The following is a 46,749-nucleotide window of genomic DNA, read 5'->3' on the forward strand; positions in this document are numbered from 1 at the left end:
CCGCTGAAACAGCTCCCACAACTCATCCGGCACCAGCCGCTCAACAATCCCCACCACAGCCAGCAGCCTACTCAGCCAAATGAGATGACGTCTTAAGAACTGCCGACACAACGAGGTGTATCGCTCCGGCTGGCCGTGCCTGACAGGTCAGTTGGCCGTTGTCCGGGCCATGGGTAATTCGCCGTGGATCGTGTCGGATGACCAGCCCTGACGGTCGGTGATCGGCGGACGTCCGGGTGTCGGAACCGCCGCCGTTTCCTCGGTCGCAGTGGCTCGATCCGGTCCTAGACTTTCCCCCGCACACCCAGCCGGGGGGGTGATGCGCCTTACGATTCCAGGGGAGCGTCTCATGGCAGCAGCGCACACTACGTCCGACCAGCCGCAAGTCCGGGGCGTCTTCGACTGCGACGAGGCCCATCGCAGCCCACTCCGCTCCGACTACAAGCGGATCTTCGATTCCGGTCTGGTCGTGCTTGACACCAATGTGCTGCTCAACCTCTACCGCTCGAACGAGAGCACCCGCCGGGACACCCTTGCCGCCCTCGCCAGGCTTCGCGAGCGCCTGTGGATTCCACACCAGGTGCTCACGGAGTTCTGGCGTAACCGCGAGTCGCCGACCGTACGCCATCACCACGCGACCAAGGCCAATGAGGCGAGCGCCGCGCTCGATAAGGCGGTCAACGCGGCCCGGACAGTAGTGACCACTTGGCTGACCGCCGTCCAACTCAAGGACAACGAAGAGGCTGTAGAGCGGACTGACCGAGACCTGACCGAGCTCGCCAAAGCAGCCGGCAGCCTCAAGAAGTTCATCCGGGCGCAGGCTGAGTGCGACGCACTCAAGGAGACTGCCACTACTCACACTGACCCGGTGCTCAACGCCCTCGAACCGCTTCTGCACGGCCGGGTCGGCGAGCCGCTGCCGTCGGACGAATACGACAAGGCCGTGAAAGAGGCACAGGAACGCGCCGACGAGGGGATACCGCCGGGGCACGAGGACTTCCGCACCAAGGAACCCGAGCTAGCTGCCGGTGACTACCTCGTGTGGGTACAGCTCATGGCGGAGGCCCGGCACCGCGGGTGCGACGTTCTACTGGTCACGGGGGACGTGAAGAAGGACTGGTGGACCAACCGCGGATACGACATCCCGCCTCGTCCACGTGCCGAACTCCTCCAGGAACTGCGGGAGCAGGCCGGCGTGGGACTCTACATGCTCACTCCAAGCGAACTGCTCCGCTGGGCCAAAGAACTCCTCGAACTGAACGTGGACGAGGGCTCGGTCCGCGACCTGGAGCAACTGGGCGAGGCATCGGCCGACAAAGACTCCGAAGATGAAGCCTGGACGGCGGAGTCGCTGGCGGCGTTCATGGACGAGCTGATGAGGCGCTACCCATCCCGAGTCAAAGCAATCGTTGCAGCTGCGGCAAACGGCGGGTTCGTGGACCGGGAGACGGTGTACGAGCTTGCCGGCTACGACGAGACACGCAGACTCCGCGGCTTCACCCAACCGATCGGCACCCTGTCGAGGGATCTGCAAGCGATAGGTGTGCTGACAGGAGGAGAGCCTTTCCTGCTCACCACCGTCTACGGCCACGCTACCGACCCTTCCTGGGCGAAGGGGTTCCGCATTCCCAGCGGGGTGATTCCCCTGCTCCGGAGCAAGTACGAGGGAGGCGAGCTGTGGCAAACGCGAGACAGCGGAGAAGCTGTGAGCGAACCGTCCGACAGGTGATGAGGGAGCAGGCCAGTTTCGTGGATGTCGAGTCGGCGTTCCCAGCGGACGCGGAGTCGTCGGAAGCCGTGGAGCCAGGCAAAGGTCCGCTCCACCACCCACCGGTATACGCCAAGCCCGCTGCCATGGCGGGTGCTTCGGCGAGCGATGGCAGGGATGATGCCGCGGGCGCGGACCTGGTCGCGGTAGATGTCGTGGTCGTAGCCCGCGGTCGGCGAACAGCGAGTCCGGCCTGCGCCGTGGGTGGCCGACCCGGCCACGGACGGGCGGGATGGCGTCCAGCAGCGGGATGAGCTGGGTGATGTCGTTGCGGTTGCCGCCGGTGAGAATGACGGCGAGCGGGGTGCCGTGGCCGTCGGTCCAAAGCTGGGCCGTCTGTGGGCCGTGCGAGGGTGCCCGAGGCCGACCAATGGCCACTGAAAGTGACAGGCGGGTTATCCTCGAAGGCCAAGAAACCCCAGGTCAGAGCGCCCGGGATATACGGGTTCTCCGCCTGGAGGCGGCCGGTACGGCAAGATGGGGCGTTTCTTCCCAGCGGAGCGCAGCGCCCCAACTGGAGCCGTATCCGTGCCACTTTCTCAGCAGAGGGCGCCACACGGGCTCAAGCGGCATCCTACGATCGCGGCATGCAACTGACACCCCACGAGGTACTTGGCCGTTGGCTTCTCACAACGCTTGGTGAAATGGGCGGTGCGGGTTCCAAGCAGGCCGTACTTCGGAGGATCGAAGAGCGATACTGTTCTCAGCTGACCGAGACCGACCACTTGCCGCAACCATCCAACGGAGAAGTTAAGTGGGAGAACCGAACCGCTTGGCAGCGGAACCGGATGGTTAAGGCAGGTCTTCTGAAGCCTTACGAGAGGCGTGGGGATCCTTGGACGCTCACCCAGGCAGGCTGGGCTGCTTACCGTGCCCTTGGACCCGGTCAGGGGGGAACCACTTAGAGGTCCAAGCGGAAGGGGTTGCCATTGCAAGGGTGAGTGTCTAACTGCGTGCCAGCGCCGACGAGCAACCGCGGACGACTGCGGACCATCTACGCAGGTGAGCAGCACACCAGCCCAACGCAGAGCTCCTACCCAAGTTGCTTCGGGACGAAGAGGTCGCGGGGGCAAGACCCCGCCGCCCGCGGTTTTCAGCTTGAACAGGCGGCGACCTGTCCGACGATGGAGAATCGCTGTTCACACTCCGGGCAGGTTGCCTCACCGAAGGCATAAGTCAAGGCGCGCGCGACCTCCTCATGGCCGTCGGCCCAGGCGAGGTCGTAGAGGCGCCGGCCGAGACCTTTCAGGGCGCGGGGATCGGTCGGATGGAGAGGAAGGGCTTCGCTGTCATCGGAAAGGGCGTAGTCCTCCGCCGCACTGAAGAAGTCCCGTTCTCCGATGATCACCCACAGCGACGCGCACCCATGGGGATCGGGGCACTCGAGTTCGTATTCCTCGTTGACGATGCCCCAGATCAAGTGTTCCGCCCAGCGGATGTCGCCCTCCAGGTTCAGGACCGCCTCAACCAGACTGCAGTAGTCGTTCCGGTCGGCGGTGACCTGCCGCCACCGGTTTGCGGCATCCAGTAGGCGTGTGACTTCCGGCGCGTACTGGTGCCGCAGATTCCGGGTCTCGTACCGCTGGTCGGCCTGGACGAGAAGGGCGCCGGCCAGGTGGAGGGCCGAAGCTGCCATGTCGGCGTTGTCGGCGTCCGCCACGTCTGCCAGCGCGGGTAGCACCAGCGGATGGGCCACATCCAGAGAGCCGTTGTGGTAGAGCTCCGTCCAGAGGTCGCTCCAGGCCTGACTGTCTTGCCCTTTGGCGGCACGTTCCAGCAGGGCCCTCAGGCGGTCGGAATCGGCGTCGTCTGCACGGGGAACAGAAGAACTCGTCGTCATCTCCGGCATCCAAGCAGACTGCCGCAACCGCACTCTCGCCGGCCGGTCGATCGCTGTGGAAGTGTGCCCGTCGGCATGTCCGGTGTGGACGGGACGCCAGCCAGGCAAGCCGTTGCACGTCTGCCCGGTGCCAGCTGTTCTGCCGGCCCAGCATTGACATCAACGACCACGGACAGCAGTGGGCGCGCGGCGATCATGTGCGGCACCCATGCTCGCAGGGGCCGCCATCACCTGGGGTCGGGATCGAACTCCTCAAGCGGTGGTCAACGCGAGGGCTGCACAGCAACTCCGCTACCGGGTACCAGGTGAGCTCCAAGGCGAGGTTCCCCGCCACAGCCGGACCCGGCTATGGCGGGGGAGCGTGCGTCAGGAGGACTCGGAGGGCGAGGCCAGTGACTTGGTGTGCTTGCGTCAGCCAGTGCTCACGGGAAACCGGCAGCCCCGGATAGATGTCCAGCGCTCGGTGCCCGCCAGGGAAGGAACCGAGCGGATCCCGCCCGGACAGCCGAAGTCAGGGGGCCACGACGACGGTCAGCAGCGCGGCCGCGTCTTCGAGGGCCTCGAGGCTGTGACGGGCGGGCGGTATGGGAAGCAGGTCCCCGGCCGTCCCCTCCCATGCCTCGTCGCCGCTCCGCAGCCGCACCCGACCGCGCAGCACGAGGACGGTGGCCTCGCCGGGATTGTCGTGTTCGGCCAGGGTGGTGCCGGCGCGCAGGGCGATGAGGGTCTGGCGCAGGGCGTGTTCGTGGCCGCCGTAAACGGTCTCCGCGCTGCGGCCGGTGGTGGACGTGGCGGCCCGCTCCAGGTTTTCGCGAGCGCGGGCGTCGAGGGAGATTTTCTGCATGGTCACCACCATGCTCCGCCGAGGGACAAACCGAACCGGTCCGACACTCCGTCGGCCCGAGCGCGCGGATCACGGGAAGTTCGCGGATCAGCGGATCGGAGATCACCGGCGGCGCTCATGTCCCAGCCCGCGCTGGCGCCGAGGTCTCACCGCGATCCGGTCCGGGACTTCCAGGCGATCGCGTCGATCACTGCCAACCGCCACGGCCGGCCGCGCTGCAACGTCCCCTCAGAGTCTCTTCCCCGTCCCGGTGCCGGTGAGGGGCTGCCCTGCCCGAGCTGTTTTGACGTCCTTCCATTATCGTTCATCCTTCTACCAACAGGGGGGCGCAATGAGGGGGTTCGGTGGAACGCGGTAAGTGTCCGGTGTGTGGGCGCAGAGCACCGGTGAACGAGGGGGGCATCGGCTACCACGGTCAGGGTGCCGGAGGCTGCGGTGGGGTCGGCCGGGCGGCCGTGGGCCGGCAGCCGGCGAAGGAATCCGGGGCAGCGGTGGCTGATGACGGCGACACGCAGGGCCGGCCGGCACCGCGTTCGCCGGGCGACAGCCGTGTCGAGATGATCACGGCGCTGCTCGCCGTCGTCATGGTGATCGCACTGCTCGTCCTGCTGGTGGGCGCCTTTGTGTCCACCGTCGTGTGGGCGAGCGCGACAGCCGTCTTCCTTCTCGCCGCATTGATCTTGTGGCTGCTCAACAAGACACCCGCTGGTCGGCGTAATACGGCCCGCCATGAACGTGACGCAGCCCGCTACACCCGGCAGAGGGCCCAAGCCGCTGCGCGGGCCGAGCAGGAGCGGCAGGCCGCTGCCGCCGCCCTCGAGAATCGCCGGGCACGCGAAGCGGCGCGGACGATGCGACGAGCGGTGCGGGAACTGCTCGACGATCTCCCGGCGCGGGGAACGCCGCAGGACGAGGCGATCGCCCACTGCTTGGAGAAGACGCTCGGCGAGCGCAATCCACGTCTTCAGGCGGAGGCGGAGCGTCTGGCCCGCCGGCACGTCGCCGTGGACGAACGCATCCTGTGTGTCGAGCAGTCGGTGACCGAGGGGAGAGCACGCCCCGCTCTGCTGATCCTTACCGACCGGGGAGCGGCCGTATCGGACAAGGGCGTCTCCTACCGGTTCGATCCCCGGCCCGAGGACGTGTGGGAGGCGTCCGAGACGGCTTTCGGACACCTGAGCGTCGGGGACTTGGCTTTTCGGTTCGCCCGGTACTCACGCCTGCGGGTCGCGTTGGCGGCCCGCGAAGAAGCCGCAGCGGCCGCGCTGCCCGCTGCCGCTGTCCATCGCCCCGCGGAACGGCTGATACGCGACGCCCGGGACGCGGAACTCGCGGCCGTCGACTGGATGCGCTACCTGGGCTTCACCGATGCCGCGGCCACTCCTGTCGGTGCGGACGGGGGCATAGACGTCCTCGCCGAGCGTGCTGTGGCGCAGGTGAAGAAGGAAGGCAGCCGCACCACCCGTCCTACCGTTCAGCAACTTCACGGGGTGGCGATCGCCGAGCAGCGTGCCGCACTGTTCTTCTCGATGGCCGGCTACACCCCGCCGGCCATCGCATGGGCAACCCAGCAGGAGGTCGCACTGTTCCAGTACGACCTGCAGGGAACACCCCAACCCGTCAACCCGCCCGCCCTACGCCTGCTGGACGCGGCCGACGAGCAGGCGAGCCGGGCTGCGGACGCTCCCGCAGCCGCCCCGGCGGACATCAACGACGGCACTGCGGCACCCTAGGCACTGCGGCCCCCTAGAGGGGGTGAACTCGCTTCACGCAGCCTGCCAGGCGCGCGGAGAGCAGCGGTACCGGCGCCACCGCGACGGGGGCGGCGCCCGCCGTCGCGGTGGCGCCGGTTGATCCTTGCGCTCGCACTCGATGACCTCTTCATCCGCCCGCTCCAGGGCTTTGGTTCGGCCGTGCGCGCTCGGTTGTGCTGCCGTACCGGCGCGGCCGGTACGGCAGCGCCGGTCAGAGTGAGCGTTGCAGGCGGTCTGCCGTCAGCTTCACGAAGCGTGCCGGGTCCTTGGGCTGGCCGCCTTCGGCGAGCACGGCCAGGCCGTAGAGGATTTCGGCGGTCTCCGTGAGCGTCGTGTCCTCCGAGCGCTCCGCATGGGCCTGGTTGAGGTCCTTGACCAACTGGTGTTGAGGGTTGAGCTCCAGAATGCGCTTGGTGCGGGGCACTTCTTGGCCCATCGCGCGGTACATGTTTTCCAGGGCCGGGGTCAGGTCGTCGGCATCGGAGACCACGCAGGCGGGGGAGACGGTCAGCCGGGACGACAGGCGCACCTCCTTGACCTCGTCACCCAGTTGCTTCGTCATCCAGTCGAGGAGCCCGGTGTATTCCTCGCTCTGCTTCTTCTGCTCGCTCTCGGATGCGGCGTCGTCGGTGTCGAGGTCGATGCGGCCCTTGGCGACGGACCGCAGTTTCTTTCCTTCGTACGTACCGACGGCGTCGGCCCAGACTTCGTCGACGGGATCGGTGAGCAGCAGCACCTCGATGCCGCGATCCCGGAACGCTTCCATGTGCGGGGAGTTCTCGATGCTTTGCCGGGACTCGCCGGTCAGGTAGTAGATGTCGTCCTGCCCGTCCTTCATTCGCTCCAGGTACTGCTTGAGCGTGGTCTGCTCGGTGTCATCGTGGGTGCTCGCGAACGAGGCCACGGCGAGGAGCGCGTCGCGGTTGTCCGGGTCGGTCACCAGCCCCTCCTTGAGGACGGTGCCGAACTCCCCCCAGAACGTGGCGTATCGCTCCGGTTCCTTGGTCATCATGTCCTTGACGGTGGAGATGACCTTCTTCGTCAGACGGCGGCGCATCATGTCGATGTGGCGGTCCTGCTGGAGGATCTCCCGGGAGACGTTGAGCGAGAGGTCTGCCGCGTCGACGACGCCCTTGACGAAGCGGAGGTAGGGCGGCAGCAGCGCCTCGCAGTCCTCCATGATGAGCACGCGCCTGACGTAGAGCTGCAGGCCCCGCTTGTAGTCCCGGTTGAACAGGTCGTAGGGGGCGTGGGCGGGCAGGAACAGCAGGGCCTGGTACTCGAACGTTCCCTCCGCCTGGAGCCGGATCGTCTCCAACGGGTCGCGCCAGTCGTGTCCGACGTGCTTGTACAGCTCGTGGTACTCCTCTTCGGACACCTCGTCGCGGGAGCGCGCCCAGAGCGCCTTCGTGGAGTTGAGCGTCTCGGGGGCGGGCGTCTCGTCGCTCCGGTCCTCCGGGCTCCCGCCGTCCGGGCCCGTACCCTCGGACGCCATGCGGATGGGCCAGGTGATGAAGTCCGAGTAGCGCTTGATGATCTCCCGGATCTTGAACGGAGAGGTGTAGTCGTGGAGTTGGTTTTCCGGGTCGGCCGGCTTGAGGTGGAGGGTGACCGAGGTGCCCTGCGGTGCGTCGGCCACCGCCTCCAGCGTGTAGGTGCCCTCGCCGCGTGACGTCCAGCGGGTGCCCTCGCTCTCCCCGGCGCGCCGCGTCACCAGGGTCACCGCGTCCGCCACCATGAAGCCGGAGTAGAAGCCGACGCCGAACTGGCCGATGAGGCCTTCCTCGGTCCCTTCCTTGGCCTCCCGCAGTTCCTGCAGGAACTGGGCGGTGCCCGAGTGAGCGATCGTGCCGATGAGCCGTCCCACCTCGTCGTAGGACATGCCGATGCCGTTGTCGCGCACGGTCAGCGTGCGGGCGTCCTTGTCGACCTCGAGCTCGATGTGCAGGTCGGACACGTCGGCGTCGAGGGTGCTGTGCCGCAGCTTCTCGAGGCGCAGCTTGTCCAGCGCGTCGGAGGCGTTGGAGACGAGCTCGCGGAGGAAGACGTCCTTGTTCGAGTAGACGGAGTGGATCATCAGCTGCAGCAGCTGACGGGCCTCCACCTGGAATTCAAACGTTTCGGTTGACATGTTTGCGTATACCTCACAGGTCTTGTCATCGGACAACTGACTCAGTCACTGAAAAAGCGTCAGACGTAAAGCTATGGGTCGCCGCCGTTCGGTCGTGTGGGGTTCGTGGTGGCGGGCCGACGGCAGCAGCCCCACCCTGCCGCTCACCTCTCGGTGAACTCGTCGGGCGCCCGCCCGGACACCACCGCTGGGCCTCGTCGCCGTTTCGGCGGGCGCCGTGGCTGCCGTCGGCTAGCCGGGGTCGGTGGCGGCCGTGGCGAGGGTGTCGAGCCGGGCGGCGAGGTCGGGGTGGGCCGTCAGGTGGGGGCGGGCGGCGTTCAACGGACGGATGAGGGCTGCGGGATCGTCCTGGGCGAGGGCGGCGTCGAGTTCGCTCAGCGGGTGCCGGGCGGCGGTGGGCAGATCGGTGAGGGCGGTGATCTGGGCGGCGATGCGGCGCAGGTCGGCGGCGTTGCTCCGGGCCCAGGCGTCGGTGCTTCGCTGCGCGGCGCGGTGCTCACGGGTGGCCTGGACGCGCTGCTCGCCGGTGGTTCCGGCGGGGCCGGGCCGGTTGCGCAGATAGCGGCGCTCGGCGGCCTGGCGGCTGGCGACGCCGAGGGGCCGGGCGAGGTCGGCCCAGCTGGCACCCGCGCCGCGGGCGGTCTCGATCAGACCGGTCTCCCACCCGGCGAGCTGCTCACGGACGTGGCGCAGCAACAGCAAGGAGGCCAGAGCCCGCTCCGGACCCTCACCGGGCGCGGCGGAAGCGGCTGGGGCCTGCTGCTGGGCAGCACGCAGGGCGTCGTCTATGGCTTCCAGGGCTGCCGCGGCAGCGAGGAACGACGCCGGACCCCGGGCGTCGGTCGGGGCCGGGCCCCGTCGGTCGGGTCGATCCGCTGTCGTCATGGCACCTCCTCCAGGGCGTCGTCGTCTGGACGACTCCGAGATTGTCATCCATTGGACGACATGCTACAACGGTTCCGTGAGGCGCATTGGCAGCTTCTGCCTGTACCCGCTGGAGGTGTTTTTCCATGTTGATGCGCACTGACCCCTTCCGTGAACTCGACCGGCTGGCCCAGCAGATGATGGGCCCAGGCACCTGGTCACGGCCGTCCGCGATGGCGATGGACGCCTACCGCGACGGCGACGAGTACGTCGTGGCCTTCGACCTGCCCGGCGTCAGCCCCGAGGCGATCGACATCGACGTCGAGCGGAACATGCTCACCGTCAAGGCCGAACGCCGGCCCGCGGCGAAGTCCGACGACGTGCAGATGGAACTGTCCGAGCGGCCACTGGGCGTCTTCTCCCGCCAGATCGTCCTGGCCGACACCCTGGACACCGAACGCATCAAGGCCGACTACGACGCCGGCGTGCTCACCCTGCGCATCCCGATCGCGGAACGCGCCAAGCCCCGCAAGGTCGTCATCGGGGCAGGGCCCGACCGCAAGGAGATCTCCGGCTGAGCCGGAGACCGCAGGCCGGTCATCGGCCGAGGACGGGAGCCGTCCCCCTCTCCCGTCCTCGGCCCACCTGGACGCCGTTCGGCGAGGTACGCGCCTCGTCGCGGCCTCCAACGGAACACTTCACCCCGATCCTCCCCACCCGCCGCACAGCACCGAACCGCTCCGCCCGGTCCGCTGCCGCGCGGCCACGGTCGGGCTGTCCGGCGCTCAGGGGACCGGCCCGACCGGCCCCGAAGGTCAGCTCTCCTGCGGCACAGCCATCTCAAACCCGGCCGGGGCGCGCGCGGGCGCATCCCCCGCCACGCGGACCGGGGCGGCGTCACAGGGCCGGCCGAGCTCCTCGCACGGGCCTCGCGGCCAGGGCCGGCGGTCAGTCGATGATCCCCAGTTCCGTGTCGGGGCGGCAGAAGGAACACGCGGTGACGCCGCCGACCAGTGCGTGCCTGGCGGTGTCCGCGTCGACCGGCTTCGATCGCTTGCCCGCCATGCGGCAGTCCCCGGTGTGTACGGCGTTGGGCCGGGCGTCCCGGTTCAGCCCGTACTCGAGCAGCCAGTCCGGTGCCCGGTCGGCGGCCGTGGCGGTCGCCCGAGCCTGCTGCTGTTCGCGTTCTCGCAGCCGGGCGATCTTGGCGTCGACTCGTGCCAGCCACATGGCGTGCCAGATGCGCAGCACGCGCAGGCTGGGCAGGTCGGGAGGCAGATCATCGAACACATTTACGATTCTAGAACGGTGATCGACTGATTGTCGTCCACCACACGCGAATGCGCGTTCGATAAGGTGGCGGGTGGAGGTGAGCGCCGGCCGGCTGGGCCAGTCCGGGGCCGGGCGGCTACTCCGCCGCCACGATGCGCTCCACGGCGGCCGTCACCAGTTCTTCACGCTCCGCCTCCGTGAAAACGTCCGGCAGGGTGAGCTGTTCCACGATCAGCCAGTTCAGCGTCAGTATGAGCAGCTTGACCGCCGTGGTGTCGCCGGGGAGGCCGGAGGCCTCGTGATAGGCGACGTTGGCGTCGACGTCGGCCCGGACTCGCTCCGTGAGGACCTTGCGCAGTTCGGGACGACGGGTGGCTTCGAGGCGGAGTTCCAGCAGGGCGAGGTAACCGGTGCGGAACGAGGTGATGCGGCCGACGAGTTCACGCATCAGCTCCGCATAGGTTTCCCGGTCGCGGCCGGCCGCCCGCTGGCGGGCGATCGTGGCCTCGTCGGGCTGGAGTCGCTCGTACACCCGGGCCCCGGCCTGGGTGAGCAGGTCGTCGCGGCTGGGGAAGTAGTTGGACGCCGTGCCTGCGGGAACTGCTGCCTCGGCATCCACGGCCCGGAACGTCAGACCGCGTGCGCCTTCCCGGGCCAGTACCTCGATCGCCGCGTCGACGAGGGCCGCGCGCCGCTGGTCGTTCCGTCTCGCCATCGAAGCCACTCCGCATGTAGTACTACGCTGAAACCACTTCAAGCAGAGTACTACGCGTGGGGGAGATATTTTGCGGAAGGTCGTGTACTACGTCGGCGTCGCTCGACGGCCGCATCGCTGGTCTCAACGGTGAGTTCTACTTCTTTCCGCAGGGTGGCGCCGCGTCAAGGGCACGATCATCAGCCTGGCCGTGGCTGAAGCCGATCCGCTCCTATGACCGCGGTGTGCTGTCCGAGCGCCACGTGGTGAGACGAGGGTGCCCCGGCAGTTCGGCGCGGCCGGTGGCCCACAACAGGGTGAGCCAGGGATCCGCACCGCCCGGAGCCTTCGGAAACAGGCGGGCGAGCACCCGCGAGCAGAGAGCGGAGGGCGGGGTCCAGGCAAGCCCGAAGCCTTCCGCCACATCGTGCATGTGCACCAGCGTTTCCCGCACCCCCAACGCCGCGAACCCTTCAGGGTCCGACACCCCGGCGGCGTGGTGGGCGCGGACCCGGGACGGCGTCGTACGCACCATGGCGACCAGCAGCGCGCCGCACGCCTCCAGCACCTGCACCAGGCCGGCCGGACCCGCATCACGGTCCGCGTAGGCGAAGACCATGGGTCCGTCCGGCCTCTTCCGGCTCAACGCGAACGGCACATGGGTGTCCAGCGGCGGGCTCTGCGGTCCCAGCTGCACGGCGTAGTAGAACAGGTCGTTGGCGATGTGCTCGACAGTCTCCCAGCAGTCCCACTCCAGCGAACCGGCCTTATCGCCCCACCCCTCCGGGGGTGCCTCCCGAAGGATGCCCACGGCGAGCCGCACGGCAAGGTCGACGTCGTCCGCGGTGACGGGAGACAAGACTGATCCGGTTTCGACTGATCGAGACATGACAGCACCGTATCGCGGGAGATGAGGGCAACCCCTTCCAGCTGGTGCGTTGTCCGCGAGGGTGCGCCAATCGGGGCGATCAGGCTGCTTGGGTGCCACTGTCGCTGCTTGTCACCGCTGGCCAGCGCCACGACAGCCCGCAGTTCCAGCCGGTCCTGGAGAGCATCCGGGTGCCCCGCACGGGTCCGGGCCGACCGCGCACCAAGCCGGACAGGGTCCGTGCGGATAAGGCGTACGGCTCCCGCGCGAACCGGGCCTACCTGTGCAGACGCCGAATCGGCTGCACGATCCCGGAGAAGGCGGACCAGGTCCGCAACCGCAAGAAGCTTCGGCTCCCGTGGCGGACGCCCACCCAAGTTCGACAAGGACGACCGCAAGGTGCGCCACGCGGTGGAGTGCGGGATCAATCGCCGCAAACGACACCGAGCCGTGGCAACGAGATACGACGGGCTCGCCGTCCGCCATGAAGCGACCGTGCTGGTCGCGGCCATCAACTGGTGGCTGCGACCAGCACGGTCGTAACACTCCCAGTGATAAGGAGCTCAGGAAGCGGTTCGTATGTCCGCTAGCTCCGGGCGCTCACCCGGTCGATCTCGGCGAGCACGCGGTCCACATGCGGACGTACCTGGGCCCGCAATGTCTCGCTCCAGCTTTCTTCGCAGTAGCGGCAGTTGAGATAGAGCTGCCTGGCGTGTCCCAGGACAGGACGGTGTTCGGGCGGGAGCCGGGCGAGTGCCCAGTCGGCGGCAGCGTCCTTCGACCTGATCCGGCCGGTGGCCAGCGTGGTCCAGATGCGTGCGAAGGTCAGCAGGACGTTGCGCGTGTCACCGTCAAGGTTGTCGAGCAGGTCGGGGATGCCTGCCACGCTCGCCCGGACCAGGTCAGAGTGCGGGACGGGACCGAGGACTTGTGCCGGCCGCGGGCCGGTGAGTGGGTGGTCGCCGGTCAGCACCATGGTGATCAGCAGGGCCAGATCGGGCATCGGCTCCGGCCGGGGGACCTCCCCTGCCTCGTACTCGGCTCGCAGCCACTCGCCGTACAGGAAGTCGCAGGTCGGAGGGTATTGCCATGGCTGGACCTCGGACTGGACGACCACGGTGAGCTCGACCGGGCGGACCTTGTTGCGGGAGCCGGAGATCCCGAGCAGCCCACCGAGGAGCGCCCGTCGCTGCCGCTCGTCCATCGACCGTCGGGAGACGACGAGCACGTCCACGTCGCTGGCCGGCCTGAGGTCACCAAGCACGGCAGACCCGTGAAGGTAGGCGCCGATGACATCCCCGCCCAGCACACCGCTGGCCAATGCCACAATCTCCTGAAGCTGATTCACGGCGCCAGTGTCTCCCGTCGTCCGTTCCGACGGCACGGCATTATGGGTCGGCTCGCGGTCCGCCGTCACGCGACCGTGCTGGTCGCAACCGTCAACGAAACGCTGTGACCAGCACTTTCACAACAGGCCCTAGCTGCATCTCGCCATTTGCCGGATGGTCTTGAGGACCTGACCCGCTCCATCCTCGGTCATCATGTGTCGCGCGCCTCTCACGGCCGCTCGTGTGTATGCCTGCTGCTTCACGACCCGGTCGAGTGAGTCGGCGAGCCGTTCGGCAGTCAGGGATCGGAAGGGGATCGGGTCGGTGGCGGCACCGAGGACTGCGAGTCGTCCTCCCCAGAACGGCTGGTCGGCAGCCACCGGCACGGTGACCGCGGGCACTCCGGCGCGCAGCGCGGCGGCCGATGTGCCGGCCCCCGCATGGTGGACCACAGCAGCCAGCCGTGGGAACAGCAGGGCGTGCGGTACGTCCCCGATGGTGAGCACATCATCGCCGTCGGCCGCGAGCCCGGCACTGCCGGCTTGGAGGATGCCGCGCAGCCCGGCGCGGCGCAGTGCTCGCACGGCGAGCTCGCTCAGCCGTTCCCCGTCGCCGGCCGCCATGCTCCCGAAGCCGATGAGCACGGGCCGGGGCCCGGCACTGAGGAAGTCCTCCAGAGCAGTGGGCAGCCGGTCGGACGGATCGTGAAAGGGCCACCAGTTGCCCACGACCTCCAGACCGGGGCGCCAGTCGGAGGGGCGAGGCGCCAGTACCGTGCTGAAACCGTGCAGGATGGGCCAGTTCGTCTGTTCCTGCCGTCTGCGCATCGCGGAAGCGGAGGCCGGAGGCAGTTGAAGACGGTGGCGCAACTTCGCCACCGCCTGTTCGAAGACCCGGTCCGCCATGCGAAGAGCGAAACGCCCGGCCATCCGGTTGGCGGGACGGCCCAGCCAGCGTGAGCCGGTGACGACGGGCGGGAAGTCGCCGGTCGGTGCGGTGGGCTGGAGGTACACACCGATGCTCGGTGTGCCTGTGGCCTCGGCGATATGCCAGCCCAGGGGAGCTGTGGTGGTCGACAGCAGAAGCAGATCCGGGCCGTCGGCCATCACATCGGCGAACCCCTGGCCCAGTTCGGTGATGAACGAGGCAGCGGTACGCATCAGTTCCCGCTTGCCCGACACGCCGCCGTGCCCCCGCGGGTCGGCGGGGAGGCTGCGGAAGTCCAGCCCGGCGCCGCGGACGAGGGGCGCGAAGGTTTCCGCGGTGGCCACGGCCACGTCGTGTCCGGCCCGGCGTAGTTCCGCGCCCAGGCCCGTGTAGGGCACGACGTCGCCGCGCGATCCGGCAGCGGCGATCAGAATCCCCATCGGTCCTCCTCGGAATCGGTTCGGCCGACCGCGCGGCGGGCCGCGTTGGCGTGCACTGCCTTGCACATGTAGGCGGCCAGGCCCGGGCGCTGCTGCGACGGCGGTACGACCAGGGCGAAAGCGCGCGGTTCGGCGACGAAGTCGTCCGCGATGCGTCGGTGCATGTCCGGTGGGCAGGAGGTGAACCACCGTGAGATGTGCAGGCGATGCTCTTCGGCCAAGTCCATGGCCCGCTCGCCGTCGTACGGTTCTCCCTCGTCGAAGGCCGCGAGCAGCTCAGCGCGCCACGCGGATGCCTCGCACATGAGCTGCCGCCAGTCGTCCTTGGTATGGGCGGCCGCGCGAGTCATTGCCTCGCGCTGTCCAGGCGACTGCGCCCATCTCAGCTCCGCCTCGGTGGCATAGCTCAGATCGAAAGTGATCTCGCCGAAGACATCGAAGCGTTCCTGGGGAGTCAGGGGCACCCCGGTCTGCTGGACCTCTATCGCCCGTTCCGCCACCTCGGCGAGCCGTTGCAGCCTGGCGATCTCCTCACTCAACTGCCTTTGCCGGGCGCGCAGATGTTCCACGGCGTTCGACAGCGGGTCCTTGAGGATCGCAGCGATCTCGTCCAGGGGGAATCCGAGCTCGCGGTAGAAGAGGATCTGCTGGAGACGGACCAGGTCGGCGTCACTGTAGAGCCGGTAGCCGGCGTGGCTGCGGTCGCTTGGCGAGAGCAGCCCTGCCTTGTCGTAGTGATGCAGCGTACGTACCGTCACACCGGCGAAGGCCGAGACCTGTCCCACGGAGTAGCTCATCCACCCGCCCTTTCGTCGGCACACAGCCTCAAGCCTGACGTAAGGAGAGGGTCAAGTCGCCTGCGCAGTTCGTTGGACGCAGCGTCTGCGGGGACATCGTGGCCACATAGCCCGACGAGGAAGGCGTGCGTTGGGCCGGCAAGTTGATTCGGCGTCCCCAGAACTGCGACATCCGCCTCATCGTGTCCCGCGACGACGGCTCAGGAGCCGAGGAGCGCTGCCCCGGCTCCGTGATCATTGCGCGATGGCCCCTGCCCAGTGCTGTCGAGCGTCCGGGCGAGCCCATGCGAGGATCTCGACATGGCCGCTCCACCCGGCGTCCCTGCCGGAAACGGATCCTGAACGCGCAGAAGGCTCGCCTCATGCCCCCACAGCACGACCGCACGCTGTCACCGCCCGGCGAGAGCCCGCACCACGGCGTCACCGCCACCGTGTTCGCCGTCCTGCGGCGGCACCGGCGTCCTCTGGTGGGCGCGACGGTACGCGTCGTCGGCCTGTCCGGATTGGCCGGGCTGTTGATGACGGCCGTGATATTCACGCTCGCATGGCCCGTCTTCACCCAGATGCGGAACCAACGCAACTGGTACCACCACGAAGAGGACCCCTACCTGCACGACCACACCGGCCTGGCCTGGGTCGCCCTCGGGACGCTCCCGCTCTTCCTCCTTCTCCTCGGCATCGGGAGCGCGGCCCTGCAGAACGTGTGCTCCCGGGCGGTTGCAGCGGTGGCTCAGCCCTCGCAAGGGGACCGGTCGCCTACCGTAGTTCCCGCGCGGCTGCGACCGGTGCTCGCCGTGTACGCGCTGCGCGGCCTGATCGTATGGCCCCTTCCGCTGCTCGTCGCAGCCGTGGCGCACAGCCTCACCGGCTACCAACTCGACACCCCCGAGCCCCTGAAACGCGGATCGTGGCCCTACACACTTGTCGCGGCATCTCCCGCGGCAGCCGTGTTCGCCGCCGTGCTGCTGCGCCTCGCGCTCACCCTCGCCCCGGCCGCCGCGGCCGACGGCCTCGGCCCCCGCGCGGCCCTGCGCCGTTCCTGGTCCATGACTCGGACACGCGCCGGAGCAGCCCGCGTCCTCGCCCTCGCGCTACCGCTGGCCGCGCTCACCGCTGGGGTGATCCGGCTGGTGACCCAGATCGCCCTGCCGCTGCGCCCCCTCGTACGAACCCTCCTCGAACAGGCCACGGGCAACTTCTTCGCCGCGTACTACGCCGGCATCCTCGCACCCGTCATCGTCGGCATTCTGGTCACCGCGGCCGTGACCTTCCCACTCACGTGTACGGCCTTCGCAGCTCTCCACGACCACCTCCGGTCGTGGAGTACCTCTGCCCGAGACGCGGGGGAGACGGCGCACTCCACCGCCTGAGGTCTTCGCCCCATGGCCCGATTCCGGCTCGATGCTTGCATTTCCGTTCGGGGCCGACGAGCAGCCGAGGGGCGTCCACCAGGTGCGGCGGGTCGCCTCCGCACGTCAGCGCTAGGGTGCGGAACGGCCCCCGGGAAAGCTGACCTTCAGCGCGTGCTCCAGCACGTCACAGGCCTCGGCGTGGCTGCCCACCTCCCGCAGCAGTGCGGCCAGGCGCTGGCACACGGCCACCACCTCCGGGCCCACCTGGTCGTGCACGGCGGCGAAGGCGGTCTCCAGCACCTCGATCGCCTCCCGACTGTGGTCCAGTTCGGTGAGGATGTCGGCGAGTTCCAGTCGCACGGCGATGTCGTCGCCGCCCTCGGTCACGCCGGGCTGCCCGAGGACGAGCCGGAGTACGGGCAGTGCGTCACGGGTGCGGCCGACGGCACGCAGCCGCCGTGCGAGCCGCAGCCCGGTCGTGGTGATCGCCGAGGTGATCTGCTGGTCGAGCACCGGGCCGCCGACCCCCTGGGGCGGCGCACAGGCTCTGTTGCGCGCGATCGGCAGGAGCCCCGAGTGATTCTCGCAAGCACGTCGGGGCTCCGGCTTGCTCTTGGCGCGCAACCGGTCCTTGAGGGTGCTGTACACGGTTTCCAGGTCGAGCAGTTCGGGCCCGTCGGGGATGCCGCCGCGCAGCAGGTCCAGCAGCTCACCGGTGAAGGTCGTGTAGATCTCGCCCTCGGGAGCGAGCGCTGGGCGGTCCCCGGGCGAGGCCGCCAGGATGTAGGCGCCATCGACCATGGCCTGCATCGCCAGGTTCTCCCCGCCGCCCATCGCGCGGGCGGCGCGTCCGCTGAAGCAACAGTCCAAGATCACGATCCGCCGCGGCGCCGGTGATGCTCGTATCAGCGACCGCAGATGGTGATACGCCACCGCTGACCAACCACGTCCGTCCTGGGAGTCATGGAGCGCCATGTACAAGTCGGGGTCATCGGGGTCGCGCAGCCCGTGCCCGCTGAAGTAGACCAGCAACGTGTCCCGCGCCCCGGCCGCGGCGGCCGCGACCGGCTCCAGGAAGTCGGCGGGGAACCGCGGATTCGCGACGACGGTGCAGTTCGACTCGGGGATCCCGCAGATCGTGGGGTCCTGAAGAGCCGTGCTCAGGCTCTTCAGATTCTGCGCGACCGGCGGGAGGGGAATCAGATGCCGGTACTCGCTGCCGCCGATCAGCACGGCCCGGGAGGCCGCAGGGTCGGGCAGGTCGTCGTTCACGGTCGGTGCCCGTTCACGGACCGCACGGCCTCGTCCTCGGCGGTGCCGGCCGGTGTCTCGCCCCCGTCGTCTCCGGCCGCTTCCTCGTCCCCGTCGGTGCCGCTGCGCTCGTCGTGTCCGCCGTTCAGCAGCGTGTGGATGACCTCGAGGGTGGCCTCGGGCGTGTCCGCCGGTACCTCCACGACCACCCGGCCGCGCGTGATGCAGAGTCGGGCCGCGCCGCGGCGGGCGTCCAGCCAGGACGCGATCGACACGGCGAGAGCGCCCGCGGCCAGGCCGGAGTTGACCACCAGCTCCAGGACGTCGAAGCCCAGGCCCATGTGGCCGGGACGCGGCGGACCGGAAGCGCGGGCGGTGCCCGTGCAGACGCCGGTGAGTGTCTCGTCCGCGCCGATCCACTGGTGCAGCGCGCGCAGTTCGTACTCCGCGTCCGCGCTCACTGCGCTGATCTCAAGAAGAAGGGCCATGCAAGACTCCAGGGTGGCCCGGCGAGCAGGCATCGTTGATCATCGACAGACGGTTCAGCGCTTCGGGCGCGACACCGAGACGTGCCAGGCAGACCGCGGCCCAGAAATGGTTGACCAGGGTCACGGGGTGCATCTCCCCGAGGTCGGCGGTGCGCTGCTGAATCAGATAGCCGTGCAGATCGAGTGCGTCGCTGTACTTGCCGCGGGACACCATGCGTACGGCCTCGCGGTGCTTGGCCTCGACCGCTTCGGGGGTCAGGCCCTCACGCATCAGCGTGTGGGTTCGGTTGATGAGCGAGGGCCCGGAGGACTGGTAGTCGTACTCGCCGAGTATCGGCCGGAGGGAAGGCAGCTCACGTTCCACGGGTGATGTCGGCGAGGGCGGTGGCGGCGGACCGAACGCGCCCCCAGGCCGCGGTGGCGCCAACAGATGGAGCGTCGTCGAAGTGGCCGGCTCGGGAGTCGTACGGGCCCACTCCGCCGCCGACTCACGCAGATGGCCGGCGACCAGCTCGGCGACGACCCCCTCGACCCGTTCCGGAGTACCGAGGCCCAGGGCCACCTCGTTGGCACCGGACGGCCGTAACTGCGGATCGCGCTCCAGTAACCGGTCGACCATGCTCGCCAGTTCGGAGTCCACATCCCGGCGGTCGCGCAGAGTCGGCGGCGGCTGGGCGACCTTGGCGAAGAGAATCCCGTAGGCGGAGCCGTCGCCCCCGGCGAAAGGCTCCTCGCCGGACAGCATCCGGTACATCACACAGCCGAGGCCGTACAGGTCGGCCTGCGGGCCGACCGTCAGCCCGCGCACCGCCTCCGGCGCCATGTAGAGGGGTGTTCCGACGAGCATGTCCGCCTGGGTGAGCATCCCGGCCTCGACGAGACGCGCGATGCCGAAATCCACCAGTACGACGCGCCCGTCGCGGCAGAGAAACACATTCCCGGGCTTCACATCCCGGTGGACGATGCCGACATCGTGTGCGGCCCTCAGACCGGCGCACATGCCCCAGACCACGGCCCGCACCACTTCCTCCGACAGCGGCCCTCCGGACGCCGTCAGGACGCGGTTCAGCGCGACGCCGTCGAGCCGCTCCATCACGAGATACGGCTGGCCGCCCTCGATTCCGACGTCGTACACCACCACTGCGTTTCGACTGCTGATCCGAGCGGCTGCCTGAGCCTCCCGCCGGAAACGTTCGGCCGCGGACGGGTTCTCCGCCGCATACCCCGACAGCAGCTTCACCGCGACCGACCGGTCGAGCGCGATGTCCCGGGCCTCGTACACCCGGCCCATACCGCCCTGTCCCAGAAACCGCTCCAGCCGGTATCGCCCCGCCAGAATCCGGACCTCGCCCATGATGCCCCCGCGCCTTCAGGCCCTTTCGGCTCAAGCCTGATCATTCCGTCGGACGTGGGCGGGCGCAACCGGTTCGCACGGCGGCCGGACATCACGCACGGGCGCGGCACAACAGGTGCTGTCCGCCGGAGCCCGGCATACCCGCCCCGCTCCGCGGCCTTGCCGACCGACACTCAGGGCCGCTTCATCGCCTGGTCTTCACTTGTCAGTGTCGTGTCGGGCTTCCTCCTCGGGCGCCGATGCCGAGTCCACCGACGCGGAAGCCGTGTAGAAGACGGAGCTGCCCTGCTTGTTCCGCCGCACCAGGCTCTTGGCGACGAGGCTTTCGAGCGTGGTGCGCACGACGTTGGGCGAGATGGTGCGGTCGGCGTGGGCGTCGCTGAGCGCCTTGGCCACTTCTGCCGCGGAACGGGGCTCGTTCTGCTCGGTGAGGTGGCGGTGGATGAGATCGATCAGCGTGGTGCCGGATCCCTTCCGCGCCACCGACCCACCGGCGACGGGCTTCGCGCCGGCCGGCTTCTTGCCCTTGGGCGACTTCACCGCGGTCGCCTTCGCCGTTCGTCGCGAACCCGAGGCGCCGGTGCTCTTCTTCCTGGGAGAAGGCACGGCGGCGGTGCCGGTGTCGGAAGGTGCGGCGACGGGAGTTGTGACGCCGAGCGCCTGCTGCATGCTCACCAGTACGCCATGGTCGTGCTGGAGCGTGATCAACTGCTCCTGCAACGCACTGAGTTCCGCAGTGACGCGTTCCTGCTCCTTGACGTTGCGTTCGAGGTCACTGGCCACTTGGCTGATGTACTGCGAGGCCAACGCGGTCGCTGACGCCGTTCCTTCAGACATGGTCGTCTCCTTGATCGGCGGCCGGGACGTGGCTCTGGCGGCCCGTTGAGGCGGGTCAGGGACGGCGTTGCGGCCGCAATGTGCCCTGGTGCAGCGATAGTACGGGTGAAGCCCCCCGTTTCCGCGCGTGCGTCGCCCGTTCGTTCCCAATTTCCTGATGCAGGTTCTGCGATTGCGGGCATGGGGGCCGGTCCCGGTCACCTGCCCCGGACGTAGGCGCAGAGGTCACGACTTCGCTGTGGTGATCACGGCCGCCAGACTGAGCAGCCCCAACGCGGCCAGCATGAAGTCGAACCGCGAGGCGGATCCGAGCGTATTTGGTGCGGACCGAGGCGGCGAGTGTCCTGACCAGGACCAGTTGCTGGCCCGCAGCGAGCTCTCGACGCAGTTCCTCGTCCGTGAGATTCGGCCACCGGGGCCACCCTGGACCGCCCAATTGCGGGCGCACCGCCAGAAGTAGAGCCACTGTGGCGAACAGCAGTGCGCCCGCACCGACTGCGCCCACCACCATCATGGGAGCCGAGAGGCGTCCGATGGCGCCCAGGGAGACGAGCGCGGCCAGCGCCGCGCCGTTCAACGCCAACAACAGGGATGCCTTGCTGTCACTGCGGGCCAGCTCTCCGCGCAGAAGAACAAGTGCGGCATCGATGTGCGGGCCGGTCTGGCCGGCCTGTAACGGGTCGGGGATCGGAGCGGTGATCGACACGTTGCTTGCTCCTCTGCGTCGGCCCGCACCTGGTACGGCACGGGCACCGAATTCCTTCGCCTGCGTGCAGCCTGCCCCTCCGGAACCCGGCCCACCCCGCCGATCAGGCCCGCGCCGGGCCTCGGTCGGCAAGGCCAGTGCCCAGGAGGAATCGCCGCTCGGCCGGTACTCGTCCCTCCGGTGAGCCACCTGCCGGCCTCTGCTTGGCTTCTATCGCGATCAGGGGCCCGAAGCGGGAGGAGTGGGTACGGGTGAGGGGAATGGCTTCCAAGCCCGTCATCACGCCACGGGCGCCGCGCCAGCCGTGGCTGGTCCGGGCAGGCCCGCAAGCGGTGACGAAAGGGCCCCCGCGCCGCTGGGGCTCGTCCGACGGATCATGGGCCGAGCCAGGGCCGGACCGAGGCGAGGGCCGGACAGTGCCCTAATCGTGTTGACCGCCCCCGGCAGGCAGTGCTGGAGTCGGCTCGTGGACAGCATCCCCGCCAACCGGCGGCTCTGGAACCGGATCAGCAGCGCCTACCAGCACGAGCACGACCCGCAGATCGGCGCCACACCCCGGCTGTGGGGCATGTACTCCATCCCCGACGCGCACCTGCACGCCCTGGGCGACGTCACCGGCAAGCGCGTCCTCGAACTCGGCTGCGGCGCCGGCCAGTGGTCCAGGGCGCTCGCCGCCGAGGGCGCCACCGTGGTCGGGCTCGACCTGTCCGAGGCCCAACTCGCGGCAGCGGCCCGGGCGATGGGAGCGGCCCGCTACCCGCTGGTGCAAGGCGCCGCCGAACAACTCCCCTTCGCCGCCGACAGCTTCGACCTGGTGTTCTGCGACTTCGGTGGGCTCAGTTGGGCGCCCCCGCACCTGGCCGTCCCGCAGGCCGCACGCGTCCTGTGCCGAGGCGGGCGCCTGGTGTTCAACGTCGCCAGCCCGTGGTTCGAAGCTTGCTACGACGAAGCCGCCGGCCGCGTGACCACGACGCTGCAGCAGGACTACTTCGGGCTGAACACCATCGCCGAAGGCGACGGCGCGACCAGCTCACCTACGGCGACTGGGTCAAGGTTCTGCGCGGCGCGGGTCTCATCATCGACGACCTCATCGAGCCGCGGCCCGAACGCGGAACACCCAACGGCTACAACGAAACCGACCCACCGGACTGGGCACACCGCTGGCCGGCGGAACTGCTCTGGATAACCCACAAACCGTAAGTTCCGCCGCGCCGAGACGTGAAGGCATCCCCTCGCCGGGCAGGCCTTGGGCCTGTCCGGCTGGTCATGGGCGGAGCCAGAGCCGGATCGAGGCGAGGGTGACGGTCCAGTGGAAACGTAGGCGCGTTCGTCGAAGCGTGTGGGCACGGCCCGGAAGTTCTTCAACGCGTTGATCGTCCGCTCCACTTCGTTCCTCAGTCGGGCCCACCCCTCGTTCGTGAGATCTCCCCCAGGTCGCGGACGCCCACGGCGTCAGCCGCATCCAGGCCGCGCTCGCCTGGCTGCGCCGCCATGGCCCTCGCATGAACCGCGTCGTCCGCTCCGGCGCCGCTGCCGCCCAAGTGCGGTGAAGGGGCGTGCCCGGCGCCGCAGGGGGCAGGTGCGGGGTGCGGACGAGGTAACCGTCGACGCGGCTGAGTCGGTCCGAGGCAGGGTCGGCGGGAGTGCGTGGCCGAGGGTTGTCGGCGCGGACCTCGCTGATCCGCTGGTCGTGCTGGTACTCATGGTTGATGAGCGAGATCAGCAAGTGAGTCAAAACAAGAACCTGCCCGAGCCGCAGAGGGCGCCCAAGCACGCAGACGAGTAGCGACGTCGGTCAGGCGGATCGCGGTCGCCGCAGCCCTGACCGGCGCTACCGGGTCTATTCGCAGTGCACCGGGCTTCCGCCCGGTGGTGAAGCGAATCTTTAGCCTGCTCTGACCTCAGCTGTGGGCACGGATCCGCACGGGGTACTTCGGCCGGCGTCAGAGCGGCCGGTTCTGCTGCTCGATGTACTGTTTCACGATGCTGAGCGGCGCACCGCCGACCGACCCGGTGAAGTACGAGCCGGACCAGAGGCGTTGCGCCCGCCAGTAGTAACAAACGAGATCCGGGAAGCGTATCGTGGCCCGCGTGCAGCTTCGGTACAGCTTCCGTCTGTACCCGAACACCAATCAGCGCGCGGCGTTAGCGAAGGCGTTCGGGTGCGCGCGGGTGGTCTACAACGATGCCCTCAGGGCTCGGGAGACCGCACGCAGCGAGGGGCTGCCGTTCCCGAAGACCGGGGACCTTTCGAAGCAGCTCATCACCCAGGCGAAGAACACCCCGGAACGCATCTGGCTCGGCGAGGTGTCGGCGGTCGTCCTCCAGCAGTCCCTGAGGGACCTGGATACGGCGTGCAAAAATTTCTTCGACGCCGTGAAGGGCAAGCGCCCGCGCGTGGGCGCGCCCCGGTACAAGTCCCGCAAGGACACCCGGCAGGCCGTCCGGTTCACCGCGAACGCCCGATGGTCGATCACGGCGGGCGGGAAGCTGCGCCTGCCGAAGATCGGCGACCTCAGGGTGAAGTGGTCGCGGACGCTGCCCTCGACGCCGTCCACGGTGACAGTGGTCAAGGACTCGGCGGGCCGGTACTTCGCATCCTTCGTGGTGGAGACCGGCACCTTGGAGGTGCTGCCGGAGACGACGCCCGCACTGGGCATCGACCTCGGGCTCGGGCACTTCGCGGTCCTCTCCGACGGCCGGAAGATCGACAGCCCGCGCTTCCTGCGCCGGGCCGAGAAGCGCTTGAAGAAGGCGCAGCGCACCCTCTCACGCAAGGAGAAAGGCAGCAGGAACAGGGACAAGGCCAGGACCCGTGTCGCACGGGCACACGCCCGTGTCGCGGACGCGCGCCGCGAGTTCCACCACCGGCTCTCCACGAAGCTGATCCGCGAGAACCAAGCGGTCGCGGTGGAGGACCTGGCGGTGAAAGGGCTCGCCCGCACGCGCCTGGCCAAGTCCGTCCACGACGCCGGATGGGCGGCGTTCGTGACCATGCTGGAGTACAAGGCCGCCCGGTACGGGCGCACGTTCGTGCGCATCGGCCGGTTTGAGCCCACCTCGCAGGTCTGCTCGGTCTGCGGCGTCAAGGACGGCCCCAAGCCCCTGCACGTCCGAGAGTGGACCTGCGGTGCATGCGGGGCCGTCCTGGACCGAGACATCAACGCGGCGGTCAACGTCGCAAAGGCGGCCGGACTGGCCGTGTCAGCCTGTGGAGCGCAGGTAAGACGGGGACCCGTCCCCGCACAGCGCGGCGAAACGGGAACCCGCCCGGAACCGCACCCGACAACGGTGCGGCAGACGGGAATCGCCCTCCTTTAGGTGGGCGAGGATGTCAATTGGTCAGGGAGTGGACCGCAGCGGCGGCGCCTGCCACGTCATACCCGGCGGCTGGAGCAGGGGCGAGGGCTCGGGGCCGGGGTCATCGGTGTCGACGACCCCGGCGGCCGTCCGGTCGAAGTCGGCCGGCCAGCGGGTGTGCTCGCTGGCCAGGGCGCCGGTCAGACGTGCTTCGGCGAGGTCGGCCGTGCTCAAGTCGGTGCCGCGCAGGTCAGCCATGCGGAGATCGGCGCGGTGGAAGACCGCGCCGTGGGCGTCGGCCTTGCGCAGGTTCGCCTCACGCAGGTCGGTCCCGGTGAAGTCGGCGTCGCGCAGGTCGGCTTCGACCAGCTTCGCGGCTCGCAGGTCGGCCAGAACGCACCGAGCCCGGCGGAGAATCGCAGTCGTGAGGTCGGCGTGCCGCAGGTTGACCGAGACTAGGGATGCCTGGGTCAGATTGGCGTGGTACAGGCCCGCCGCCTCCATGCAAGCACGGTCGAAGTTGACCTCAGGGAACCACAGTCCGTCGCAGTCTGCCCGCCGCAAGTCGGTGATGCTGAGATTGACCCACGACTGCTCCCGGTGCCGGCACAGCACGCCGAGCGCCGTCAGCGCCACCTGGGCGTCGGCGGCGCGAGTCTCCAGGGGTGCGATGTCGTTGATGGGCACGTCCGCCGCCGGTGCTTCCGCCCCGGCGGGTGGCCAGGGCAGGTGTGTACGCAGATAAGCGGCCTGGATGGAGATGATGGCTTCCCGGTCGCGGGCCGACTGCTCCGCGATCCGCCACAGGGCGTGCAACCCGCCGATGCGCACATCCAGCTTGTCGCTGCCGAGCTGGTCGACGGCCCGGCTGAACCGGTCGGTGACGTAGCCTTCCTGGGTGGCGCGCAAACCGTCCTGGCTCACCCGCAGTTGCCGCCAGGTGGCATGCGCGCCGAAGAGCACGACCAGGCCACCGACCAGTTGCAGTAGCGTCGTACGGACATCGTTCACCGCCTTCAGCCGATCCTGCGCGGCGACGCTCGCCCCGGCGAGATCGTGGTCGACCACCACACCGGGCACTACGACGAACATCGTGCCCAGAATGACCAGCCCCACAGCCCCGGCCAGCAGAGTTGCGGCTGCGCGACGCTTGACCGACCTACCGCGCCGTGCCCGCCGCCCGCGAGCCGGATCCCCCATCTCCATGGACATGAGAGCCTAGGCGCCGCCCAGAAGACGATCAAGGGTGTCGTGTCGATGGCCCGTGGCGTGTGAACGGCCATACATATGGCGCTAATTGGGACGCAAGCCTGAACCCGCGCGACCAGTTCCCACCCTGCCCTGTCCGCCATCGTTCGCCTCAACTCGGTGAGTTGCTCGACGAATTCGCGCACCGGAGCCTGGCCGCGCTGGGCGTTGGCGCTCCACGAACGGCGTGGCGGAGCACGCAGCGGGCCGCCGGCGCCGGACCCGAGCGGCGACTTGAAGCCCTCGGTCATGCCGTGTCGACCGGCCCGCCCATCCGCACCGTGCGTCGCGGACGGGCGGATGCCGCCGAATTCGCCGGCCGGCTACCTCAGCGAGACGGCGTCCCCGGCGGCCGTAACCCGTGCGGTCGTCGTGGTGCCGGGGAAGTGCCAGCGCCAGCTACCGGCCGAGGTCGCCGTGACCTTGGCGCTGAGCTTCCCGGAGTCGCCCGTCCGTACCGTCTTCACCGTGCGGTAGTGGGCTGCGCCGGCCGCCTTGAACTGGAGCTTCACGTCCTGGCCGGTGAACCCGTAGTACTTCAGGTGCTCCCAGTTCGCCCGGGTCAGCTTGCCGGAGACGGTGAGCTGGGCGCCCTTGGCGACGGGCTCGGGTGCGGCGTCCGTGGTGAGCCTGGAGGCGCGCTTCATCCTGAACTCGGCGATGTCGTCCGAGATCCAGTAGTCGCCGTCGTTCGCCCTGACCGTGGCGTTGACCTGCCAAAGGCCCGCCGCGTGGTCGACGTCCTCGGGCAGGCTGTCGGGAAGCCACTGCGGCGCGATCGTCAAGGTGGCCGTGCACACCGAGGTGGTGTGGCTCTTCTTCACGCACTTGGTGCCGGTCCAGTCGCTGAAGCCCCAGCCGTTGCTCTTGTTGAACACGCTGACGTGCGACAGGCCCTTCACCCCGGAGTTGTCCCGGATGGTGATGGCGATCGGATAGGTGACGCGCTGGGACGTACCGATGATGACGTTCTTGCCGTCGTTGACGACAGCGGTCGTGACCCGGATGTCCCCCTTCCCTTCCGCATGAGCCGCGGTTGCCGTCAGCAGCGTCAGAGCCGCCGCTCCGCCCGCCAGAGCCCAAGCCGCTCTGACGGGTCTGGCTGTTCTGTTTCGCATGATCCCTCCCCTTGAGTACGAGGGAAGAGCGTACTCAGCCGAGGGGCCGGGATCGCGCGGGCCTCCCGGTCTGCGAACCCGACCACCCCCTGCTCCTGCCGCGGAGCCTGTGCCACCACATCACCCTCGGCCGCAGCCGCCGACCGGCCTGGAAATTGCAGGACGACCATCTGCTCCCTCAAGGCCTGCACGAGCCCGTGCGCGGCCGCGTCGTCACCGCACACTTCTACGACGCGCGCACCCGCACCATCACCTTGCTCCAAGTGGGGTGACAACCGCGGGTGCTGGGGACCGGAGGCGGCCACGACGCCAGTTCGGCTCGTGAGAGTCGCAGTGCGTAGGTGCTGCGTAATACCCCTGTATGGTCCTGGATCCGTCTTGTTCTCATCCGGAGGCGTCGATGGCCGTTCGTCGTGTCATGCCCATCATCCAGTCAGAGGCCGCACAGGAAAGCCGGGAGTTCTAGGGCCTGTTGGGCTTCGAGGAGGTCATGAATCTCGGCTGGATCATGACGCTTGCCTCGCCGTCCAACCCAGTAGCGCAGGTCAGCGTGATGACCAACGACAAGACTGCCCCGGTTACCCCCGATATGAGCGTCGAAGTCGACGACGTGGAGGCCGCGTACGCGGCCATGCGGGACAGCGGTGCGGAGATCGTCCACCCCCTGCAGGACGAGGAGTGGGGAGTACGTCGGTTCTTCGTCCGCGACCCCACCGGCCGCGTGGTCAACGTTCTCAGCCACCGCTGACGCTTCACGCGGCATGAGCGGTGCTGGTCGCAACCACTCGTAGATCGGCGACGAGATCGCGGGACGCGGTGGACGGGACGACCGCTCCAGGTGAGGGCGTCCCGTCCACATCCGCGTCCAGATGGACCGTGGCCGTCACTCCTTGGCGGCAGCCTCCCGGATCAGCGGCTCGAGTTCCTGCCGCACGTAGGCGTCGAACGGTTCTGTCAGCGCGCCATCGATCACCCGCTTCACCTGGTGCTTCGCCGCGAACTCCGTGAGTGTGGCGCGGGAGTCCGGCTTCACGCCCCCTCCGATGATCAGAACCCCGAACTCCTCGGTCTCCAGGAGCTTCTGGGCCTCCTCGTCGGTGCTCACTCCCTCCGCGTCAAAGCCGTCCGCACGCAGCGTGGCCAGTACCTCCGTCACCCTGGCGGGCGACCTTCCCAGCACCAGCGTCCTCATGGCCGTTCCTCTCCGGTACGTCGACATCGGCACCCCGAACCTAGAAGCTCAACCAGACCTGAGGTCAACCCCGAACTGATCGTTTGTCTCAGCCTGCTTCACTTACCGGCTGATTCCGCACTCATGGGAGTGACCACCGGCGCGCCGTCCCGGCTGATGAACACCCAACCGTCAGGTCATGATGGAGTGCCTCAGCTGCCGTCCGAACAAGCGCCCCGAGGACCGCACAGACAGGCCCCCAACTTGGGCGACAGTCGGCACCCGTCCGGGGCTGGAGCTGATGGTCCCCGTCGTTGCGGCGCTCCGGCCCCGCGGCAGACGAAGAACGCCTTGGCTCGGCCTCCGCCGACTGCGACGATACTGCTTCCCAAGTGGAGGGCATTTGTTCGTCTTCGTGTCCGCGGGGTGCGGCGCCGCGGCTTCCAGCCCACGAACTCCTCCCCGACACGGGGGGCCATCACCATGCTCCCGGCACTGAGCCCCACATAGACCGTGTCGGGCAGCGACGGCAGGAGCGCAGCCAGCCCTGACTCTTGCATCCAGTGGCCCAGGTAGAGCGCCTCACCGCCATTGACCAGCAGGACGTCGGCCTCCCGGACCCAGGAGACCCAGCGCGCTTCCTCGATGCTGGGCAGTGCGGTGAGCTCCAACACGCCCACCGACTTCCACCCCAGGTCGGCCATCGGGCTGGGGGATCGTCCGCTGATGAACCGCCATGGCCCACCCGGATCGGCGTCGGGGGCCCCGTACCCCGCCGTGGGGATGCAGAGAGCGCTGGACTCGGTGATCGGCTTACCCAGGAGGTCGAGCAGCGCATTTCGGATGCTCGCGTTCTTGACACCGGAATCGGTGAGGAGAAGCTTCATCATGTCCTTTACGAGGAACGTCGTCGACATGGTCAGAAGCGGCAGTTGGCCCTGCTGAACGGACCGCCCTTGGCGGACCGTACGTCTGGCGGGTGCCAGGACCGCTCGCCGGAGGATGGAAGGGATCAGCGCGGCAGCTCGGTGGCCAGAAGGTCCATCAAGAGGCCGTCGTGCCAGGTGTCGTCCGGACCGCGCTCGTACTGTCGCATGATGCCGACCGGTCGGAAGCCGACCTTCTCGTAGCAGCGGATCGCCGCGGTGTTGTCGGCCGCCGGGTCGATGACCAGCCGGTGGTAGCCGTACGCGTCGATGAGGTGGCGGGCCAGTGTGCGTACCGCGTCGGTGCCCAGTCCGTTGCCATGCACGGTGGGCTCGAGGAAAAGATCGATACCGGCGTGCCGGTAGTCCGGGTCCTCCTCGGAATACCACTGGATCATGCCGGTGATCCGCTGCTGGTATTCAACGGTCAGGCAGTTGCAGTCGGAGTCGTCAAGGCTGGCCGCGATGTCGGCTTCGAGATCGTTTCCGCCCTTCCACCGGGCACGCACCTCAGGAGTAGCCCGGATGGCCGCCAGGGCAGCGACGTCTTCGGTGACGGTGGGGCGGAGTACGACGAGAGCACCATGCAACACGGTCATGGTCTGGGACACTACGCGACGGGAGGTCTGCCCCGCGCGACGGTTTTCGGGTGACCCCGTGACGCCGCTACACGTCAGAAGTGCGTCCGAACCGATGCCGCTCCGCACGACGTTGGCGTGTGCAACCGAGCCGCGGACGGTGCGCACTTGATGTCCCGTGTGCCGGCGGCTGGCCGGGAAGGCGGTGGACGGCGGATCCGTCATGGTGATGGCCACAGACGGATCCTGCGACGACGGCCCCTCCGTCAAGGCGCTGGAGACAGACAGGAGCGTCGTGCTGTACGCCGTCCACCGACGGAACCCGAAGCGGCCCCTGTCCCGCCGACATGGCCGACATGACCGAACAGCACGTGAAGGTGGAGCTGCGGAAGCCGCTGGGCGGACGCCTCCTCCTGGATGCCCTCACCGGACGACCGGTGCCGTACGCAGACCCCAACGGGCCTTCACGGGCCTTCACCGGACCGGACCTGAGCGCAACACCATCCAGGTGTTCCCACAGGACTCCGCCCACCGCTCGCGAGTAATCGCCTGGCCCTCAAGCCTCGGGTCGCGGCCGGACGACGGCCGTGACCTCGTCCTCCTCCGACAGGAAGCAGGGTGTCGCTGCCAAGCCTTGTTGTGCTGATTCCGGCGGTGCCGGAACTGCGGAAACGAGCAGGTGTTCATGTACGGCGGGCGTGGAGGACGGCCAGCGCGGCTGCGGCGCAGATGACCATGGTGGTGCCCATGGCGACCGCGGTGACCTTGCCGGGCAGGCTCATGGCGGAGGCTGCGAGGCCGCCGGCGAGGAATTGCAGCAGTCCTTGCAGGGAGGCGGCGGCTCCGGCGGCGGTGCCGTGGCCGCCCAGTGCCAGGGACGTGGCGTTGGCCAGCACGATGCCGAGCATGGACACCACCAGGAAAAGGCAGATCAGCAGCAGCGGCACCGGGAGGCCGAGCGCGGCGCAGGCCAGGACGCCGGCGGAGCCGAGAGTGGCCACGGTCAGGCTGACGCGCAGCAGGGTGTGTTCGTCGGCGACGCGGCCGACGAGCCACGCGTTGACCTGTCCGAGCAGCACGATGCCCAGACCGTTGATGCCGAAGACGAGGCTGAACTGCTGGGCCGTGAGCCCGTAGGCGTCCTGCAGGACGAACGACGATCCGGAGATGTAGGCGAACACGGCGGCGGACATCAGTGCCGCGGCGAGAACGTACCGCAGATAGGGGAGATCGGTGACCAGCGTCCGGAAGGTCCGCAGCGTCGCCCGGAGGTGAGCCGGCGCCCGATTGGCGTCCGGCAGTGACTCGGGCAGCGTGAAGGCGACCGCGAGCAGCAGGACGGCGCCGACGGCGGCGAGCACCAGGAACACCGCGCGCCAGGTGGTGAGCGTCAGCAGTTGGCCGCCGATGACGGGCGCCACGACCGGTGCGACGCCGTTGACGACCATGAGGGTGGAGAAGAACCGGGTCATCGCGGTACCGGAGAACAGGTCCCGCACGATGGCCCGGGCCAGGACCGTGCCCGCGGCCGCACCCAGCGACTGCAGGATCCGGCCGGCGATCAGCCAGCCGACGGCGGGCGCCAGCGCGCACCACAACGACCCCGCCAGGTACAGCGCCATACCGGCCAGCAGCGGGCGGCGCCGGCCCCACGCGTCGGACAGCGGACCGACGATCACCTGGAAGAGGGCCAGGCCGACGACGAACGCCGTGAGGGTCATCTGGACCAGCGGCGTGCTGGTGTGCAGCTGGTGAGCCATGCTCGGCATGGCGGGCAGGTACATGTCGATCGTGAGCGCGCCGAACGCGCTCAGTGAGCCGAGCACCAGAGCCAGCCGCACCCGGCGCCTCCTGGCCACCGACTTCGGCACTCCGGCGCCGTCCGTCGGGGCGACCGCTCGCTGTTCTTCCACAGCATCGTTAGTTATGGACATATAATTATGATGCCATAATCCAGTAGACTGATGCCATGCCCCGCGACACAAGAGACGCCGTCGACGCGGATGCCGACGGTCCGCTCGCCGACCTCGCCGATCTGATACTGAACGTCGGCCGGCTGGTGCGCGCCCGCACCCCGGAAGGCCCGCAAGTGGTGGCGCTCACCGAAACCGAGCGGCAGGTGATGCGGGTCGTCGACCTGTACCCCGGGGCCGCGCCCAGCGAGATCGCCCGCCGCACCCGCCTGCAACGCACCAACGTCAGCACGGCGCTGCGCAGCCTCGAAGGCAAGGGGATGGTTTCCCGCACCGCCACCGACGGCCGCGGCATCGCCGTGCGCCCGACCGAGCGCGCTGCGGCCAACCTCCGGGTGCTGCGCGCCGCCTGGGCACAGGAACTCGCCGTCATCCTGGGCGACGACCTCGACATGGTCCGGCGATGCACCCACATGCTCAGCCACCTGGAACAGCGGCTCACGGCAGACGACCAAGGCAATCCGTGACCACCGATCGCGGACTGTCGGGTGACCGAGAACGCAGTCCCGGGGCCCGGGACCGGTCGGTCCCGCGGCAGCGGGGCGGCATTGGATCACCCTGCCAGGCCCCGCAGCGCGTCAGTACGGGGTACGTCCAGCGCATGCCGATGACCGCGGCCGGCGTGGAGGACGCACAGCAGCCGCCCCGGACCGACGGACAGCCCCCCGGCGGGCGCACGGCGCCAGCGGCCGGAGCCGGCTGCTAGCGCCACCGCCCCGCCAACCCTCGGCCAGGCAGCCCGGCGTGTTTCGTCGGCAGCGACCACGCCGCGCCCGACCGCCGACCCACGCACCCATTCGGCCGCCCGCGCCGCCGAGTCAAGCTGTCTCCACGTGGTCTGAGGACGGCCGACGATGGCCGAATAGTTGAGGCCGTGACGTCGCACTTCAAAGGCGGCGGACGAAGCCCCTCTCATAGAGGCGAGCCGCACTCGCGTCACCCGGTGGCTGAGGTCCTTCTGAAGTAGGACAAGTCGCTGGTGTGGTCCTGCAGGATGCGCTGAGTAGGTGATCGGGAATGTGAGGGCTGACAGGCTTCGCCGGCCCGCTCGTCGACATGGCGTCCGTCGGTGCAGGCAACACGGCCGATTAGTGCTGCCCGGGATGGCCAGGACCGCCCTGTTGGTGGGTAGGTCCGCGCTGTGTTGCGACTGTCGCCCCGTCCTGCGGATCGTGCTGGGACAGCCGACGGGCCAGGGCCACTCCGTCGTCGAACAAGGGGCGCGCTCGCTCCACGAACTGATGGGTGCGGTGCTCCCAGTGAAAGGCGGAGCGGATAGTGAAACCCCGGTGCAGCCGGACCAGTTCGGCCAGATGCTCGCCCGGTTCCTCGGCGGCTCGCACAGCAAGGGTGTCCACCGCTCCCCGCAGAGCGTGACGGCCGTCGACGTAACGCCGCTGGGCATCGGACGACCAGGGTCGGCAGGGCCAACTGTGAGGTGGCTGACCAGATAGGGGCGTGCGCAGGCAGGCAGGAAGGTGTCAGCCAGCATCACAGGATGAAGAGCAGCGATCTGAGCCGGCGTGAACTCATGGACGGCAGAGTCACCGCTCCCGAGGGGGAGCAAAGGCTGGTGCGTCGTCGTACCTTCGAGATGTGGGATCGGGTGATACGGCCCCCTGGCCGGAAGGGCCTACGGCAAGCACTGGTACGCCGTTGTACGCGAGGCCGCCGTGGCCAAACGAAGAGCTCAGTTCATGTGATCTGGCAGAAGGCCGCTCAGACTGACTCAGCCGCGAACGAACCGGAAGGGTTTCGGACAGACACACGGCGAGCGGCAGCCACTTCCCTTGGCCTCCTGCGACTGCGCTGGCTTTGCGGGCCGATGGCTCCGTACTGCGGGGGGTGGTGCTACGTGAGGGCGCCGTGTGTCAACGATTGTTTTCAGCTAGTAAATGATCGTTGAATCGTGACCGGTCTTGAGTGCGACGCCATTCAAGTGCTCGCCTCCCGGGAATCGACTGCATCGTGAAGCAGAGCGCGCAGGATGCTCCGAAGTAGCTGCCTCGGGTGCTCACCAAGCTGACGATGCGGTGATCAACAGCGAGGCAACAGCGGCAGTCCTCCAGGGGATGGCGACCACGTTGGAGCAGGTGCAACCTGGATGGTTCAACGATCGCCTATGGCGATAAACGATCGTTGAGAGCTGGTGAAAGGTGTGAGTAGGGTGTTGTGCGCACACCAATCATTGATCTGCCGGCCCTGGGGAGCGCTTCGGTGTCCTACGCTTCGCCTCTGCGCGCAACCCTTGAGCGCCTGGAAGAACTCCTCGCGGAGCGAGGGCTGAGAAGCTCGGACCTGTTCACGGCGCCGTCCCTGGCCGGCGCAACAGCGCTTCCCGAGAGCATCGTGCGCACCCTGCTACAGGGTGGTGAACCGCCCGCCGACACCGTGAACGAGAGGGTCCGCACGCGCATCAAGGCCCTTGCGGACGCCCGCATGGCGCGAACGGGCGAGCGCATGTCAGAACTCGCTGGCAAAATCTCCAAGCAGTTGGGGGTATCCGCTTTCTGGGCGAGGCAGGTCTGCTCCGGAACCAAGGTGCCCAGCATCGAGCTGCTGCACGGCTTGGTAGAAGTCTTTGGCGTGCAGGTCGGGGAAACGTTCTTCACCGCGCCTCCCGCCGAGGCCCTCAACCGTGAACTGTTCCCCATTCTTGCCGCGCTGGACCCGGCGCAAGACGGACAAAACTCCGATGCCAAGTGCGGGACCGATTCGCGCGGGGAACTAGCCGACGTACGTGGCATCGCCCTACGCCAGGCCATGGACCTGCCCAAGGAGCGATGGAACGTACTAGAAGCGACCTTGAAGGCGCTGCTCGAGGTCGATGACAGAGAAGAGCATCAGTGAGGACCGGACCCAGGGCGATGCGGCGACTCAGCGCCCGACTCATTGAGAATTTACCCGCACCGGCCGATGCTGAGGACATCATCCCGTTGATAGGCCATGCCCTCAGCCAAGTCCGCGGCAGGCAGGTCCGGGTACGCAGCGCCGTATTCCCACCCATGACGGCCAGCGGGCTCTGGGTGGACCGCACCCACCACGATCTGATCATCTTTGAAGCGAACACCGACCAAGAGCATCAGCTCGTGATCATCGGTCACGAGGCGTGGCACATGTTCAACGGCCACTGCGGCAGCGCCACCCATCACGGCCCCGCAGCGCACCGCACTGATACCAGTGAGGCACAAGGCACCCACGAAAAAATCCTCGCCGTCATCGCACAGTGCGACCTCGGGACCGACACACCTCTCACCGAGCACATGGACGCCGACCTCCACTTCGCCACACGCGCACAGCCACGTCAGGTTGACGAGGAACTTGAGGCCGAGCACTTCGGCGTCCGGTTTGCCACAGACCTTCAAGCCGTGCTGAACGAGATCCGCTCCACCGCCCACCAACCGAACGTGGCCGGACGCATTCAGGCCTCCATGGCACACCGCTTCCACCAGACATGAGCCCGCCCACAGAAGGCCGCTTACCACACCCCCCCACAAGAAGAGAGAACGACGTGTCATCCGGTCCCAGCAGTCTCGGCTTCTACATCAGCGGGACCCTGCTCCTGCTGGCATGCGCCATGAAAATCCCCGCGCTGCTACGAAGGCGGCACGACACACTCTTACAGGCAGCATGCTTACTCCTCTTCTCGGCGGCGTGCCTCATACTTCTGGCGGCTCCAGAGTCCATCGTCACAATCAACCAGCTCACCAAGGTCCCCAACGCCGCGGCCCCCCTGGTCTACGCCATGACGACCGCCTTCTCCGGAGCGAGCCTCGTACTGATCGTCAACTGGCGATCAGCATCACCGGAGCAGACCCGCCGAGTAACACGCCTGGTCGCCGGCACGTACAGCCTGGCCATCGTCGCGATTATCGTCCTGTTCTGGGCCGGGGACGCATCCGCGGAACAGGTCACTCTGTTCGACGCCTACTACGCCCGCACGCCGTACATCAGAGAAATGATCGTCACCTACTTGCTCGCCCAAGCCGTGGCCATGACGGCAGCGAGCACGCTGTGCTGGCGGTGGTCCGCGCACGTGCACGGGTCACTCCGGGCGGGATTACGCATCCTCGCGCCCGCGTACCTGTCCATCGTCGCCTACGACCTGATCCGATTAGTCGCAGTCGCCGCCCGTTGGACGGGCAGGAACCGCCTGGACTTCCTCGTCGACAAAGTATCCCCCCAACTTGCCGTACCCTCATGCGTCTTCGGAGCTCTTGGATTCGCCCTGCCTCTCACAGGCCCACGCCTTACCACCACCGCACGATCCCTGCGGCAACTGCGGCAACTCACACCCTTGTGGAAGGTCCTCGAGGATGTGCCCACACCAGGGGCGATCCGTGCGCCACTCCCATGGTGGCGAACGCCCCCAGCCGTACTGCTCACAGGACGCAGAACCGCACTCCACGACGCCATCCTGGCTCTCGCCCCGTACTGCGACCCAGTTGTCCGCCAGGCCGCCTATGACGCAGACCTGCGCCACGGCAGCCACGAGTCCCACGCCACAGTCACCGGAAACGCGGCCATGATCCTCGTCGCACGAGAACGGCAACGCATAGCTCCTGAAGAAGCACACGACGCCTTGCACACCTCGACCTGGCGCTTGGACGATCTGGTGCACCTGTCGCAGGCGATCGTCTCGCCCATCGTCCAACACACATGTCAGCAGTACAGGCACTCACAGAAAGCAGCAGCCCACCATGACTGAGAGGTTGGACAGCCCAATCAAGCGCGCGGTCGTCGTGGGAGGAAGCAGCGCGGGCATGCTCGCAGCCGCCGCCGTCAGAAACCGCGTCGACTCCGTCGAGATCATCGAGGCACACGAACTGCCCACCGGCTCCGAGCCGCGCACCGGCGTCCCACAAGCCGCTCACATCCACTTCCTCCAGGCCGGCGGCGCCGAGGCCATCGACTCGCTGCTGCCAGACACCATCAACCAGTTGCTGGCCGCAGGCGCCCATCGCGTTCCCATGACCACCAACATGATCGTCCAGTCTCCCGAGGGCTGGTATCGCAGATGGCGGAGCACAACCCACTACGTCATCACCGCGAGCCGAGATCTGACCGACTCCATCATCCGAAACCAAGTCCTCAAGGACCCCCGAGTCAGCGTCCGTACCCAGACCAGGGTCACCGGGCTGCTCGGGAGCAACCGCCAAGTCACTGGTGTCAGGGTCCGCGAAGCCGACGGCGGTGAGTCGACACTGAGGACTGACCTGGTCATCGACGCCTCCGGCCGGGCCTCCCGAATGCCCCATTGGCTCGAGGGACTGGGGGTCACGGGCCTCGCCGAGGACCGTATCGATTCCGGCTTGGTATACGCCAGCCGTATGTACCGGGCTCCCGTACCCACCCGGAACTGGCCCGTTGTCGCGATTCAGGCCGATCCGAGTCTGCCCCAGCCCGGCACCGCCGGCGGCATACTGCCCATCGAAGGCGATCACTGGCACGTGAGCCTGATGGGCGCACCTGGCAGGCACCCAACCAGCGACCCCAGTCAATTCGCAGCCTTCGCCCGCACACTGCGCCACCCCGTCATCGCTGACCTCATCGAGCATGCCGAACCGGTCACCGACGTCAGCGTCACCCACAGCACCGCGAACCGGCGCTACCGCTACGAAAGGCTCAACCCCTGGCCAGCGGGACTGATCGTGCTGGGAGACGCTCTCGCCGCCTTCAACCCCCTCTACGGGCAGGGCATATCAGTGGCGGCACTGAGCGCCGTCGCGCTGCGCGACGGCCTTGACCACGGCTTCGCCCCCGACTTCGCCAGAAGGGCGCAGCGGGACATTGCCCGCCGCACCAACACGGCCTGGACCCTAGCCGTAGGGCAGGACATCCACTTCCCCACCACCACAGGTAAAAGCCCGACTTTGGCAGACCGGCTCCTGCGCCGCTACATCAGCCGCCTCTCCCGCACCGCGACCGGCTCATTCCATGCAGCGACGGCCCTCACCGACGTGCTGGCCTTGCAGGCACCGCCCACGTCTCTCGTGAAACCGAGCGTGCTCCTCGCGGCCCTCGTTGGCCCGCAGCGTCCCCAACTGCACGGTCCGCAGTTCACCCCAGCCGAGCAATTCCTGCTTAAGAAACTTGAAGTATCCAAGTAGCCGGAGAATGGAAGCCAGGCGCTGGTACGGCTGGCGCGGCCTCGGCGACCATCGACACCGGCACGCAGTCGCCTCAGCGCAGTCTGTGCAACTAGCACTTCACCCGACTGGGTGACCGATGGCACTTACAACAACATACTGGCCGCCGCTCTGAACCGGGTCTGTCGCAGAAAGTGCGGGCAGAAACGCTACACGGGAACTGACCAGAGCAGCCCATATCTGGAGGCCCGAGGACATCCGGTGGCTCCCGACGGCAACGACTGGTGGCTGCGGTCGGGAAGTACCTACGGGACATAGCCCGCGATCTCGGCAAGGCACGTGCCGCTGGTGGCGGTAGGACATACCGCTCACCTGTAATGAGATCCAGCACCTGTTCGTCGTCCGACGCGTCCACGATGCGGCCCGCCGGCTCAACTGGACCCACCGGCGACGCCGCCACCAGGCCAGCCACTATCAGCGACAATCCACTCAGGCATGAAGATCACGATCTACAGTTGGAGTACTAGGTAACAGCCAACCCTTACGGCAGCGTATAGCTAAAAAGATGAAACAGGGGAATATCTATGCAACCAATGCTGAATCGAAGCGCCACCTCAATGACGCACGTCGAGTGGATGGGAGGGGATGCCCTTCTGGATTCCAAGGCGCTTGCTGGACAGACCTGCCTTCGCCTTCCCGAGGGCCTCTCGATCGAATCTTGGCGCCAAATGGGTGAGCGGATTCAGGCTGTCACAGATTTATCAGCATGGTGGATCGGTGATTGGCTCATATACGGGCAGAAACATTACGTAGGGCGCTACCGGCGAGCAATGGAGGGCACGTCACTCCACTATCAGACCCTGCGCAACTACGCATGGGTGGCCCGTAAGTTCAATCCGGACCGCCGCCGCAAAGAATTGACCTTCCACCACCACATGGAAGTCGCAGCACTCACCAAGGAGGAACAGGATCATTGGCTTGATTTCGCCGCTCGCCTGCATTGGACCCGGGACGAATTGCGACGACAAATCCGGGCCAGCGTTTCACCCGCGCGAGATCAGCCCGACACCCCTCCGGTTCAATTGAACCTACAGTTGGACGAAACCCGACTGGAGCGGTGGCGAGCCGCGGCAAAGGAGAGCAACCAGGATTTGCGGGACTGGATAACGTCCATCGTTGACGGTGCCGTTTAATTCTCGGATTCCTGCCTGAGGGGTGCCCTCTGCCCATTCGATGGACTGAGGGCACCCCTCGTTGGATGCGCATTTCTGCGCGCCGAGAGGTTTTACCAGCGCCATTCCTGCTGGCCGAAGAGATGGTCACCCTTGATGCCGTGATCGGTACACCATTTCATGAACTCTTCGATTTGCTTGATCTGATAGGTGTCTTCGTTGTAGGTCGTAGCCATGACGTGCCCCAGCCACTCCTCTTCACCCATGGCATAGATGTGCACCTCACGGGCACCCAACTCGGTCGTGATCGCCGCGGCCTGTTCCGCGTTCGACCCGGATAGCTTGCGGGAGTTGCTCATCGCCTTGGTCACCGGTGTGGTCAACAACGCCTGGTAGAGCCAGGTGAGCGGGGCGCCGTCACACTCCATGCCCAGGAACGCGATGTCAGCCTTTCCCAAGTGCTCTCGCACGTATCGGTAGAGCGTAGGCTCGATGCCCGACGAGTCGGCTCCGATGAACACCTTCTTGCCCGCGAGCTCGACCCAGTACGTCGACTTGCTTCTGATGTCCAGGTCGCAGTGCTCGCCCAGGAAGGGCGTCGCCACGACCTTGCCGCCGGGGAACGGCACCTCGTCGAAGTCGTCCACCTCCAGCACCGGGAAGCCGAGGTGCTTGAGCGCCAGGGCGATCGACGGATCCGGGAGATTGCCGCGCGAGGGGCGCGGCACCACGATCGTGCCGACGCGGCCGCGCAGCTGCAACAGCGTCTCCAGTACGATGTGGTCCTGGTGGCCGTGTGTGATCAGGACCAAATCGATGAAGTCCGGAAGGTCGTCGAGCGTGTACCGGCCGGCCATGGAACTGTCCGCGCTGATGAACGGGTCGGTCACGACGGAGCCTTGAGGCGTCTGCAGCACCAGGCAGGCGTGTCCGAAGTACCGGATGCGCCCTCCGCCCTGGATGTGCCGGTCCTCAGCCAGGCTGGGCCGGTCGCTGAGGAGCCCGGACAGCTGCGCCGCCTGCGCGTCGTCCAACTCCAGCGCCTCGCGCAACCGGGCAGGCGTCGTGGGACTGACCCGGGCCTTGAACAGTTCCTCAAGGCCGCTGTGACGGAACGGAATCGGCAGTTCTAGTACATCCGGAGAAGACAGACGGGGTGTGCTCAGAATGAAGGGCCGCTCCGTGCCCGGCTCCAGCAACAGCTGCACCGACTGCCGGTCCTCCGCATACACCGCGCTCTTGTACAGGAGCGGCTCAATGAAACGCATCGCTGCCTGGTTCTCGGTGTCGAAGACGAGTTCCACGAGTCCGCCCAGTTCGGATGGCAGCTTCGGATAGAGCGGATTGAGGTCGAATCCGGTCGCGGCTTCCCGCAGCAGCTCGTGCCCATGGGCGATCGCGGACGCGAAGCGCAGCATGTCCGCCCGGTCGCGCTTGATGGAGTCGAGCAGGTCCTGGACCTCGTCACGCCGCTTCTTGTGGATGTTCACGAAGAAGCCGCCACGCAGCGTGGGATTCACGCTGGCCGCCATGTGGACCTGCGGCGACTGCAGATACGACTCGAGCATCGGAACCTGGCGGTTCGCCAGGTTCAGTGCCGCCTGCGCCGGCGCGAGAGTGTGCAGCCAGGCGTAGAACCGGTCGACCAACGGCTCGACTATTGCCTTGGACTTGAGAAAAACCTGCTCGTCAGGCATTCACGCCTCTTTCCAAAAGGGTCTGGTTCACGGTGAAAAGCCGGGCGTCGAAGTAGGGGTCGTCCGGTGACACCAACGTCTCGCCGACCTGCTGCCAGGCGGCCCTGCCGATCAATGCCGGCAACAGCCGCTCGCCGACGAGGCAGACGATCACCGGTCGGGGGTGGTCGCGCAGCGACTCCTCGATATTGCCGAAGACTTGACCGGCGATGTCCTCCGTGAACGGCTCGTACAGGTAGAAGAAGGCCGCATCGGCCGGGATGGCGAAATCTCTCGCGTCCGTGCAGCGGACCTCGACGTCGTGGCACCTCTGGCTACTCGCCCGGTACTTCTCGATGTTCGCCCTTGCCATGCCGCACAGGTATTCCGAGAACTCGACACCGATGACCCTCTTGAAGGGTAAGTCGGCTGCGGCGAGCAGGACTCGGCCCTTGCCGGAGCCGAAGTCCACGAAGGTGACGTCCTGGTGCTCGACCGGTGCCGCCGCAATGACATGGAGAATCGTGCGGATCGGCGTGGGCGAGTACCGGGAATGGGAGCTCAGCGTATCCTCGTTGGCCTCCGGAATCTCCCACGGCTCAATGGGACGACTCGTTTCGACCCCGTGGGTGGTGTCGAATCGGGCCAGCGCGTCGATCTCCGCCAGCTTCGAATCGAACCGTTCCTGGAAGTCAAGGGATTGGAGGCCGCGACGGCGACTGTCTTCTTCTGTCATGAGGCCCCTTCCGGGGAATACAGCGCTGCGGAACCGCACCAGGACAACCGATGGGTCCGGCGGCACACGGCGACCTTAGCCCAACCGCAAGAGCAGTCGGATGCACTGGCGAAGAAGACGAGGCTGTCTCGCCCGCGAGACAGCCGGATCGGCTACGTTGCTCTTCTGTACGGGCAGGCCCGTCGAGGCTTCGGCTGCATCTCGTCGAATTAGGAAACGGCAGCCACCCTCCTCGGTCATACGGTGGGATACACCAGTCCTGGCCTGTCGATCAGCGACTCAGCCCGTTGTGTGCGGGGGACGAAGAAGGAATGAGTTCATGATCCCGTTGTCTTTCGCGCAGCGTCGGCTATGGTTTCTGCGCAAGCTCGAAGGCCCATCGGCCACTTACAACATGCCCTTGGCCCTGCGGCTCGCGGGGAAAGTCGACACGAACGCACTACGTTCGGCCCTGCACGACGTGATCGGTCGGCATGAGTCGCTGCGAACGGTGTTTCCCGAAGCCGACGGCGAGCCGCACCAGCTGGTCCTGGACCCGGCAGACGTCGATGTCCGGTGGGAGCACCGGCACACCTCGCGCGAGGAGCTGTCCCTCGCTCTCGAACAGGCCGCTCGCCACGCCTTCGACCTCTCCTCCGAAGTGCCCGTCCGAGCTTGGCTTTTCGAGCAGAGCGAGGACGAGTACACGCTGCTCCTGCTGATCCACCACATCGCCGGCGACGGATGGTCCATGGGCCCGCTCTCGAGGGACCTGGTCGTCGCGTATTCCGCACGCGCTGCGCATACGGCGCCGCAGTGGCCCGAACTTCCTGTGCAGTACGTGGACTACACGCTGTGGCAGCGTGAACTGCTCGGCGAGGAGTCCGATCCGAGTTCCCTCCTCTCCCGGCAGGTCGCGTATTGGAAGCAGCAACTGGCGGGCACGCCTGAAGTGGTCTCGTTCCCCACGGACCGGCCGCGTCCCGCCGTCGCGTCGTACAGCGGCAGCCGACTGACCTTCCAGTTGGACGCGGCGCTGCACCGGCGACTGGTAGCCCTCGCGTCGGGCAGCGACAGCACGGTGTTCATGGTGTTGCAGACAGCCATGGCCGCCCTGCTGACAAGGCTGGACTCAGGGAAGGACATCGCTCTCGGTAGCGGTATGGCGGGCCGTACCGATGCGGCACTCGACGATCTCGTCGGGTTCTTCGTCAACACCTTCGTGCTGCGTACGGACACCTCGGGTGATCCCACCGTCCGGGAACTCCTGGAGCGCGTACGCCGGGCCTGCCTGGACGCCTACGAGCACCAGGACGTGCCGTTCGAGTATCTGGTGGAGCGCCTCAACCCGAAGCGCACGGCGGCGCATCACCCCCTGTTCCAGGTCGCCATGGTCCTTCAGAACGCCCCGAGAGGGCGATTCGAACTCCCCGGTATGTCGGTGGACGCGGACGTGGTGAGCTCCGGTAGCTCGCGCTTTGACATGCTGCTGTCACTCGTCGAGTCCCATGACCCGGAAGCGGGCCCGGCCGGCATCGAGGTGCTCGTCGAGTACGCCACGGATCTATTCGACCGTTGCTCGGTCGAGGGCTTCATGCGCCGTTGGTCCCGGCTGCTGGAGCAGGCGGCGGCCGACCCTGGGGCGCGCGTGGGGCAGTTGGAACTGCTCGACGACTCCGAGCGCGATCGATTGACGATGGAGTGGAACCGTACTGCCGTTGATGTCCCGCAGGCGGACCTGGCCGAACTGTTCGAGGAGCGCGTGCGTTCGGCGTCCGACGCGCCGGCGGTCGCTGTCGTGGGCGGCGACCGTCTCTCGTACGCGGAGCTGAACACCCGGGCGAACCGGCTGGCGCATTGGCTGATCGCACAGGGAGTGGGCCCCGAGAGCCGGGTGGCGGTGGTGCTGCCGCGGTCGCTGGAGATGGTGGTGGCCACACTTGCTGTTCACAAGGCCGGTGCCGCCCATGTGCCGGTGGACCCGGACTATCCGGCACAACGACGCTCGTTCATCCTTTCCGACTCGTCTCCCCGTGTCGTCCTGGACGAGGACGCCATGGCTCGCGACACGTCCGGCTTTCCCGGTACGGATCCCCGAATCGACGCCTCGCCGGACCGTCTGGCGTATGTGATCTACACGTCCGGCTCCACTGGCACGCCCAAGGGCGTTCTGGTGTCCCATCGCGGCATCGCGAGCCTGGCCCACGTGCAGGCTCGGCGGCTTGGAGTGACTGCGACCAGCCGCGTGCTGCAGTTCGCGTCGCCGAGTTTCGACGCGTCGGTGTGGGAGCTGGTGATGGCCTTCTCCTCCGGCGCCCTGTTTGTGGTGCCGGGTGCGGGGCGCCTGGCGGGTGACGCGCTGGCCGCAGTGCTGGCCGACGAGGCCGTCACCCATGTGACGCTCCCCGCGTCGGTGCTGGGCGGGATCGCGCGCGGCCACGAGTCGGGCCTGCCCGCGCTGGAGTGCCTTGTCCTGGCGGGCGAGGCCGTGCCGCCCGAGTTGGTCGCACGGTGGTCGGTGCCGGGACGTCGTGTCGTGAACGCCTACGGGCCGACGGAGTCGACCGTCTGCGTTTCGATGGGAGAGGGCACCTCGCAGGGCGCCGTCCCGATCGGGCGCGCGGTGACGAACACCAAGGTGTTCGTTCTCGATTCGGCGCTGGAGCCGGTCCCCGTGGGTGTGGTGGGTGAGCTGTATGTGGCGGGAGCCGGTCTGGCTCGAGGTTATGCGGACCGTGCGGGGCTGACCGCCGAGCGGTTTGTCGCCTGTCCCTTCGTGGCAGGCGAGCGCATGTATCGCACCGGCGACCTGGTGCGGTGGCTCAGGGACGGCCGGCTGGAGTTCGTGGGCCGAGCGGACGAGCAGGTGAAACTGCGCGGATTCCGGGTCGAGCCCGGCGAGGTGGAAGCCCTTCTGGCAGAGGAGCCGGCAGTGCGGCAGGCAGCCGTGGTGCTGCGCGAAGACACGCCGGGCGACCAGCGGCTGGTCGCCTATCTGGTACCCGACCTGGAGACCGTTGCCACGGACGAGCCGTCGGCCGACGAGGGTTCCCAGGTGGCGGAGTGGCGGGAGATCTATGACTCCGTCTATGCGGTGCCGAAGCCGGCATCGGCACCCGGGCCTTCCGGGTTCGCATTCGGTGGGGACTTCACCGGTTGGGTCAGCTCGTACTCCGGCGATCCGATCGCCCTAAGCGAGATGCAGGCCTGGCGCGACACGGCGGTCCAGCAGGTCCAGGACCTGGGCGCGGAGCGCGTGCTGGAGATCGGACTGGGTTCGGGCTTGCTCATGGCTCGACTCGCCCCGCAGGTGACGGAGTACTGGGGCACGGACCTGTCCGCCGCCGTCGTCGACCGGCTCCGCGGCGAAGTGGAACGGGCCGGCCTGTCGGAGCGGGTCCAGTTGCGCTGCCAGGCGGCCGACTCCTTCCAGGGACTGCCGACCGGGCACTTCGACACCGTGCTGATCAATTCGGTTATCCAGTACTTCCCCGACAGTTGTTATCTCTCCCGCGTGATCGACCAAGCCCTGGGCGCCCTCGCGCCCTGCGGCCGCATCGTGATCGGTGACGTGCGCCACGCCGGGACACTGCGCACCCTGCACGCCGCGATCCACCAGGGGCAAGGTTCGACAGCCCGCGCGGTCGTGGACCGCGCGGTCATGCTCGAGAAGGAATTGGTCGTCGCCCCGGAGTTCTTCGACCATGTCGCGCGGCACGACGAACGCGTCACGGCCGTCGACATCCAACTCAAACGAGGTGCCTACCACAACGAACTCACCCGCCACCGCTACGAGGTCATCCTCCACACGGCGCCCTCCGTGGCCGTGGACGTGGCGAGAGCGCCCGAAACCGCCTGGGCCCCGTCCACCGACCTGGCGGACCTCTTCGGCGCCACGCAACTCCCTCTGCGCGTAAGGGGAATCCCGAACGCGCGCCTGGTGGCCGAGGTCGCCCTGGAGCGGCGACTTGACGGACTCGAGGCGCGAGCGCCGGAGACCGGCGTGGACCCCGAGGACCTGATTGCCCTGGGAGCCGAGCACGGCCTGAGGGTGGTGACCACCTGGTCGTCCCGCTCATCGGACCTCTTCGACGCCGTGGTCCTCCCGTCGGACAGCAGCCGTGCCCCGCTGACGGGCGTCTACACACCGAGCACCACACGTGCTCCTTGGACGAACAGCCCGGGCCTCGCGCGTGGCATCGGCTCGCTCATGGAGTCGGCGCGTCGACGCCTCGCCGAGCGGCTGCCCGAGTACATGGTGCCGTCCGTGGTGATGGCGCTCGACCGACTGCCGTTGACGGTCAACGGCAAGTTGGACCGCGCGGCGCTGCCGGTGCCGGACTATGCGGCGGTCGTGGACGGCCGTGTCCCGCGCACTCCGCAGGAGGAGGGACTGTGCGGCATTTTTGCCCAGGTGCTGGGGGTGGAGGGGGTTGGTGTCGATGACAGTTTCTTCGACCTCGGAGGGCACTCCCTCCTCGCCACCCGGCTCGTCAGTCGCATCCGCACGGTGCTCGGCACGGAGCTCTCGATCCGTGACGTCTTCGACAATCCCACTGTCGCTCTCTTGGCGGAGCGGCTGGGGTTCGGCGCGGACGGGCGTGCCCCGCTGACTCCCGCGGTGCGCCCCGACGTGGTTCCGTTGTCGTTCGCGCAGCGTCGTCTGTGGTTCCTGCAGCAGTTGGAAGGTGGCTCGGCGTACAACGTGCCGATGGCGCTCCGGCTCAGGGGTGAGCTGGACGAGGAGGCGCTGCGCATCGCGCTCGGTGATGTCATGGGGCGCCACGAGTCGCTGCGCACGGTCTTCCCGGAGACCGACGGTGAGCCGTTCCAGCTCGTCATGGACGCGGGGGATGCAAAACTCTTCTGGGAGCGGCGCTCGGTGACGGAGGGCGAATTGCCTGCGGCCTTGGAGGAGGCCGCCCGGTACGGATTCGAGCTGGCCGCCGAAGTCCCTGTGCGTGCCTGCTACTTCGATGTCGGCCCCGACGACGGCGTACTTCTCCTGCTGCTGCATCACATTGCGGCTGATGGCTGGTCCATGGGTCCGTTGGTCCGTGACGTCGTCACGGCGTATACGGCCCGTGTGGGGGGTGTCGTGCCGCAATGGTCTCCGTTGCCTGTTCAGTACGCCGATTTCGCTTTGTGGCAGCACGGGATTCTGGGTGATCATGCCGATGCGGACGGTCTGTACGGGCGTCAGGTGGATTACTGGCGTCAGGCGCTGAGCGGTCTGCCCGAGCAGATCTCCCTGCCCGCCGATCGTGT

The 46,749-nt window shown here is 67.7% G+C and carries 39 protein-coding genes and 5 pseudogenes; 18 read left to right on the forward strand and 26 right to left on the reverse strand.

Annotation, left to right across the window (positions count from 1 at the left end; translation table 11 throughout):
* Positions 1–349: 349 nt before the first annotated feature.
* Positions 350–1,729 (forward strand): PIN-like domain-containing protein, encoded by a 1,380-nt coding sequence (locus tag ABZ478_RS36065; RefSeq protein ID WP_359556472.1) that lies wholly within the window; start codon positions 350–352, stop codon positions 1,727–1,729.
* A 17-nt stretch (positions 1,730–1,746) separates the two neighbouring features.
* Here ABZ478_RS36065 and ABZ478_RS36070 read toward each other — a convergent pair.
* Positions 1,747–2,086 (reverse strand): annotated as a pseudogene (locus ABZ478_RS36070) (transposase); the annotation flags it as partial.
* Positions 2,087–2,355: 269 nt separating this feature from the next.
* On the opposite strand from ABZ478_RS36070, the gene ABZ478_RS36075 reads away from it, so the two are divergent.
* Positions 2,356–2,673, forward strand: a complete 318-nt coding sequence (locus ABZ478_RS36075; RefSeq protein ID WP_359556475.1) for a winged helix-turn-helix domain-containing protein — start codon at positions 2,356–2,358, stop codon at positions 2,671–2,673.
* Positions 2,674–2,861: 188 nt separating this feature from the next.
* Here ABZ478_RS36075 and ABZ478_RS36080 read toward each other — a convergent pair whose 3' ends face one another.
* Together ABZ478_RS36080 and ABZ478_RS36085 are read right to left on the reverse strand one after the other, a co-directional pair.
* A complete protein-coding gene (locus ABZ478_RS36080) occupies positions 2,862–3,617 on the reverse strand; it encodes a hypothetical protein (RefSeq protein ID WP_359556478.1) in 756 nt (251 codons plus the stop codon).
* A gap of 502 nt (positions 3,618–4,119) precedes the next feature.
* A complete protein-coding gene (locus ABZ478_RS36085) occupies positions 4,120–4,452 on the reverse strand; it encodes a cupin domain-containing protein (protein ID WP_359556480.1) in 333 nt (110 codons plus the stop codon).
* A 491-nt stretch (positions 4,453–4,943) separates the two neighbouring features.
* Between ABZ478_RS36085 and ABZ478_RS36090 the strand changes: the two genes are divergently transcribed.
* Entirely contained in the window at positions 4,944–6,185 is a 1,242-nt protein-coding gene (locus ABZ478_RS36090; protein ID WP_359556482.1) for a restriction endonuclease, read from the forward strand.
* A gap of 232 nt (positions 6,186–6,417) precedes the next feature.
* On the opposite strand, the gene htpG is transcribed toward ABZ478_RS36090, so the two are convergent.
* Positions 6,418–8,337, reverse strand: a complete 1,920-nt coding sequence (htpG, locus tag ABZ478_RS36095; protein ID WP_359556485.1) for a molecular chaperone HtpG — start codon at positions 8,335–8,337, stop codon at positions 6,418–6,420.
* Positions 8,338–8,568: 231 nt separating this feature from the next.
* Positions 8,569–9,222, reverse strand: coding sequence for a type III effector protein (locus ABZ478_RS36100; protein WP_359556488.1), 654 nt, complete (start codon positions 9,220–9,222; stop codon positions 8,569–8,571).
* 125 nt (positions 9,223–9,347) lie between these two features.
* Between ABZ478_RS36100 and ABZ478_RS36105 the strand changes: the two genes are divergently transcribed.
* Positions 9,348–9,779, forward strand: coding sequence for an Hsp20/alpha crystallin family protein (locus ABZ478_RS36105; protein WP_359556490.1), 432 nt, complete (start codon positions 9,348–9,350; stop codon positions 9,777–9,779).
* 370 nt (positions 9,780–10,149) lie between these two features.
* On the opposite strand, the gene ABZ478_RS36110 is transcribed toward ABZ478_RS36105, so the two are convergent.
* From ABZ478_RS36110 to ABZ478_RS36120, 3 genes are all read right to left on the reverse strand, one after another.
* The gene (locus ABZ478_RS36110) at positions 10,150–10,491 is read right to left on the reverse strand and encodes a DUF6233 domain-containing protein (protein ID WP_359556492.1); all 342 of its coding nucleotides are present in this window, start codon (positions 10,489–10,491) and stop codon (positions 10,150–10,152) included.
* Positions 10,492–10,609: 118 nt separating this feature from the next.
* A complete protein-coding gene (locus ABZ478_RS36115) occupies positions 10,610–11,188 on the reverse strand; it encodes a TetR family transcriptional regulator (protein WP_359556494.1) in 579 nt (192 codons plus the stop codon).
* 211 nt (positions 11,189–11,399) lie between these two features.
* Positions 11,400–12,056, reverse strand: a complete 657-nt coding sequence (locus tag ABZ478_RS36120) for a hypothetical protein (protein ID WP_359556496.1) — start codon at positions 12,054–12,056, stop codon at positions 11,400–11,402.
* Positions 12,057–12,148: 92 nt separating this feature from the next.
* On the opposite strand from ABZ478_RS36120, the gene ABZ478_RS36125 reads away from it, so the two are divergent.
* On the forward strand, positions 12,149–12,523 hold the full coding sequence (locus tag ABZ478_RS36125) for a transposase (RefSeq protein ID WP_359556498.1): 375 nt from the start codon (positions 12,149–12,151) through the stop codon (positions 12,521–12,523).
* 98 nt (positions 12,524–12,621) lie between these two features.
* Here ABZ478_RS36125 and ABZ478_RS36130 read toward each other — a convergent pair whose 3' ends face one another.
* The 3 genes from ABZ478_RS36130 to ABZ478_RS36140 all read right to left on the reverse strand — a co-directional run bounded on the left by ABZ478_RS36130 (position 12,622) and on the right by ABZ478_RS36140 (position 15,527).
* Positions 12,622–13,383: an aminoglycoside adenylyltransferase family protein gene (locus ABZ478_RS36130; protein WP_359556499.1), complete on the reverse strand. Its 762-nt coding sequence runs from the start codon at positions 13,381–13,383 to the stop codon at positions 12,622–12,624.
* Between the two features lie 129 nt (positions 13,384–13,512).
* A complete protein-coding gene (locus ABZ478_RS36135) occupies positions 13,513–14,730 on the reverse strand; it encodes a glycosyltransferase (protein ID WP_359556502.1) in 1,218 nt (405 codons plus the stop codon).
* Positions 14,718–15,527, reverse strand: coding sequence for a MerR family transcriptional regulator (locus ABZ478_RS36140; RefSeq protein ID WP_359556504.1), 810 nt, complete (start codon positions 15,525–15,527; stop codon positions 14,718–14,720). Before ABZ478_RS36140 ends, ABZ478_RS36135 begins: the two co-directional genes overlap by 13 nt.
* A gap of 362 nt (positions 15,528–15,889) precedes the next feature.
* Between ABZ478_RS36140 and ABZ478_RS36145 the strand changes: the two genes are divergently transcribed.
* On the forward strand, positions 15,890–16,897 hold the full coding sequence (locus ABZ478_RS36145) for a hypothetical protein (protein ID WP_359556507.1): 1,008 nt from the start codon (positions 15,890–15,892) through the stop codon (positions 16,895–16,897).
* A 111-nt stretch (positions 16,898–17,008) separates the two neighbouring features.
* Here ABZ478_RS36145 and ABZ478_RS36150 read toward each other — a convergent pair whose 3' ends face one another.
* From ABZ478_RS36150 to ABZ478_RS36170, 5 genes are all read right to left on the reverse strand, one after another.
* On the reverse strand, positions 17,009–18,151 hold the full coding sequence (locus ABZ478_RS36150) for a caspase family protein (RefSeq protein ID WP_359556508.1): 1,143 nt from the start codon (positions 18,149–18,151) through the stop codon (positions 17,009–17,011).
* Positions 18,148–18,618, reverse strand: coding sequence for a hypothetical protein (locus ABZ478_RS36155; RefSeq protein ID WP_359556511.1), 471 nt, complete (start codon positions 18,616–18,618; stop codon positions 18,148–18,150). The genes ABZ478_RS36150 and ABZ478_RS36155 overlap by 4 nt, the downstream gene beginning before the upstream one ends.
* A complete protein-coding gene (locus ABZ478_RS36160; protein ID WP_359556513.1) occupies positions 18,602–19,972 on the reverse strand; it encodes a serine/threonine-protein kinase in 1,371 nt (456 codons plus the stop codon). The genes ABZ478_RS36155 and ABZ478_RS36160 overlap by 17 nt, the downstream gene beginning before the upstream one ends.
* A 198-nt stretch (positions 19,973–20,170) precedes the next feature.
* Positions 20,171–20,755 (reverse strand): BlaI/MecI/CopY family transcriptional regulator, encoded by a 585-nt coding sequence (locus ABZ478_RS36165; RefSeq protein ID WP_359556514.1) that lies wholly within the window; start codon positions 20,753–20,755, stop codon positions 20,171–20,173.
* A 109-nt stretch (positions 20,756–20,864) separates the two neighbouring features.
* On the reverse strand, positions 20,865–21,515 hold the full coding sequence (locus ABZ478_RS36170) for a Pycsar system effector family protein (RefSeq protein WP_359556515.1): 651 nt from the start codon (positions 21,513–21,515) through the stop codon (positions 20,865–20,867).
* 466 nt (positions 21,516–21,981) lie between these two features.
* Here ABZ478_RS36170 and ABZ478_RS36175 point away from each other — a divergent pair.
* Positions 21,982–22,715, forward strand: a pseudogene (locus tag ABZ478_RS36175) (class I SAM-dependent methyltransferase).
* 64 nt (positions 22,716–22,779) lie between these two features.
* Here the strand turns inward: ABZ478_RS36175 and ABZ478_RS36180 are convergent.
* A pseudogene (locus ABZ478_RS36180) lies at positions 22,780–22,916 on the reverse strand (IS5/IS1182 family transposase); the annotation flags it as partial.
* A 542-nt stretch (positions 22,917–23,458) separates the two neighbouring features.
* Positions 23,459–23,569: pseudogene (locus ABZ478_RS36185) on the reverse strand (transposase); the annotation flags it as partial.
* Between the two features lie 37 nt (positions 23,570–23,606).
* Between ABZ478_RS36185 and ABZ478_RS36190 the strand changes: the two are divergent.
* Entirely contained in the window at positions 23,607–24,836 is a 1,230-nt protein-coding gene (locus ABZ478_RS36190; RefSeq protein WP_359556518.1) for an RNA-guided endonuclease TnpB family protein, read from the forward strand.
* 21 nt (positions 24,837–24,857) lie between these two features.
* Here ABZ478_RS36190 and ABZ478_RS36195 read toward each other — a convergent pair whose 3' ends face one another.
* On the reverse strand, positions 24,858–26,021 hold the full coding sequence (locus ABZ478_RS36195; RefSeq protein ID WP_359556552.1) for a pentapeptide repeat-containing protein: 1,164 nt from the start codon (positions 26,019–26,021) through the stop codon (positions 24,858–24,860).
* A 365-nt stretch (positions 26,022–26,386) separates the two neighbouring features.
* The gene (locus ABZ478_RS36200) at positions 26,387–27,181 is read right to left on the reverse strand and encodes a hypothetical protein (RefSeq protein WP_359556521.1); all 795 of its coding nucleotides are present in this window, start codon (positions 27,179–27,181) and stop codon (positions 26,387–26,389) included.
* Positions 27,182–27,192: 11 nt separating this feature from the next.
* On the opposite strand from ABZ478_RS36200, the gene ABZ478_RS36205 reads away from it, so the two are divergent.
* Both ABZ478_RS36205 and ABZ478_RS36210 read left to right on the forward strand, forming a co-directional pair.
* Positions 27,193–27,453, forward strand: a complete 261-nt coding sequence (locus tag ABZ478_RS36205) for a hypothetical protein (RefSeq protein ID WP_359556523.1) — start codon at positions 27,193–27,195, stop codon at positions 27,451–27,453.
* Between the two features lie 197 nt (positions 27,454–27,650).
* Positions 27,651–27,929, forward strand: coding sequence for a VOC family protein (locus ABZ478_RS36210; protein ID WP_359556555.1), 279 nt, complete (start codon positions 27,651–27,653; stop codon positions 27,927–27,929).
* A gap of 135 nt (positions 27,930–28,064) precedes the next feature.
* On the opposite strand, the gene ABZ478_RS36215 is transcribed toward ABZ478_RS36210, so the two are convergent.
* The 4 genes from ABZ478_RS36215 to ABZ478_RS36230 all read right to left on the reverse strand — a co-directional run bounded on the left by ABZ478_RS36215 (position 28,065) and on the right by ABZ478_RS36230 (position 31,769).
* A complete protein-coding gene (locus ABZ478_RS36215; protein ID WP_359556524.1) occupies positions 28,065–28,373 on the reverse strand; it encodes a hypothetical protein in 309 nt (102 codons plus the stop codon).
* 191 nt (positions 28,374–28,564) lie between these two features.
* Positions 28,565–29,269, reverse strand: a complete 705-nt coding sequence (locus ABZ478_RS36220) for a Type 1 glutamine amidotransferase-like domain-containing protein (RefSeq protein ID WP_359556526.1) — start codon at positions 29,267–29,269, stop codon at positions 28,565–28,567.
* Positions 29,270–29,364: 95 nt separating this feature from the next.
* On the reverse strand, positions 29,365–29,877 hold the full coding sequence (locus tag ABZ478_RS36225) for a GNAT family protein (RefSeq protein ID WP_359556558.1): 513 nt from the start codon (positions 29,875–29,877) through the stop codon (positions 29,365–29,367).
* A gap of 662 nt (positions 29,878–30,539) precedes the next feature.
* Positions 30,540–31,769 carry a multidrug effflux MFS transporter gene (locus tag ABZ478_RS36230; RefSeq protein ID WP_359556528.1) on the reverse strand — a complete coding sequence of 410 codons (1,230 nt, stop codon included), beginning with the start codon at positions 31,767–31,769 and terminating at the stop codon, positions 30,540–30,542.
* Positions 31,770–31,825: 56 nt separating this feature from the next.
* Here ABZ478_RS36230 and ABZ478_RS36235 point away from each other — a divergent pair, with 56 nt between their 5' ends.
* The 7 genes and pseudogenes from ABZ478_RS36235 to ABZ478_RS36265 all read left to right on the forward strand — a co-directional run bounded on the left by ABZ478_RS36235 (position 31,826) and on the right by ABZ478_RS36265 (position 39,111).
* Positions 31,826–32,296: a MarR family transcriptional regulator gene (locus ABZ478_RS36235; protein WP_359556530.1), complete on the forward strand. Its 471-nt coding sequence runs from the start codon at positions 31,826–31,828 to the stop codon at positions 32,294–32,296.
* A gap of 1,705 nt (positions 32,297–34,001) precedes the next feature.
* Positions 34,002–34,679, forward strand: coding sequence for a hypothetical protein (locus ABZ478_RS36240; protein ID WP_359556533.1), 678 nt, complete (start codon positions 34,002–34,004; stop codon positions 34,677–34,679).
* Positions 34,680–34,834: 155 nt separating this feature from the next.
* Entirely contained in the window at positions 34,835–35,287 is a 453-nt protein-coding gene (locus ABZ478_RS36245) for a hypothetical protein (RefSeq protein ID WP_359556535.1), read from the forward strand.
* A gap of 53 nt (positions 35,288–35,340) precedes the next feature.
* Entirely contained in the window at positions 35,341–36,537 is a 1,197-nt protein-coding gene (locus ABZ478_RS36250) for an MAB_1171c family putative transporter (protein ID WP_359556537.1), read from the forward strand.
* Positions 36,530–37,939: an FAD-dependent monooxygenase gene (locus ABZ478_RS36255; RefSeq protein ID WP_359556540.1), complete on the forward strand. Its 1,410-nt coding sequence runs from the start codon at positions 36,530–36,532 to the stop codon at positions 37,937–37,939. The genes ABZ478_RS36250 and ABZ478_RS36255 overlap by 8 nt, the downstream gene beginning before the upstream one ends.
* Before the next feature lie 343 nt (positions 37,940–38,282).
* Positions 38,283–38,417: pseudogene (locus ABZ478_RS36260) on the forward strand (IS701 family transposase); the annotation flags it as partial.
* 118 nt (positions 38,418–38,535) lie between these two features.
* Entirely contained in the window at positions 38,536–39,111 is a 576-nt protein-coding gene (locus ABZ478_RS36265; RefSeq protein ID WP_359556543.1) for an LmbU family transcriptional regulator, read from the forward strand.
* A 92-nt stretch (positions 39,112–39,203) separates the two neighbouring features.
* On the opposite strand, the gene ABZ478_RS36270 is transcribed toward ABZ478_RS36265, so the two are convergent.
* Positions 39,204–40,787 carry an MBL fold metallo-hydrolase gene (locus ABZ478_RS36270; protein WP_359556545.1) on the reverse strand — a complete coding sequence of 528 codons (1,584 nt, stop codon included), beginning with the start codon at positions 40,785–40,787 and terminating at the stop codon, positions 39,204–39,206.
* Entirely contained in the window at positions 40,780–41,502 is a 723-nt protein-coding gene (locus ABZ478_RS36275; RefSeq protein WP_359556548.1) for a class I SAM-dependent methyltransferase, read from the reverse strand. Before ABZ478_RS36275 ends, ABZ478_RS36270 begins: the two co-directional genes overlap by 8 nt.
* Before the next feature lie 319 nt (positions 41,503–41,821).
* Here ABZ478_RS36275 and ABZ478_RS36280 point away from each other — a divergent pair.
* Positions 41,822–46,749, forward strand: a 4,928-nt coding sequence (locus ABZ478_RS36280) for an amino acid adenylation domain-containing protein (protein WP_359556550.1), incomplete at its 3' end; no start/stop codon positions are given.

It is taken from the genome of Streptomyces sp. NPDC005706 (assembly GCF_040631045.1).
Taxonomy (GTDB): domain Bacteria; phylum Actinomycetota; class Actinomycetes; order Streptomycetales; family Streptomycetaceae; genus Streptomyces.

Excerpts from the sequence above, each read along its gene's own strand:
- ABZ478_RS36065 (WP_359556472.1), top strand. The coding sequence starts at position 350 with ATGGCAGCAGCGCACACTACGTCCGACCAGCCGCAAGTCCGGGGCGTC.
- ABZ478_RS36075 (WP_359556475.1), top strand. The coding sequence starts at position 2,356 with ATGCAACTGACACCCCACGAGGTACTTGGCCGTTGGCTTCTCACAACG.
- ABZ478_RS36080 (WP_359556478.1), bottom strand. The coding sequence starts at position 3,617 with ATGCCGGAGATGACGACGAGTTCTTCTGTTCCCCGTGCAGACGACGCC.
- ABZ478_RS36085 (WP_359556480.1), bottom strand. The coding sequence starts at position 4,452 with ATGCAGAAAATCTCCCTCGACGCCCGCGCTCGCGAAAACCTGGAGCGG.
- htpG (WP_359556485.1), bottom strand. The coding sequence starts at position 8,337 with ATGTCAACCGAAACGTTTGAATTCCAGGTGGAGGCCCGTCAGCTGCTG.
- ABZ478_RS36100 (WP_359556488.1), bottom strand. The coding sequence starts at position 9,222 with ATGACGACAGCGGATCGACCCGACCGACGGGGCCCGGCCCCGACCGAC.
- ABZ478_RS36105 (WP_359556490.1), top strand. The coding sequence starts at position 9,348 with ATGTTGATGCGCACTGACCCCTTCCGTGAACTCGACCGGCTGGCCCAG.
- ABZ478_RS36115 (WP_359556494.1), bottom strand. The coding sequence starts at position 11,188 with ATGGCGAGACGGAACGACCAGCGGCGCGCGGCCCTCGTCGACGCGGCG.
- ABZ478_RS36120 (WP_359556496.1), bottom strand. The coding sequence starts at position 12,056 with ATGTCTCGATCAGTCGAAACCGGATCAGTCTTGTCTCCCGTCACCGCG.
- ABZ478_RS36135 (WP_359556502.1), bottom strand. The coding sequence starts at position 14,730 with ATGGGGATTCTGATCGCCGCTGCCGGATCGCGCGGCGACGTCGTGCCC.
- ABZ478_RS36140 (WP_359556504.1), bottom strand. The coding sequence starts at position 15,527 with ATGAGCTACTCCGTGGGACAGGTCTCGGCCTTCGCCGGTGTGACGGTA.
- ABZ478_RS36145 (WP_359556507.1), top strand. The coding sequence starts at position 15,890 with ATGCCCCCACAGCACGACCGCACGCTGTCACCGCCCGGCGAGAGCCCG.
- ABZ478_RS36155 (WP_359556511.1), bottom strand. The coding sequence starts at position 18,618 with ATGGCCCTTCTTCTTGAGATCAGCGCAGTGAGCGCGGACGCGGAGTAC.
- ABZ478_RS36160 (WP_359556513.1), bottom strand. The coding sequence starts at position 19,972 with ATGGGCGAGGTCCGGATTCTGGCGGGGCGATACCGGCTGGAGCGGTTT.
- ABZ478_RS36195 (WP_359556552.1), bottom strand. The coding sequence starts at position 26,021 with ATGGAGATGGGGGATCCGGCTCGCGGGCGGCGGGCACGGCGCGGTAGG.
- ABZ478_RS36200 (WP_359556521.1), bottom strand. The coding sequence starts at position 27,181 with ATGCGAAACAGAACAGCCAGACCCGTCAGAGCGGCTTGGGCTCTGGCG.
- ABZ478_RS36215 (WP_359556524.1), bottom strand. The coding sequence starts at position 28,373 with ATGAGGACGCTGGTGCTGGGAAGGTCGCCCGCCAGGGTGACGGAGGTA.
- ABZ478_RS36220 (WP_359556526.1), bottom strand. The coding sequence starts at position 29,269 with ATGTCGACGACGTTCCTCGTAAAGGACATGATGAAGCTTCTCCTCACC.
- ABZ478_RS36225 (WP_359556558.1), bottom strand. The coding sequence starts at position 29,877 with ATGACCGTGTTGCATGGTGCTCTCGTCGTACTCCGCCCCACCGTCACC.
- ABZ478_RS36235 (WP_359556530.1), top strand. The coding sequence starts at position 31,826 with ATGCCCCGCGACACAAGAGACGCCGTCGACGCGGATGCCGACGGTCCG.
- ABZ478_RS36245 (WP_359556535.1), top strand. The coding sequence starts at position 34,835 with ATGACGGCCAGCGGGCTCTGGGTGGACCGCACCCACCACGATCTGATC.
- ABZ478_RS36255 (WP_359556540.1), top strand. The coding sequence starts at position 36,530 with ATGACTGAGAGGTTGGACAGCCCAATCAAGCGCGCGGTCGTCGTGGGA.
- ABZ478_RS36265 (WP_359556543.1), top strand. The coding sequence starts at position 38,536 with ATGACGCACGTCGAGTGGATGGGAGGGGATGCCCTTCTGGATTCCAAG.
- ABZ478_RS36270 (WP_359556545.1), bottom strand. The coding sequence starts at position 40,787 with ATGCCTGACGAGCAGGTTTTTCTCAAGTCCAAGGCAATAGTCGAGCCG.
- ABZ478_RS36275 (WP_359556548.1), bottom strand. The coding sequence starts at position 41,502 with ATGACAGAAGAAGACAGTCGCCGTCGCGGCCTCCAATCCCTTGACTTC.